The 57671-nt window shown below is 38.1% G+C and carries 58 protein-coding genes and 1 pseudogene (2 of these 59 only partly in view); 56 read left to right on the forward strand and 3 right to left on the reverse strand.

The genetic code is table 11. The annotated features are described in order from the left end of the window. From ACE1TG_RS07555 to ACE1TG_RS07710, 32 genes are all read left to right on the forward strand, one after another. Window positions 1-609: the 3' portion of a sensor histidine kinase gene (locus ACE1TG_RS07555; RefSeq protein ID WP_375051761.1), read on the forward strand. Its footprint begins 531 nt before the window's first position; only the last 609 of its 1140 coding nucleotides appear in the window; its start codon lies off the left edge, out of view; it ends in the stop codon at window positions 607-609. Between the two features lie 134 nt (window positions 610-743). Beyond that, window positions 744-1436, forward strand: a complete 693-nt coding sequence (locus ACE1TG_RS07560) for a response regulator (protein ID WP_375051762.1) — start codon at window positions 744-746, stop codon at window positions 1434-1436. Window positions 1437-1577: 141 nt separating this feature from the next. Then, window positions 1578-2420 (forward strand): DegV family protein, encoded by an 843-nt coding sequence (locus tag ACE1TG_RS07565; protein ID WP_375051763.1) that lies wholly within the window; start codon window positions 1578-1580, stop codon window positions 2418-2420. 338 nt (window positions 2421-2758) lie between these two features. Next, on the forward strand, window positions 2759-3874 hold the full coding sequence (locus ACE1TG_RS07570) for an ATP-dependent helicase ComFA (RefSeq protein WP_375051764.1): 1116 nt from the start codon (window positions 2759-2761) through the stop codon (window positions 3872-3874). Between the two features lies 1 nt (window position 3875). Then, window positions 3876-4556, forward strand: a complete 681-nt coding sequence (locus tag ACE1TG_RS07575; protein ID WP_375051765.1) for a ComF family protein — start codon at window positions 3876-3878, stop codon at window positions 4554-4556. A gap of 37 nt (window positions 4557-4593) precedes the next feature. Next, window positions 4594-5007 carry a TIGR03826 family flagellar region protein gene (locus ACE1TG_RS07580; protein WP_375051766.1) on the forward strand — a complete coding sequence of 138 codons (414 nt, stop codon included), beginning with the start codon at window positions 4594-4596 and terminating at the stop codon, window positions 5005-5007. A 111-nt stretch (window positions 5008-5118) separates the two neighbouring features. After that, entirely contained in the window at window positions 5119-5382 is a 264-nt protein-coding gene (gene flgM / locus ACE1TG_RS07585; protein ID WP_375051767.1) for a flagellar biosynthesis anti-sigma factor FlgM, read from the forward strand. A gap of 17 nt (window positions 5383-5399) precedes the next feature. Next, window positions 5400-5888: a flagellar protein FlgN gene (locus ACE1TG_RS07590; RefSeq protein ID WP_375051768.1), complete on the forward strand. Its 489-nt coding sequence runs from the start codon at window positions 5400-5402 to the stop codon at window positions 5886-5888. A gap of 36 nt (window positions 5889-5924) precedes the next feature. Further along, window positions 5925-7472 carry a flagellar hook-associated protein FlgK gene (flgK, locus tag ACE1TG_RS07595; RefSeq protein WP_375051769.1) on the forward strand — a complete coding sequence of 516 codons (1548 nt, stop codon included), beginning with the start codon at window positions 5925-5927 and terminating at the stop codon, window positions 7470-7472. 10 nt (window positions 7473-7482) lie between these two features. Continuing rightward, window positions 7483-8385 carry a flagellar hook-associated protein FlgL gene (gene flgL, locus ACE1TG_RS07600; protein ID WP_375051770.1) on the forward strand — a complete coding sequence of 301 codons (903 nt, stop codon included), beginning with the start codon at window positions 7483-7485 and terminating at the stop codon, window positions 8383-8385. Between the two features lie 92 nt (window positions 8386-8477). Continuing rightward, the gene (locus tag ACE1TG_RS07605; RefSeq protein WP_375051771.1) at window positions 8478-9029 is read left to right on the forward strand and encodes a DUF6470 family protein; all 552 of its coding nucleotides are present in this window, start codon (window positions 8478-8480) and stop codon (window positions 9027-9029) included. Between the two features lie 20 nt (window positions 9030-9049). Next, on the forward strand, window positions 9050-9499 hold the full coding sequence (gene fliW, locus ACE1TG_RS07610) for a flagellar assembly protein FliW (RefSeq protein WP_375051772.1): 450 nt from the start codon (window positions 9050-9052) through the stop codon (window positions 9497-9499). 2 nt (window positions 9500-9501) lie between these two features. Beyond that, the gene (gene csrA, locus ACE1TG_RS07615; RefSeq protein ID WP_375051773.1) at window positions 9502-9732 is read left to right on the forward strand and encodes a carbon storage regulator CsrA; all 231 of its coding nucleotides are present in this window, start codon (window positions 9502-9504) and stop codon (window positions 9730-9732) included. Between the two features lie 85 nt (window positions 9733-9817). Next, a complete protein-coding gene (gene flaG / locus ACE1TG_RS07620; RefSeq protein ID WP_375051774.1) occupies window positions 9818-10168 on the forward strand; it encodes a flagellar protein FlaG in 351 nt (116 codons plus the stop codon). A gap of 14 nt (window positions 10169-10182) precedes the next feature. Further along, a complete protein-coding gene (locus ACE1TG_RS07625) occupies window positions 10183-11670 on the forward strand; it encodes a flagellar hook-associated protein 2 (protein ID WP_375051775.1) in 1488 nt (495 codons plus the stop codon). Between the two features lie 23 nt (window positions 11671-11693). Then, window positions 11694-12092 carry a flagellar export chaperone FliS gene (gene fliS, locus ACE1TG_RS07630; RefSeq protein ID WP_375051776.1) on the forward strand — a complete coding sequence of 133 codons (399 nt, stop codon included), beginning with the start codon at window positions 11694-11696 and terminating at the stop codon, window positions 12090-12092. Next, complete coding sequence (fliT, locus tag ACE1TG_RS07635) at window positions 12092-12445, forward strand: flagellar protein FliT (protein ID WP_375051777.1); 354 nt, start codon at window positions 12092-12094, stop codon at window positions 12443-12445. Before fliS ends, fliT begins: the two co-directional genes overlap by 1 nt. Before the next feature lie 201 nt (window positions 12446-12646). After that, window positions 12647-13198, forward strand: coding sequence for a ribosome hibernation-promoting factor, HPF/YfiA family (gene hpf / locus ACE1TG_RS07640; RefSeq protein WP_375051778.1), 552 nt, complete (start codon window positions 12647-12649; stop codon window positions 13196-13198). Window positions 13199-13625: 427 nt separating this feature from the next. After that, window positions 13626-13781, forward strand: a complete 156-nt coding sequence (locus ACE1TG_RS07645) for a hypothetical protein (RefSeq protein WP_375051779.1) — start codon at window positions 13626-13628, stop codon at window positions 13779-13781. A 289-nt stretch (window positions 13782-14070) separates the two neighbouring features. After that, on the forward strand, window positions 14071-16584 hold the full coding sequence (gene secA / locus ACE1TG_RS07650; protein WP_375051780.1) for a preprotein translocase subunit SecA: 2514 nt from the start codon (window positions 14071-14073) through the stop codon (window positions 16582-16584). A 66-nt stretch (window positions 16585-16650) separates the two neighbouring features. Next, window positions 16651-17752, forward strand: a protein-coding gene (gene prfB / locus ACE1TG_RS07655; RefSeq protein WP_375051781.1) for a peptide chain release factor 2 whose coding sequence is annotated in 2 segments (ribosomal slippage) — window positions 16651-16722 and window positions 16724-17752 — 1101 coding nt in all. Because the reading frame shifts where the segments join, the coding sequence is not laid out codon by codon here. Window positions 17753-17942: 190 nt separating this feature from the next. After that, the gene (cccB, locus tag ACE1TG_RS07660) at window positions 17943-18326 is read left to right on the forward strand and encodes a cytochrome c551 (RefSeq protein ID WP_375051782.1); all 384 of its coding nucleotides are present in this window, start codon (window positions 17943-17945) and stop codon (window positions 18324-18326) included. A 302-nt stretch (window positions 18327-18628) separates the two neighbouring features. After that, window positions 18629-19315, forward strand: a complete 687-nt coding sequence (ftsE, locus tag ACE1TG_RS07665; RefSeq protein WP_375051783.1) for a cell division ATP-binding protein FtsE — start codon at window positions 18629-18631, stop codon at window positions 19313-19315. Further along, window positions 19305-20198, forward strand: coding sequence for a permease-like cell division protein FtsX (ftsX, locus tag ACE1TG_RS07670; protein WP_375051784.1), 894 nt, complete (start codon window positions 19305-19307; stop codon window positions 20196-20198). The genes ftsE and ftsX overlap by 11 nt, the downstream gene beginning before the upstream one ends. 47 nt (window positions 20199-20245) lie before the next feature. Next, window positions 20246-21544, forward strand: a complete 1299-nt coding sequence (locus ACE1TG_RS07675; protein WP_375051785.1) for a murein hydrolase activator EnvC family protein — start codon at window positions 20246-20248, stop codon at window positions 21542-21544. Window positions 21545-21856: 312 nt separating this feature from the next. Continuing rightward, window positions 21857-23317, forward strand: coding sequence for a S41 family peptidase (locus ACE1TG_RS07680; RefSeq protein WP_375051786.1), 1461 nt, complete (start codon window positions 21857-21859; stop codon window positions 23315-23317). 134 nt (window positions 23318-23451) lie between these two features. Further along, window positions 23452-24642 carry a PDZ domain-containing protein gene (locus ACE1TG_RS07685; RefSeq protein WP_375051787.1) on the forward strand — a complete coding sequence of 397 codons (1191 nt, stop codon included), beginning with the start codon at window positions 23452-23454 and terminating at the stop codon, window positions 24640-24642. Between the two features lie 250 nt (window positions 24643-24892). Then, window positions 24893-25414 carry a cupredoxin domain-containing protein gene (locus tag ACE1TG_RS07690; protein ID WP_375051788.1) on the forward strand — a complete coding sequence of 174 codons (522 nt, stop codon included), beginning with the start codon at window positions 24893-24895 and terminating at the stop codon, window positions 25412-25414. Between the two features lie 22 nt (window positions 25415-25436). Continuing rightward, complete coding sequence (locus ACE1TG_RS07695) at window positions 25437-26909, forward strand: cbb3-type cytochrome c oxidase subunit I (RefSeq protein WP_375051789.1); 1473 nt, start codon at window positions 25437-25439, stop codon at window positions 26907-26909. A gap of 24 nt (window positions 26910-26933) precedes the next feature. Further along, window positions 26934-27491: a hypothetical protein gene (locus ACE1TG_RS07700; protein WP_375051790.1), complete on the forward strand. Its 558-nt coding sequence runs from the start codon at window positions 26934-26936 to the stop codon at window positions 27489-27491. 715 nt (window positions 27492-28206) lie between these two features. Beyond that, the gene (locus ACE1TG_RS07705) at window positions 28207-29226 is read left to right on the forward strand and encodes a multicopper oxidase domain-containing protein (protein ID WP_375051791.1); all 1020 of its coding nucleotides are present in this window, start codon (window positions 28207-28209) and stop codon (window positions 29224-29226) included. Window positions 29227-29359: 133 nt separating this feature from the next. Beyond that, entirely contained in the window at window positions 29360-29902 is a 543-nt protein-coding gene (locus ACE1TG_RS07710; protein ID WP_375051792.1) for a YkoP family protein, read from the forward strand. A gap of 4 nt (window positions 29903-29906) precedes the next feature. Here the strand turns inward: ACE1TG_RS07710 and ACE1TG_RS07715 are convergent, their stop codons facing one another. Next, complete coding sequence (locus ACE1TG_RS07715; protein ID WP_375051793.1) at window positions 29907-30740, reverse strand: metallophosphoesterase; 834 nt, start codon at window positions 30738-30740, stop codon at window positions 29907-29909. 88 nt (window positions 30741-30828) lie between these two features. Here ACE1TG_RS07715 and ACE1TG_RS07720 point away from each other — a divergent pair, with 88 nt between their 5' ends. Further along, a complete protein-coding gene (locus tag ACE1TG_RS07720; protein ID WP_375051794.1) occupies window positions 30829-31932 on the forward strand; it encodes an MGDG synthase family glycosyltransferase in 1104 nt (367 codons plus the stop codon). 105 nt (window positions 31933-32037) lie between these two features. On the opposite strand, the gene ACE1TG_RS07725 is transcribed toward ACE1TG_RS07720, so the two are convergent. Next, window positions 32038-32775, reverse strand: coding sequence for a FixH family protein (locus ACE1TG_RS07725; protein ID WP_375051795.1), 738 nt, complete (start codon window positions 32773-32775; stop codon window positions 32038-32040). A 227-nt stretch (window positions 32776-33002) separates the two neighbouring features. On the opposite strand from ACE1TG_RS07725, the gene uvrB reads away from it, so the two are divergent. The 18 genes from uvrB to ACE1TG_RS07815 all read left to right on the forward strand — a co-directional run bounded on the left by uvrB (window position 33003) and on the right by ACE1TG_RS07815 (window position 51849). Then, window positions 33003-34985, forward strand: a complete 1983-nt coding sequence (gene uvrB, locus ACE1TG_RS07730) for an excinuclease ABC subunit UvrB (RefSeq protein ID WP_375051796.1) — start codon at window positions 33003-33005, stop codon at window positions 34983-34985. Window positions 34986-34992: 7 nt separating this feature from the next. Beyond that, the gene (uvrA, locus tag ACE1TG_RS07735; protein WP_375051797.1) at window positions 34993-37869 is read left to right on the forward strand and encodes an excinuclease ABC subunit UvrA; all 2877 of its coding nucleotides are present in this window, start codon (window positions 34993-34995) and stop codon (window positions 37867-37869) included. Between the two features lie 250 nt (window positions 37870-38119). After that, on the forward strand, window positions 38120-38473 hold the full coding sequence (locus ACE1TG_RS07740; protein ID WP_375051798.1) for a YojF family protein: 354 nt from the start codon (window positions 38120-38122) through the stop codon (window positions 38471-38473). Window positions 38474-38495: 22 nt separating this feature from the next. Continuing rightward, on the forward strand, window positions 38496-39164 hold the full coding sequence (gene bshB2 / locus ACE1TG_RS07745; protein ID WP_375051799.1) for a bacillithiol biosynthesis deacetylase BshB2: 669 nt from the start codon (window positions 38496-38498) through the stop codon (window positions 39162-39164). Window positions 39165-39186: 22 nt separating this feature from the next. Next, window positions 39187-39381, forward strand: coding sequence for a PspC domain-containing protein (locus ACE1TG_RS07750; RefSeq protein WP_375051800.1), 195 nt, complete (start codon window positions 39187-39189; stop codon window positions 39379-39381). Further along, window positions 39381-39737, forward strand: coding sequence for a phage holin family protein (locus ACE1TG_RS07755; protein ID WP_375051801.1), 357 nt, complete (start codon window positions 39381-39383; stop codon window positions 39735-39737). Before ACE1TG_RS07750 ends, ACE1TG_RS07755 begins: the two co-directional genes overlap by 1 nt. A gap of 725 nt (window positions 39738-40462) precedes the next feature. After that, window positions 40463-41404, forward strand: coding sequence for an HPr(Ser) kinase/phosphatase (gene hprK / locus ACE1TG_RS07760; RefSeq protein ID WP_375051802.1), 942 nt, complete (start codon window positions 40463-40465; stop codon window positions 41402-41404). An 11-nt stretch (window positions 41405-41415) separates the two neighbouring features. Then, on the forward strand, window positions 41416-42252 hold the full coding sequence (gene lgt / locus ACE1TG_RS07765) for a prolipoprotein diacylglyceryl transferase (protein WP_375051803.1): 837 nt from the start codon (window positions 41416-41418) through the stop codon (window positions 42250-42252). A 20-nt stretch (window positions 42253-42272) separates the two neighbouring features. Beyond that, window positions 42273-43232, forward strand: a complete 960-nt coding sequence (locus ACE1TG_RS07770; protein ID WP_375051804.1) for a nucleoside recognition domain-containing protein — start codon at window positions 42273-42275, stop codon at window positions 43230-43232. Then, window positions 43207-43842, forward strand: coding sequence for a pyrophosphatase PpaX (gene ppaX / locus ACE1TG_RS07775; protein ID WP_375051805.1), 636 nt, complete (start codon window positions 43207-43209; stop codon window positions 43840-43842). Before ACE1TG_RS07770 ends, ppaX begins: the two co-directional genes overlap by 26 nt. 3 nt (window positions 43843-43845) lie before the next feature. After that, complete coding sequence (locus ACE1TG_RS07780) at window positions 43846-44358, forward strand: acyltransferase (RefSeq protein ID WP_375051806.1); 513 nt, start codon at window positions 43846-43848, stop codon at window positions 44356-44358. 20 nt (window positions 44359-44378) lie between these two features. Further along, on the forward strand, window positions 44379-44924 hold the full coding sequence (locus ACE1TG_RS07785) for a glycerol-3-phosphate responsive antiterminator (RefSeq protein WP_375051807.1): 546 nt from the start codon (window positions 44379-44381) through the stop codon (window positions 44922-44924). A gap of 617 nt (window positions 44925-45541) precedes the next feature. Continuing rightward, the gene (locus tag ACE1TG_RS07790; protein ID WP_375051808.1) at window positions 45542-46372 is read left to right on the forward strand and encodes an MIP/aquaporin family protein; all 831 of its coding nucleotides are present in this window, start codon (window positions 45542-45544) and stop codon (window positions 46370-46372) included. Between the two features lie 14 nt (window positions 46373-46386). Continuing rightward, complete coding sequence (glpK, locus tag ACE1TG_RS07795; RefSeq protein ID WP_375051809.1) at window positions 46387-47880, forward strand: glycerol kinase GlpK; 1494 nt, start codon at window positions 46387-46389, stop codon at window positions 47878-47880. 87 nt (window positions 47881-47967) lie between these two features. Further along, window positions 47968-48960, forward strand: a complete 993-nt coding sequence (dhaK, locus tag ACE1TG_RS07800) for a dihydroxyacetone kinase subunit DhaK (RefSeq protein WP_375051810.1) — start codon at window positions 47968-47970, stop codon at window positions 48958-48960. 13 nt (window positions 48961-48973) lie between these two features. Then, window positions 48974-49597, forward strand: coding sequence for a dihydroxyacetone kinase subunit DhaL (gene dhaL / locus ACE1TG_RS07805; protein ID WP_375051811.1), 624 nt, complete (start codon window positions 48974-48976; stop codon window positions 49595-49597). Continuing rightward, window positions 49597-49971: a dihydroxyacetone kinase phosphoryl donor subunit DhaM gene (gene dhaM, locus ACE1TG_RS07810; RefSeq protein WP_375051812.1), complete on the forward strand. Its 375-nt coding sequence runs from the start codon at window positions 49597-49599 to the stop codon at window positions 49969-49971. Before dhaL ends, dhaM begins: the two co-directional genes overlap by 1 nt. 219 nt (window positions 49972-50190) lie before the next feature. Then, window positions 50191-51849 carry a glycerol-3-phosphate dehydrogenase/oxidase gene (locus ACE1TG_RS07815; RefSeq protein ID WP_375051813.1) on the forward strand — a complete coding sequence of 553 codons (1659 nt, stop codon included), beginning with the start codon at window positions 50191-50193 and terminating at the stop codon, window positions 51847-51849. Window positions 51850-51907: 58 nt separating this feature from the next. On the opposite strand, the gene ACE1TG_RS07820 is transcribed toward ACE1TG_RS07815, so the two are convergent. Continuing rightward, entirely contained in the window at window positions 51908-52942 is a 1035-nt protein-coding gene (locus ACE1TG_RS07820; RefSeq protein ID WP_375051814.1) for a nuclease-related domain-containing protein, read from the reverse strand. Window positions 52943-53066: 124 nt separating this feature from the next. On the opposite strand from ACE1TG_RS07820, the gene ACE1TG_RS07825 reads away from it, so the two are divergent. The 5 genes and pseudogenes from ACE1TG_RS07825 to trxB form a co-directional block, all read left to right on the forward strand. After that, the gene (locus tag ACE1TG_RS07825; RefSeq protein WP_375051815.1) at window positions 53067-53441 is read left to right on the forward strand and encodes a hypothetical protein; all 375 of its coding nucleotides are present in this window, start codon (window positions 53067-53069) and stop codon (window positions 53439-53441) included. Window positions 53442-53736: 295 nt separating this feature from the next. Next, a pseudogene (locus ACE1TG_RS07830) lies at window positions 53737-54099 on the forward strand (class I adenylate-forming enzyme family protein); the annotation flags it as partial. Then, window positions 54100-55764 carry an acyl-CoA dehydrogenase family protein gene (locus ACE1TG_RS07835; protein WP_375051816.1) on the forward strand — a complete coding sequence of 555 codons (1665 nt, stop codon included), beginning with the start codon at window positions 54100-54102 and terminating at the stop codon, window positions 55762-55764. Window positions 55765-56012: 248 nt separating this feature from the next. Further along, a complete protein-coding gene (locus ACE1TG_RS07840; protein ID WP_375051817.1) occupies window positions 56013-57017 on the forward strand; it encodes a tetratricopeptide repeat protein in 1005 nt (334 codons plus the stop codon). 85 nt (window positions 57018-57102) lie between these two features. After that, window positions 57103-57671 carry the 5' portion of a thioredoxin-disulfide reductase gene (gene trxB / locus ACE1TG_RS07845; protein WP_375051818.1) on the forward strand. The gene runs 385 nt beyond the window's last position, so the window shows 569 of its 954 coding nt (coding positions 1-569); its start codon is at window positions 57103-57105; its stop codon lies off the right edge, out of view.

A 57671-nucleotide genomic window follows, 5' to 3' on the forward strand; every position in this document is an offset into this window, starting at 1 on the left:
GACGAGCGTCGAAAAATATCCAGAGAAATTCACGATGGTCCTGCTCAGATGCTAGCAAACATATTGCTTCGCTCAGAGCTTGTTGATCGTACATTTCGAGAAGGGACCGTTGACGACGCGTTAAAAGAAATAAAGAGTGTGCGAAAAATGATTCGTTCATCTTTATATGAAGTGCGACGCATTATTTATGACTTGCGTCCAATGGCATTGGATGATTTAGGACTTATACCAACGATTAAAAAATATGTTGCTACAATTGCTGATTATAATGATACAGAAATTGAGTTTTCAACGATGGGGCTTGAAAAACGATTGAATCAAAAATATGAAATTGCTTTTTTTCGCCTAGTACAGGAATCCATTCAGAATGCTATTAAGCACGCAGAAGCAACTCTAATTAAGGTGAAGCTGGACGTTGGGCCAAAGGATTTAGTGATGGTTATTAATGACAATGGAAAAGGCTTTGATCCAGCGTTAAAACGGGATAAATCGTTCGGACTAATTGGAATGAGAGAACGTGTTGAAATGTTGAATGGTAAACTGACAATAAACTCAACGATTGGTGAGGGAACAAAAATTAAGATAAAAGTTCCATATGAACTTTCGTGAGAAAAAGTTACTACTTTTTGACTATTCAAGTATAATAGTTTTAAACCGATAAAGAAAAAAAGTACGAAATAGGCTACCATTGAAACGTAATAGGGTATATATAAATAGCTATTAATCTAGGAGGAACATAATCGATGAATATGAAACAAACAAAAATTGTATTAATTGATGACCACAAATTATTTCGTGAAGGTGTAAAGCGAATCCTTGAGTTTGAACAATCATTTGAGGTTGTTGCAGAGGGTGATGATGGTCTTGTTGCTTCTTCATTAGTTAAGGAACATAATCCTGATGTTGTATTAATGGATATCAACATGCCAACAATGAATGGCGTACAAGCAACTGCAGATCTCGTAAGACACTTTCCAAACACGAATGTTATTATTCTTTCAATTCACGATGATGAAAGCTATGTTACCCATGCTCTGAAAACGGGGGCACAGGGGTATTTGCTTAAGGAAATGGACTCTGATTCGTTAATAGATGCGATTAAAGTGGTTAGTGAAGGTGGTTCCTATCTTCACCCGAAAGTAACCCATAACCTGGTTCAGGAATATCGCCGTCTCGCACAGGAAAATGTGTCGAACGTAGCGGAAAGCGCAATCGAGTACCACAAGCCGCTTCATTTGCTGACAAGACGTGAATGTGAAGTATTACAGCTCCTTGCAGATGGAAAAAGTAATCGTGCTGTTGCGGAAACATTGTATATTAGTGAAAAAACAGTAAAAAACCACGTCAGCAATATCCTGCAGAAAATGAGCGTAAACGATCGCACACAAGCAGTCGTATCCGCAATTCGTAAAGGCTGGGTGGAAGTACAATATTAGTAATTTGTTCCTTTATAGATATCGATACTCTGTCGCTTTTGGGTGACAGAGTATTTTTGTTATAAATATGTGATGCAAATATATTTTTCTTCATGTAAAATAATACATTATAGTACAAGTTAGAAGAGGAGAAGGTACACGATGAAAGTTGCTGTAATGACTGATAGTACGGCATATATTTCTGATTCACTGAAAGATCAGTACAATATTCATGTCGTCCCGTTAAGTGTCGTTTTTGAAGATACATCATATCGTGAATCAATTGATATTTCGACAAAAGAATTTTATCGGAAGGTCAAGGAATCAAGTAGCCTGCCTAAAACATCACAGCCCTCAATTGGATTTGTTGCAGATAAATTTGAAGAGCTTGCCAAGGATTATGATGCGGTTATAGCCATTCACTTGTCGAGTGGAATTAGTGGAACATATCAAACTGTAGTTAGTGCTGGAGAGATGGCTGAAGGAATTGAGGTTTATCCGCTAGATTCGGAGCTTAGTGCCATGGCTCAAGGTTTTTATGTGCTGGAAGCAGCAGAAATGGCCCAAGCCGGAAAAGACCCTAAAGAAATTATCAATCGCCTCAACGAAATGAAACAAAGTATGCGTGCATATTTTATGGTGGATGATTTAAATAATTTGCAGCGCGGAGGCCGTTTAAATGGTGCTCAGGCGATTTTAGGAAGTGTACTTCAAGTTAAACCGGTACTGCACTTTGTTGATAAAAAAATTGTTCCTTTTGAAAAAATAAGAACACGAAAAAAAGCATTAAATCGAATTATTGGTATGCTAGAAGAGGATGCTAAGCAAGGGAAAAATCTGAAAGTCGCTTTTATCCATGCTAACGATGAGCAGGCTGCAATTGAGTTAAAGAACAGTGTGGATGCCATGTATCCAAATGTTGACAGTACAATAAGCTACTTCGGACCAGTAATTGGAACACATCTTGGTGAAGGTGCTCTTGGCGTTACTTGGTACAAGAAATAGTTATTAACTGCCAGTCACCCCGGCTGGTAGTGCTTAATTCTTCTATATCCCCAAAGAAGGAGCGTGAGTTCGTGTCCTCTAACCTCGACAACGACTTTATTAACCGTTATTCAGGAAAACTTTTATTACGAAGAGAAATTCAAGTCGATGAAACCACCTTTAACCATTTTTTGAGTAATTCATACTTCATACCAATACCCTCGATAAAAAAGAAATATTATAACTATCAATGTCAGCGATGTGGAAATCAAAAACGGTCCCTATTTGGGAATATCCCGTGTAATAATTGCGGTATATCACATGAATATTGCCGAAAATGCATTGAAATGGGCCGTGTTATGAAATGTGAGCCATTATATGAATGGACAGGTCCAAAGGTTAATTGGCCACGACATACCAATGCATGTACATGGACTGGAGAGCTTACGGAAGTTCAGCAAAAGGCAGCCGACCGTATTACGGAGGCAATACGCAATAAAGAAAATGAATTACTAGTGTGGGCAGTTTGTGGTGCTGGTAAAACAGAAATGCTTTTTCCGGGGATCACAGAATCGTTAAAACGTGGCAAACGGATTTGTATCGCTACACCACGAACAGATGTCGTGCGTGAATTGCTGCCAAGACTACGTGAAGCTTTTTCAGGAATCTATGTCCAAGGACTTTATGGCGGAAGCCGTGAGACTGAAGGAGCAGCTCAACTCGTTATTGCGACAACACATCAGCTGCTGCGATTTAAGAATGCGTTTGATGTCATCATCATTGATGAGATTGATGCATTTCCATATCATGCGAATAAATCTCTTTCATATGCAGCAAACCGTTCAAAAAAAGAAAAATCGAATACGACTATTTATTTAACAGCTACCCCACGACAAAACCATCAAATTCAAATTTCTCGCAAGAGACTCCAGCATATTTTCGTACCAAGTCGTTTTCATGGTTATCCATTGCCAGTACCTGTCTTTCACATGTGTTATTCCCTGAAAAAGTATATGATAAGTTCCCGGCCTCCAAAATCTTTTTTAAATTGGTATGTTCAGCGGGAAAACCCTAATCGCCAGCTTCTGATATTTGTGCCGACGATTTTATTTGCAGAAAAGCTGAGTAAAAACCTTACAAAAATACTACAGGATGATAAAGTAGTTGCTGTTCATGCATCAGACAAAAATCGTGAAGAGAAAATTCAGCAATTCAGAGATAACCAAATTAGTATTTTAGTTACAACAACTATTTTGGAACGTGGCGTTACGTTTCCTGCCGTTGATGTAGTCATTTTTGATGCGGGGCACTCAGTTTTTGATGAGGCAGCATTAGTTCAAATAGCGGGAAGGGCAGGCAGAAGCCCGAAGGATCCAACAGGTGAAGTGGTATTTTTTCATGATGGAAAAACAGAAGCAATGGTGCAAGCGGTCCGTTCCATTAGGAAGATGAACAAACGGGGAGGGTTTTGCTAAGATGAACTGTCTGTGGTGTGACGTTGAAATAGTTCCCGAGACTAGCTGGGCAAACGTGTTTATTTTACCTAAACCTAAGAATCTATGTTCTGCTTGTATGAATGAATTATCTGTATTGAAAGGAAAACGATGCAAAAAATGCAGTCGAAAAAGCGAAGAATCGTTATGTCAAGATTGCAAAAAATGGGATCTACATGGCGTTAATGATCCATTAACACTTAATTTTTCTGTTTTTGATTATAACGAGCAGATGCAGGATATGATCTCCAGATGGAAATATCGAGGGGATTATTGTCTTGGTTATTCTTTTAAACCTTTTTATACAGAAGCGTTTGAAAAGGAGTTTATTTCTTTACCAAAAGATATTGTTGCTGTTCCAATCCCCTTAAGTAATGAACGAATGAAGGAACGTGGTTTTAACCAGTCACTGCAGCTAGCAGACTTCTTACCACTGGAATCTTGTGAATTGCTTACCCGTGTTCACGGTGAAAAACAGTCCAAGAAAACAAGAAAAGAACGTATCTCAGCATTAAATCCATTTAAAATAACGAAAACTATAAACAAACCAGTCGTATTAACCGATGATATATATACAACGGGGTCTACGTTGCGTCATGCTGCATCGTTATTAAAGGAGCAGGGATGTCCAACCGTTTATGCCCTGACACTAGTTCGTGGATAGCGGACGGTGTTATTATATAATAGGAGGGAGAGTTAAAATGGCTGATTTAGCAAATTGCTCTCGCTGCCAGGCGGTTTTTGTGAAAACGATTCGGGATGTTTGTCAAACATGTTATAAAGAAGAAGAGAGAGCTTTTGAAACAGTTTACCGTTTTTTAAGTATACGGAAGAATAGAGAAGCAACCATGATGGAGATTGTCAAGGCAACAGAAGTAGACGAAGATCTTATTATTAAATTCATTAAGGAAAAGCGTTTGCGGACTTCTCAGTTTCCAAAACTCGCCTATCCATGTGATCGGTGTGGCGTTGATATAATTCATGGTAGATTGTGCGGCGATTGCTCGGATGATATAAAAAGTGGTCTGGAGTTCTATGATAAAATGGAAAAGCAAGCAAGCGAAAAGGAAGAACGAGTAAATACTTACTATACATATGATAATCGTAAGAAATAATCGGATATCGCTTTACTAAACATAAAATCTGCCGATATAAAAAGTACGAGAAAATTATACATGAAATCAAAATATATTGAACTGTAATGGATAAAGAATGAGGTGATTTTCATGAAAATTAATGGTCCAAACCAAACAAATTTTAATCCCTATAAAAACCAACTGCAAAAACAAATGGACTACTCCAAAGATAACAATAAGAAGGATCAGCTCGAAATCTCAAGTCAGGCTAAGGAAATGCTGCAAAATGAGAAGCCAAGTGAGAAACGTGCAGCATATGTTCAAAACATTAAAGATGCTGTAGACGCTGGTGAATATCAAGTCAACCATGAGAAAACAGCACAAAAAATGGTTGATTTCTGGTCGAAGCAATAGTAAAGGAGGACATCAATTTGTCCGTTCAACCAATAATACAAGCAATGGAAAAACTGATTGGTTTACATGAATCACTGCTTGAAATCTCAAAACAGAAAACAGCTGTTGTTAAAGAGGGATCCATAGAGAAACTGCAGCCGCTTCTTTTGAAAGAGCGCAAACATGTCCAAGCATTGGAACAAGCTGAGGTTAAGCGTCAAAAAGCAGTTCAGTCATGGGTCGACGAGTACAGTCCTGGTCTGGAACACCCGACAATTACAGGTATACTTGAGGTTATGAATGATAAACAGTCAAAAAATGAATTGGAAGAAATAACAATAACTTTAACGGAAACAATTACGGAATTAAAACAACAGGAACAACTGAATCAGTCGTTAATTCAACAATCGATGCAATTTGTTGAACTATCGCTCAACATGATGAAACCATCCATTCGCAATATGAACTACGGTGGAAATAAATCATCTGATTCTACAGAGCGTTCCGTTTTCGATTCAAAGGCATAGCCGCAGCAGATAATAATCGGAGGGAGTAGTAAGTAAATGAGTACTTTTCATGGGTTAGAAATGGCTAAGCAAGCTTTATCTGCACAGCAATCAGCACTCTATACAACTGGACACAACATAGCCAATGCAAATACGGAAGGGTATTCCAGACAGCGTGTGAATTTTGAAACGACTTCACCATTCCCAGCCGCTTCAAGAAATCGGCCGGAGATACCCGGTCAAATGGGTACAGGGGTTGAAGCGGGATCGGTACAAAGGATTCGGAATCAATTTCTGGACTACCAATATCGTGCAGAAAACAGTAAATTCAATTATTGGAGCACCAAAGCAGACGCTCTTAGTAAGATGGAAGGGCTGCTTAATGAACCATCTGAGAATGGTTTGAATAAAACAATGGACCAATTTTGGCAATCACTCCAGGATTTATCGGTTCATCCTGAAAATACTGGAGCGCGATCTGTTGTCGCACAAAGAGGGCTTGCAGTAGCCGAAACGTTTAACTATTTGTCTGACTCATTAGGTTCGATGCGAACTGATTTGAGGGAGCAAATTGATGTTAAAGTTAAAGATGCAAATTCCATTTCCGATCAAATCAATTCAATTAATAAACAGATTAAGAACATAGAAACACATGGATCCCTGGCAAATGACCTTTATGATGAACGTGATCGATTAATTGATGAATTATCCGGAATTGTTAATATCGAAGTATCCTATTCAAAGAGCAGTGATAGTGCACTGGATACTGCCGATGGTTTAGCAACTATTAAACTTGCTGATGAAAGTGGGAAATCATTGGGCTCGACCTTGGTTAACGGTGATTTGTCGCAAGGTGAGCTGAGTTTTAAAGAAATAAGTGTTATGCCAGAAGCCGATGATGTCAATGCTGGCAATGCCATAGAAACAATTAACATTGGCGGTAACAATGGTGATAGTTATTCAGTTTCAGAGTTCACTTCAAACGGTTCACTAAAAGGTTTTATTGAATCGTACGGGTATACAGACGGTGGAGATATTAAAGGTGAATATCCTGAGATGTTGAATGATTTGAATAAAATGGCAAAAGAATTTGCTGAAGTATTCAACGGTGTTCACAGTAGTGGTGAAGATTTAAATGGCGATCCTGGTACTGCTGAATTTTTCCAAAACGCAAATGATGGAACTACTACCAATATTACAGCCGGAAATATCACAGTGAGTGAATCAATATTAGATAATCCTGATGAAATAGCTGCAAGTAATGGTGGTGGATCTGGAAATGGAGGGAATGCTTCTGACTTAGCTGATGTATTTGATACCGAAAATGCAGATTTAGATAATGCATCTGTCAGGGGTTTCTATGAATCTGTTATTGGTGATATGGGGGTAAACGCTCAAAAAGCAAATAACATGGTTGAAAACTCTGGAATTCTAAGATCACAAGTAGAAGATCAGCGAATGTCAGTTAGTTCTGTGTCATTGGATGAAGAAATGAGTAATATGATTAAGTTTCAGCACGCATATAGTGCAGCTGCCCGCAGCATGACAGCAGTAGATGAAATGATTGATCGTGTTATCAATAATATGGGATTAGTAGGAAGGTAGGTAAATCTTAATGCGAATTACACAAAGCATGATTTCGAATAATATGCTCAATAACTTGTCGAATAGTTATTCCAAAATGAATACGTATATGAATCAATTATCTACAGGTAAAAAAATCAACCGGCCATCTGATGATCCTGTAATTGCAATGAAAGGAATGAGCTACCGGACAGAACTTAAGGAAGTTGAACAATATCAGCGGAACACGAATGAAGTCCATAATTGGATGGATAATTCAGATGCTGCATTGGATAAAGCCACCCAAGCACTGCAAAAGTTACGGGAATTAGCTGTTCAGGCAAGTAATGATACATATGATGATGGGCAACGAGAAGACATTATGGAAGAGGCAGAACAGTTAAAAGAGCATCTTGCTGATATTGCTAATACCCAGGTTAATGGTAAATATATTTTTAATGGGACAAATACAGACACAAAGCCTGTTACCATTAACGAAAACGGTGACATAACAAAAATTGCGATTAATTCAGATCCAGTTATGATTGAAGTTGCAAATGGGACAAAATTACAGGCAAATGTTGATGCTGGAAGTGTATTTGCAGGTGACCCAAATAGTACTGGTGATTTGTTTGGGGAAATTGATTCATTTATAAATGCACTAGACAATAACAACCGAGCTGCCATTGAAGACCATATTAAAACACTAGATGTAAATATTGACAATGTCGTAAATGCCCGTGCAGACCTTGGTGCACGAATGAACAGACTGGAATTAATAGAAAATCGGTTGAGTGAACAAGAAGTAATCGCAACACAAACAATGTCCGAGAATGAAGATATTGACTATGAAAAGGTAATTACAAAACTGACATCTCAGGAAAGTGTACATCGTGCAGCCTTATCAGCAGGATCCAGAATTATTCAACCTACATTAATGGATTTCTTACGCTAATTAATCAACAAGCCCTGACCTTATCTGGTGCAGGGCTTTAATAAAATAAATAAAGCCAGGGATTGATAATTTTGCAACTACCACAAATACGAATGGAATCACAAATGGCACGTATACAAATTCAGCAAACGTCTGGGAAACAGGAAATTCAGCAGCCACATGCCCAAATTTCAATTCAGCAGCCAAAAGCTGAGGTTTCCATGAAAACGACACCTTCCAAGTTAAGCATTGATCAGACACAAGCATGGGAAGACATGGGGCTGATGCATATTTCAAAGCGAATAGAAAAGTTTGCAAATGACGGTCGCCAAGGATTACTCAAGGGAATTGCCCGACGCGTACAACAAGGTGAAGAGCTTATGAAGATTGAGAATAACGGTAATCCAATTGTTACTCAGGCAATAACAAATGCCCATGACCAAATCAAGCAATTAGGTATTAAATTTATTCCATCACATTTTGCTGTAAAAATTGATTATCAGCCATCTGAAGTACAAATTGACGTGAAAGTAAACCAGCCTATTATTGATAACCAAGCCCAAAAGCCGATTATTAATTATCAGCCTGGTGAAGTCTCAACGAGTATGGGGCAATATCAGGATCTGCAAATTGATTTTATTAACCTTTTCTCTGAGTCGATTTAAGAAAGGATGTTTAGAAAAAAATGAAAATAGAGACCAAATACTTAGGTGACACGGAAATAACCGACAGTAAAATCATTCAATTTTCATCAGGGTTACCAGGTTTTATTGATGAAACAAAGTTTGTGTTGCTGGATTTGCCAGATAACACAGCTTTTCAAATCCTGCAATCAGTGGACACTCCAAGTATCGCGTTTATTGTTACAAACCCATACCTTTTTTATCAGAACTATACAATCGATTTGGACGATGGTATTATTGCTAATCTGCAAATTGAAAATGATAAAGATGTAGTTGTATTGGTTATTGTAACGGTAAAAGATCCATTCAATACAAGTACAATAAATTTAAAGGCACCGATAATTATTAATTCGCAAACTAAACGCGGGAAGCAATACATATTGAATATGGATGACTATCCATCCAAAGCAGCTATTGCTCCATCAACCTCTTCTGCCGGGAAAGGAGAATAGCTATGCTTGTACTTACCAGAAAACAGAATGAGTCGATCCAAATTGGTGAAGATGTAGAAATTAAAGTGCTTGCAATCGAAGGAGATCAGATTAAATTAGGAATTGATGCTCCTAAATCCGTGGATATCCACCGCAAGGAAGTTTATTTAGATATTCAGAACCAGAATAATGAAGCAGCTAATGTTTCATTGGATATTCTTGAATTATTGGAGGATAAAAACAAGGATAGATAATAGTTTTTACAAATTATTTCTCAAAACCTTAACATTACATAATTTTAATCCGATATAAATAGAAAATAGAGGAGTTGCTTGGGCAATGAAGTTAGAAAATGCACTAACAGGTACTCAACCCTTGCAAAATGAAAAATTCAACAGGCAAATGACAGCGGCAAAGGAAAAAGTGGCTGAAGGGAAAACTGCTTTACATGATGAAGAAGTCATTAATACAGATAAAGTTAAGACAGTAGTGGATAAATTGAATGAATTTACCGAGACCCTACGAACAGATTTGAAATTCGAATATCATGAGAAATTAGATGAATACTATGTAACCGTTGTAAATCCTATAACAGATGAGGTTATTAAGGAAATTCCACCTAAGAACATGCTTGATATGTATGCAGCAATGGCAGAGTTCATGGGGATTCTGGTGGATGAAAAGATTTAAAGGAGTTGTATGTTATGCGTATTGGTGGTCTAGCTACAGGAATGGATATCGATAAACTTGTAAATAAGTTAATGAAGGCAGAGCGGATGCCATTGAACCGAATGCAACAGGAGAGCACTACACTAACATGGAAGCGGGATGCATTTCGGGATATTAACAAAAAGTTACTTGAGTTAGATGATATGATGCTGAATATGAAGTATAGTAGCACTTACAATGCAAAATCTGTAAGTTCATCTAATGAAAGTGCTGTTACTGCAGCAGCGTCATCAGATGCGACAAATGGTACCTATAATATTAGTGTATCTAACTTAGCAACCTCTGCTACTAACATTAGTTCAAGTGGAGTAGGTATAGATCCAAATACTGCATTAAAGGATACTAGTTATGCAGAAGGGTTTGGAACGAAATCATTCAAGACATATAACGAGGATGGCTCAACAACAACACATAAATTTGATGTAAATGAAAATGATACTTTAAATGATGTGCTAGAACGTATATCTGATGCTGACAATAATGTTCGGGCCTTTTATGATTCAAATACGAAAAAGGTGATTGTAGAAGCTACTAGAGCAGGTAACTATAATGATGACGGAGATACTACTAATGGTGCAGAACCGGAAATTGACTTTACAGGTAATACCTTCTTCACTACAACATTGAATATGGATATGGCTAATGAAAAAGGTGGAGAAGATGCCAAATTCAATTACAATGGAATTGAAATGACTTCACATAACAACTCCTATGAACTTGGTGGAGTGACATACCAATTTAAAAGTGAGGGTAGTGCTAGCTTAACTGTTTCAAACGATGTAGAATCATCATTCGATAAAATCACGAAATTTGTTGAGAAATATAACGAGGTTGTAGAGAAGTTAAATGGATCTCAGCAGGAAGAGATATATCGTGATTATAAACCATTAACGGATAAGCAAAAAGAGGGTATGTCCGAGGATGAAATAGAACTATGGGAAGAAAAGGCGAAAAGTGGTATTCTCCGTGGTGAATCTGCAATTTCTGATGGATTATTTTCCATGAGAAGAAGTTGGTATTCCAATGTCGATACAGGTGGTGAAATAACTTCACTTACCCAAGTTGGTATCACTACATCCAGTAATTATAGGGATGGTGGTAAGCTAACTATTGATCCAGTTGAACTTAAAGCAGCATTAAAAGAAGATCCAGCTGGTGTTCAAAAATTGTTTTCAAATAGTAACGAAGATGGCAGTCGCGGACTGATTAACCGGCTAGATGATGCACTTGATTCGACTAGAGGAAAAATCGAAGCAAGAGCTGGTAGTGGTTTCGATACATTAGAAAATTACTCATTAGGAAAACGAATGAAAGATTTAAATACGCGTATCTCAGATTTCGAAGATCGCTTGGTACGGGTGGAGAACAGATACTGGAGCCAGTTTACACAAATGGAGAAAGCAATACAACGAATGAATCAGCAATCGGCACAATTAATGTCCCAATTTGGTGGAGGCGCTTAAACTTTTAAGGGAGTGTTACTATTATGGCAAACAGGCATTACCAAGCATATCAGAATAATTCAGTTAACACAGCGTCTGGTGGAGAACTGACATTAATGTTATATAATGGGTGCATCAAGTTTATTAAGCAATCAATTAAAGACTTACAGACTGAAAGTTTTGAAGCAAAAAACACGAATATCCAAAAGGCGCAGAACATTATTCAGGAATTAATGGTAACGTTGGATCCAAAAGTCGAAATTTCAAACCAGATTATGCCTTTATATGAGTATATTAAGTTTCAGTTAAAAGAAGGCAATGTAAAGAATGATGTTATAGCACTGGAAGAAGCCTTAAACTATGTAATTGAGTTTCGAGACACCTGGAAGCAGGTCTTAATACAGACGAGGAAAACACAATATGCACAGGGCGCTCAAGTATAATGAACCAACTTCAAAAAACATACGATGTAACGAGGCAGCTTGAAGAAGTGCTAAATAAGAAGATAGATGGAAAAGATCGAGATGCTGTAATTGAACAGGTAAATCATTTGGTTGAACAAAGAGGTGATTTGCTAAGTGAAATAACTCCCCCGTATTCGGAAGAAGAGAAGCAACTTGGTAAAGAGCTAGTCAAATTAAATGAACAGATCCAAGTGAAGATGAATAGCTTATTTGATGATTTGAAAGTGGAAATGAAGCAAGTGAAAAAACAGAAGAAGTCCAATCGTACATATATAAATCCATATGAAAATGTGAAAACAATGGATGGTATGTATATGGATAGTAAAAAATGATGAGAAACTCCTGGTAAATCCAGGAGTTTTTAACTATTTTTACAAAAAGAGAAGTGACTGTGATTCTGTGTGCATGGGGTTTCCGGAAATTATCCGACAAAAAAATACAAGATTTGATCCAATTATTTGATAGTTTAGGCAGGAAATGTACCGGGTAACGTAGTATAATAAATACATAAGGATGAAAGGAGGACACTTTTAATGAAGTACAACATTCGTGGTGAAAATATCGAGGTGACGGGTGCAATATGGGAATACGTAGAAAAAAAGATTAGTAAACTTGAGAGGTACTTTGATACACCCCCAACATCCGATGTACACGTAAACTTAAGTGTCTATAACGATGAACAGAAGATTGAGGTTACGATTCCAATGACTAACCTGCTACTGCGTGCTGAGGAGCAGCATATTGATTTGTATGCAGCAATTGATCTGGTAGTAGACAAGTTAGAGAGACAAATTCGTAAGTACAAGACTAAAGTTAATCGTAAGTTTAGACAGGAAGGTTCTCCGAAACACATTTTTGCCGAATTGGAAAAAGAGGCAATTGAAGAACAACAGGATTCAGATGAAATCGATATTGTTCGAACAAAGCGATTTAATTTAAAACCAATGGATTCTGAGGAAGCAGTATTACAAATGGACATGTTAGGTCATGCATTTTATGTGTTTACCAATGCCCTATCAGGTGACACAAATGTAGTTTACCGCCGTAAAGACGGAAGATATGGTTTGATTGAACCTAACAGCTAACAATTAATAAATATTCACAGGACGGTCCCATATTGGGGTCGTCCTTCTTAGTTTATAGAACAATTAGGATGTGTCGTTTTCTGCTGAAGCAGAAAACTTATTTCTATAAGAACAATCGTTTCTCGACACTAAAAAGTGGCATAAAAAAATATTTTTTTTCGTAAATAATTTTGGAAACCCTATTAAATCAAGAATTGACAAATCAATTTTATTAATTGTCGAAATTTGTCGTACGGTATCCCAAAATTTAATTATGGAGCTGAATTTTATCTCTTTTTTTGATAAATTGTGTGTATAATTGCTCAACTTCTTATTTTTCTTGGAATTTTTTGTCGAATTGCTTCCTAAAAGTGAAAAATGGCAATTAGCATCATTAGATTGTTTCGTGATATAACATATTTACACAGATAAGAAAGGGGGATTTGATGTGAGTGAAATAAAATATGATGAACTGCTAAGAAGAGTGCAGCAGCATGAAGAAACCATTACCCAACTAGTGGAGATCATAGCTGTCACAAACCGGCGTCTTTCAGAATTGGACAGGAAGCAAAATGAACAGTTGCATACATATTCGCTCACATAATTTTCCTCTAAGTCAGCAAGAGAATTACAGTTTCCGCTAATAAGCCTCATACTCACCTCATTTTAAAGAACAGTTCACCCCCGAACTGTTCTTTTCTCTATTATTTGTTAAAAGGATTAAGCTCTTTCAATCAGTTGTCATACGACTTTAGATGCGTTATTATTAATGGTGGACTATCATATGAAAGAGAATTTTTATAAAATAAATTTTATTGGTACAGTTTAAGATTAACGAAAGTCATTCTGTTGGAAGAGGCTAAGTTTTTCTTATAATACGAGGAGCGTTATAAATGGCTAGTTTATTGACAAAGATTTTTGGTGATGGAAATAAAAAACATTTAACCCGATTAGAGAAAAAGGTAGATCAGATAGAGGTATTGGAATCGGCAATGGAAGCTTTATCTGATGATGATCTAAGGTACAAGACTGAGGAGTTTAAACAACGTTATACTGATGGTGAATCATTAGAGGATATGATGGTTGAAGCATATGCCGTTGTACGTGAAGGGGCAAAACGGGTGTTAGGTATGCGTCCGTTCGCGGTACAGCTCATGGGTGCGATTGCTTTGCATGAAGGTAATATAGCTGAGATGAAAACCGGTGAAGGTAAAACCTTAGCATCAACTATGCCTGCTTATTTAAATGCAATCGCTGGGAAAGGCGTTCACATTATCACGGTAAACGAATATCTTGCTGATCGTGATGCGAAAGATATGGGAGAATTATATGGATTTCTTGGTCTAACGGTCGGATTGAATGGTAATGGGTTGACCAAAGAAGAGAAAAGAGAAGCTTACTACAGTGATATAACTTATGGAACAAACAATGAATTTGGCTTTGATTACCTACGGGATAACATGGTTCTTTATAAAGAGCAAATGGTACAACGTCCGTTGAATTTTGCCATTATTGATGAGGTTGACTCTATTCTAATCGATGAAGCCAGAACACCCTTAATAATTTCAGGCTCAGCACAGAAATCTGCACAAATGTATCAGCAGGCAAATTCATTTGTACGAACACTAACACATGAAACTGATTATACCTATGATGAAAAAACAAAAGGTGTTCAGTTAACAGAAGAGGGAATTAACAAAGCTGAGAGCTATTTTAATATTGAGAACCTATTTGATTTAAATCATGTATCATTGACACATCACATTAACCAGGCGTTAAAAGCACATGCATCAATGCATGTTGATACAGATTATGTTGTTCAGGAAGGCGAAGTAGTCATAGTGGATCAGTTCACTGGGCGTCTAATGAAAGGACGTCGTTATAGTGATGGGCTGCATCAGGCAATCGAGGCCAAGGAAGGGTTGCAGATTCAGAATGAAAGCATGACACTCGCATCTATTACGTTCCAGAACTTCTTCCGTATGTATAATAAACTCTCTGGTATGACTGGTACTGCTAAGACAGAAGAAGAAGAATTCCGTAACATATACAATATGGATGTTATCGCAATTCCAACCAACAAGCCAATTATAAGAGATGATAAGGCAGATATGATTTATAAATCGATGGAAGGCAAATTCCGTGCGGTTGTAGATGATATTAAAGAAAGACATGAGAAAGGTCAGCCAGTTTTAGTTGGTACCGTTGCAGTTGAAACATCAGAATTAATTGCAAATATGCTGCAAAAATCTGGTGTTAAACACAATGTATTAAATGCAAAGAATCACTATCGTGAGGCTGAAATTATAGAGAACGCGGGTCAAAAAGGTGCGGTTACAATCGCAACAAATATGGCCGGTCGTGGTACCGACATTAAACTTGGTGATGGTGTTACAGATGTAGGTGGTCTTGCTGTTATTGGTACAGAAAGACATGAATCACGGCGGATTGATAATCAGTTGCGTGGCCGTTCCGGACGTCAGGGTGATCCTGGTTTGACACAATTTTATTTATCAATGGAAGATGAATTGATGCGTCGTTTTGGTTCGGATAACCTTCGTTCCATGATGGAGCGACTTGGTATGGATGATGATCAGCCAATTGAAAGTAAAATGGTTTCTCGAGCTGTAGAATCTGCCCAAAAACGTGTTGAGGGTAACAACTTTGATGCACGTAAAACAGTATTATCATATGATGATGTCTTACGTCAGCAACGTGAAATTATCTACAAACAGCGATTTGATGTCATTGATGCTAACGAAAACCTGCGTGACATCATTGAAGCAATGATTATATCCACACTTGAGCGTGTAGTTGGTGCAAATACACAAGATGAGCTCGATGAAAATTGGGAACTTAATTCCATTGTGGAGTATGTCCATGGAAACTTATTGGACTATGATGATATATCAGTAGACGACATCAAGGGTAAAGAACCTGAAGAAATTACAGAATTCATCATGGAAAAAGTGAGAAAACGCTATGATGAAAAAGAAGAAGAGCTTACTACGGAGCAAATGCGTGAGTTTGAAAAAGTTATTTTATTACGTACAGTTGATACGAAATGGATGGACCATATTGACCAAATGGATCAGCTTCGTCAGGGAATTCACCTGCGTGCATACGGACAAAATGATCCATTACAGGAGTATCAGGCAGAAGGCTTCCATATGTTTGAGCAAATGGTTGTTGCAATAGAGGAAGAAGTTGCTAAATACGTGATGAAAGCACAAATACGTGATAATCTGCAACGTCAGGAAGTTGCCAAAAATACGCAAGCAGTTTCAGGCGGACAGGATGACAAGAAAAAGAGCCGTAAACCATATGTGAAGTCGGAAAATATTGGACGTAATGATCCATGTCCATGCGGCAGTGGTAAAAAGTACAAAAATTGTCACGGCAAGTAGTAATAAAAACACTCCCTAGGTATGGGAGTGTTTTCATTACACGATAATATTAACGAGGTGAATGTTATGGAACTAGGGGAAATTGGAAATAAAATTGAATTAATGACAAACAGAATTGAAGATTTCAGGGGGTCTCTTTGACTTAGATGATAAAAGAGAACGCATAGAAGAGTTGGAACAAATGATGACAGTACCAAATTTCTGGGATGACCAGAATGCTGCACAAAAAGTAATATCTGAAACGAATGGTTTGAAGAGCTATGTCGAAAATTTTGACGAATTAGAAGAGAAGCTAGACAATTTGAAAGTCTCTTTTGAATTGGTAAAGGAAGAAAATGATAACGAGCTTTTTTCTGAGCTTGAACAGGAAATAAACACGTTACTTGAAGACATAAACAATTTTGAACTGCAGATGCTTTTAAGTGAACCATATGATGCAAATAATGCTATTTTGGAATTACACCCTGGTGCTGGTGGTACAGAATCACAGGATTGGGCAAGCATGTTGCTGCGTATGTATCAGCGGTGGGCTGATAGCCGGAACTTTTCTGTGGAGACACTTGATTACTTACCTGGTGATGAAGCAGGAGTTAAGAGTGTTACGTTATTAATTAAAGGCCACAATGCTTATGGCTATCTGAAAGCGGAAAAAGGAGTGCATCGGCTCGTTAGAATTTCACCATTTGATTCTTCTGGTCGCAGACATACGTCTTTTTCATCGTGTGATGTACTTCCGGAAACGTCTGATGACGTGGATATCGAGGTTAGAAATGAGGATTTAAAGATTGATACGTATCGTGCGAGCGGTGCAGGTGGTCAGCATGTAAATACAACAGATTCTGCTGTTCGGATAACTCATGAGCCTACAAAAATTGTCGTCACTTGTCAATCGGAGCGTTCACAAATTAAAAACCGGGAACAAGCAATGAAAATGCTAAAATCCAAGCTATATCAGAAGGAAATAGAACGTCAGCAACAAGAAGTCGCCGCACTGCGTGGTGAACAGAAAGAAATAGGCTGGGGTAGTCAAATCCGTTCCTATGTCTTTCATCCCTATACAATGGTAAAAGACCACAGAACAAACATGGAAGTCGGTAATGCACAGGGAGTGATTGATGGTGGCCTCGACCCATTCATAGATGCCTATTTACGTGCTCAAATTAATTAAGAAATTATCAAATGGTACAAATTAGTATGTTTTCATGAAATTGACACAATTTGGCAGAGCTATTGCCCCCCATCGAATTAGGAAAATTTTAGTATAAAAATGGCATTGTACGATAGTTTTAATTCTTTGTAATTGGGTTATACTAAATTCTGATAACCTTTATACTAAATTATGTTAGGGGGATTTATGCATGAAAAAATGGTTATTCACAGTACTATTTGGTTCAGCACTCGTGCTTGGTGCCTGCGGCGGTGGCGGTGATGACGGTGGTAATGAAGAGCCAGCAGATAATGGTGGAACAGATACTGAAGAGTCTACAGGAGATGACGCTGGTGGCTCAGTAGATACTGCTGCTGCTGAAAAGCTATATCAGAATAACTGTGCATCCTGCCATGGTGGTGACCTTTCTGGTGGAGCTGGTCCTAAGTTGTCAGCAATTGGTTCAAAATATTCTGCTGATGAAATTTCTGGTATCCTTAAGAATGGTAAAAATGGTGGTATGCCAGCATTTGAAGGTCAGCTATCTGAAGGAGAAATAACAACACTTTCTTCATGGCTGGCAAAAAAGAAATAATGTAATTACTTAGTTACTACTGGCTTGTTCCTTAGTTCCAAGGGACAAGCTTTTTTTGCGTCTTTTTTACAGATAACGAACAGGATTCTAAACATTAATAAATTCCACTGTTACGAAAATTTACATTTACTTACCGAATTGAAATGAAAATGTAATATTATTTTTCCTAAATTTTTTGCTGAAAAATGTTATAATATATATAATTATATGGTTAAACAAAGAAAAAGGTTGTGTAAACTATATATTTAAGCTGAAAAATCGACAACATGAGCTACTAAATAAAGGTTAAAGGTGATACATAAATGATAAAAATGGAAGACATATATAAGACATATGCTAACGGTGTTACTGCACTTAATGGAATTAATATAGAAATTGAACAAGGGGAATTTGTTTATATTGTCGGACCAAGTGGTGCTGGCAAGTCTACCTTTGTAAAACTCATGTACCGTGAAGTTAAACCTTCGGAAGGTACCATGGTCATAAATGAAATAGATGTTAATAACATGAAAGAAAAAAATATTCCGTATTTACGCAGGGATATAGGCGTTATTTATCAGGACTTTAAGCTGTTGCCTAAACTATCAGTCTATGAAAATATAGCATTTGCGCTGGAGGTTATTGAAGAATCACCCCGAAATATCAGGAAACGTGTAATGGATGTGCTTGAACTCGTTGGGTTAAAGAACAAAGCGCGTTTTATTCCTGACGAACTATCAGGCGGAGAGCAGCAGCGAGTATCAATAGCTAGAGCTATAGTTAATCATCCGAAAATTGTTATTGCGGACGAGCCTACTGGAAATTTGGATCCGGAAACATCTTGGGGAATTATGCGGATCTTTGAAGAGATTAACGCCAAGGGTACAACGGTTATCATGGCCACACATAGTAAAGAAATTGTTAACACGATTAAAAAACGCGTTATTGCTGTAGAAGACGGGTTGGTCGTGCGTGACGAACAACGAGGTGAATACGGCTATGAGGTTTAGGACAATGAAAAGACACTTTAGAGAAGGCATGAAAAACATATTCCGTAATGGCTGGATGACAGTAGCTTCGGTTGGTGCAGTAACAATTACATTATTACTCGTTGGAACTTTCCTTGCTTTAATGCTCAATCTTAATTATATGGCTGAGGGGCTTGAAGAAGATGTTCAAATTGATGCATTAATTGAACGTACTGCAAATGAAGAACAGATTCAAAATCTCAGGGGTTCCATTAAAGAGATGGAAGAAGTTAAAAGTGTTGAATTTTCCTCAAAAGATGAACAGCTTGAACAATTAATAGCAGGTATGGGAGAAGAAGGGAAATCATGGGAATTATACAAACAGGAAAACCCTTTAAGCCATGCATATGTCGTTAAAGCTGAAAATCCAGCTAATACAGCAACGTTAGCACAGAAAATTAAAAATCTGGAATATATTCAGGAAGTAAATTACGGGAGAGATGTTGTCCATCGCTTATTTCAGTTTAATGAATACGCGCGAAATATAGGCCTAGCATTAATTGCAGGGTTACTATTTACGGCTATATTTCTTATATCCAATACAATTAAACTTACGATAATGGCACGCAGTAAAGAAATCGGAATAATGAAGCTTGTCGGAGCTACGAACGGATTTATTCGCTGGCCATTCTTCATCGAAGGAATGCTGCTTGGGGCGTTAGGAGCTATCATCCCAATAGCCGCTGTTCTAACTGGATATTACTATCTAGTAAATAATTTGGGTGAAAAAATCACCTATAGTTTTGTGGAATTATTGTCATTTAATCCATTTGCTTGGCAGCTTTCACTCATTATTCTTGCTATTGGTGTTTTCATCGGTATTTGGGGAAGCGTTATGAGCGTTCGAAAGTTCCTCAAAGTTTAAAAATATTATATTGCGCACATTTTTTGGAGGGGGAAGAAGAAAACAAAATGAAAAAAATAGTTTACATTTTAATTGCTGTATTAATAGTAGGTTCAGGTTTCGTAGATTTTCAAAAAGTATCCGCAGAATCAATTGAAGATTTAGAGAAAAAAGAAGAAAAAATAGAAGAAAAGAAAAGTGATTTGAAAAATAAAAGAGAAAATACAGAAGAAAAGATTGAAGAAAATCTCAATAAACAGGAATCTGTTGGTAACGATATCGATTCAATTAATCAGCAGCTTAGTGAAACAAGAAACAAAATTGAGTCCAAAGAAAATGAAATCACAGCAACAAATAATGAAATAGAGGATTTAAAACAACAAGTTAAAGAAATAAACCAAAAAATTGAAGAGCTTAAAGAAGAAATTAAAGCAATGAAGAAGCGGATTAAAGAACGTGAAAAAATGCTTAAAGATCGCCTTCGTGCTATTCAATCCAATGGTGGAAACATGAAGTATATGGAAGTAATTCTAGGGTCACAAAACTTTGGAGATTTTATTAGCAGAGCTACAGCTGTAAATACGATAATGGATCAGGACAAGAACATTATGGAAAGACATATGGCTGAAAAGAAATTGATGGAAGAAAAGAAAGTAGAAGTTGAACAAAAAAAGCAAGAAATAGTCCAAAAGAAAGCTAAAGTTGAAGAGAAAAAAGCTTCACTTGTCAGCCAAAAGGACGAGCTTGAATCATTAAAATCCCAGCTAGACAATCAAATGGCAGAGAAAGAGAAGTTAATGGGAGAACTTGAAGAACAGCATAATCACTTGGAAGAATATAAAATGAGTCTTGCTGAGCAAAAGCAAGTCTTAAATGATCAAGCTGCTGTTATAGCCAAAGCGAAGAAGTCAGCTTTAGCACAATTGGCAAAAGAAAAAGACTCTTCATCTAATGGATCCAGCGGAAATCTTAGTGCTGGTGGAAGTGGCATTTTTAGTTGGCCAACTTCTGGAAGAATCTCTTCTTATTTCGGGTCTAGAAGCCTTGGGTATCACTACGGACTCGATATTGCTGCATCAACTGGAACTACCATAACAACGGCTGCTCCTGGTGTTGTAACAAGATCAGCTTATTCAACCAGTTATGGAAATGTTGTGTATGTTTACCATCCACAATATAATAAGTCTACTGTTTACGCGCACATGTCAAGCCGTTCAGTTGGACTTGGTCAAAATGTATCTTCAGGACAGAAATTGGGAGCAGTTGGCAATACTGGCCATTCATATGGAGCCCACTTACATTTTGAGGTACATAATGGGAAATGGAGTTACCACGGTGGTATAAACCCAATGTCATTTCTTAAGTAAATTATTATGAATGTATTTGCAATTTGTTTGCATAAACTATAATATTAAAGGCATCGCACATTACGGTGTGATGCCTTTTTAGATATTAACGGTATAAACTGACCGTTGAGTTAAAATAACTGGTAGGACATGCTATGAATGGAGGCCATTTATGGTAGTCTTATATTTTTTACTTGGCAGGTAAGAAAAGTATTAATACTTTCTTACTGCATAAGTGCAACTGAGGTACTCGCCATTAAGCCACGACGAGTGCCAGGTTTTCTAAGAAGTAGTACGACCCATCATCAAATACATACAAGTTGGGGTGAAAGAATGAATATTCGTAAGCAACATATTATAATCATATTATTTGCAGCCTTACTCTTGGGGTTTGCAGGTGCGTATTTTGGGGTGAAATTAGCACAGCCTGATACTTTGCCAGAACAGTCTCAACAGACTAAAGTAGAAATACCAGGTACATCTCAGGAAACTAGTGCCCCACCAGAAAATATTGAAAAGGTTTCACAAGCCTTTAATTTAATAAAGGAAAACTACCTGAATGACGTAAAAGATAAACAGTTAATTGAAGGTGCTATCCAAGGCATGTTGACAACACTGGAAGATCCATACAGTTCCTACATGGATGTTGAAACTATGGAACGGTTTAACGAAACAATTGAGTCCTCGTTTGAGGGCATTGGTGCAGAAGTTAGTTCAGTTAATGGAAAGGTAACAATTGTTGCTCCCATTAAGGATTCCCCTGCGGAAGAAGCTGGACTAAGGCCAAATGATAAGATCCTGAGCGTGAATGATGAAAGTGTCGTTGGAATGGATCTGTATGAGGCAGTAGAAAAAATACGTGGGGAAAAGGGTACAGAAGTTGTACTTGAAGTTCAACGAGCTGGTGTATCCGAACCATTTGATGTGAAAATTGTCCGCGATGATATACCGTTGGAGACAGTCTATCCAGAAGTGAAAACTGTTGATGGGAAAAAGACTGGTATAATTGAGATAACAACTTTCTCTGAAAAAACAGCTGAAGATTTCTCAAAAGCACTGAAAGATTTGGAAGACAAAAATATAGAAGGTTTAGTAATTGATGTTCGAGGCAATCCTGGTGGATTATTAACAGCAATTGAGGATATTCTGAAGAACTTTATCCCTAAGGACATGCCATACTTACAAATCGAGAACCAAAAAGGTGAGAAGTCCAAATCATTTTCAAAGCTTGAAGAGAAAAAACCGTATCCAATAAGCGTACTAATCAATGAAGGAAGTGCTTCAGCGTCTGAAATCCTTGCTGTTGCAATGAAGGAAGCTGGTTATGATGTTGTTGGTACTAAAAGTTATGGAAAAGGAACAGTACAGCAAGCAGTTCCAATGGGTGATGGCAGTACAATTAAGCTGACTTTCTTCAAGTGGCTTTCACCAAAAGGTACCTGGATCCATGAAAAGGGTGTTAAACCAACGGTGAAAGTTGAGCAGCCAGCATATTATTTCACAAACCCTGTTCAGGTTGAAGAATCCATTGCCTACAATCATACAGGTGATAAGGTGAAGAATGTACAGGTAATGCTGAAAGGATTGGACTATAACCCTGGAAGAACGGATGGTTATTTCAGTAAAGAAACTGAAGAAGCAGTTCAAGCGTTTCAAGCAGATAATGATTTGAAAGTTACTGGCGTAATAAATAAAGATACTGCAGGTAAAATACAGGCAAAAATTGTTGAGAAAGTTCGTAGTGGTGAAGATGACCGACAAATGGATAAAGCATTAAATGTATTATATGAATAGATATGCTGTCCGCGGGTAATACCCGCGGATTTCCTTTTCAACAAAGATCGTAATTTTAGCAGGTATTTAATCGACAAATATCGAATATAGCTAGAGAAGACTATGTACTGTATCCATGCTGGAAGGTGATTATATTGGCAGAAGCTTGGTTTATTGAAATAGCAAAAGGTGTAGGAAGAATTTTTTTGAATCCAATATTCTACTGGACATTCGTATTAATTTTACTAGCTGGCTATATACGGATCCGCAGAGAGCGAAGTAATTTTGGGTTTAAATTATTTGACGTTTTTTCGGAATGGAAAAATACGTGGGTTCTGTCCATTATATCAGGGTTACTTATTTCCATCGTTTTTGTAGGTGCTGGAATGATTTTTTCCTATGAAACGATTTTGCTATTGGGTATCGTGACGATTGTTCTTAGTATAACAGGGCGATTCACAATGCTTTCAGCAAGTTATACAATTGGCATTACATATTTAGTTCTTTTACTGTTACCTTTTCTTCTGGAATATCAGAGTACTGTAAATAAAGAGATGTTTTCAAAAACAAACTTTATCGGGTTGAGTTTTTTATTGTCAATTTTTCTAACGATTGAAGCTCTTTTATTGAAACGAAACACACGCAATACGACCTTTCCGGATTTGGAGTTAGGACGTCGGGGAGTATGGACTGGTGTTCATCACGTTAAAAAGTTAAGTGTTATTCCATTTTTTGTGGTAATTCCATCGGGACTTATTTCACCAATTGCACCTTTTTGGCCATATTTTGGTATGAATAGTGAAACTTATAGTTTGTTGCTTGTGCCGTTTTTATTGGGGTTTGATCATACTGTAAAAGGCAGTATTCCAGAAAAGGCTGCACTACAATTAGGAAGGTCAATTCATATTCTGAGTTTATTTGTACTGCTACTTGCAGTTGGAAGTATCTATGTAGGCTGGCTATCGTTAGTTGCAGTTATTTTAGCCATACTTGGCAGAGAATTTATTAGCTACAAACATCGTCAATCAGATAAGGAAAAGCCAAATTATTTTAATAAGAATGAACGTGGGTTAAAAGTACTGGCAATTATCCCTGGTACGCCTGCAGATCGACTCGGTATCCTTGCCGGTGAGACGATTGTTAAAGTAAACCGAAAAAAAATAAATACAATGGATGAGTTCTATTACGGATTACAAGACAGTGGTGCATATTTCAAGCTTGAGATTATTGGAGATAATGGCGAAATACGGTATGTACAGAGTGCACTATATGAAGAGGACCATCATGAATTAGGAATTATCACTACAAGTAACCGCTACCGGGAGAATCAGTCAGAAGCGAATTGATTATTAGATTAAAATATAAACAGGTAATAAAGTGTGCATGCACTTTATTATCTGTTTTTTTATGCGAGTTAAGAAGGAAAACACTATTGTAACAGTAAAAATTAATAAAACTCTCTTTTCACAAATTAAATGAAAATCAGTGATTTGAATCACTCGTTAAGGGTTGTAATTTTCGTATGATAAATCCGATCGATAAAACTGTCGACTTAGTTCTAAATGATTATGTAACGTATATGGGAGGTTGTTTAATTTGGTACAAACAGTTGCTTGGATTGTCAGTTTGTTCTTCATGCTTGTTGTTGTAGCCGTATTTAGTTTTGTCGCATGGAAGTCACAAGAAAAGAGAGAGTATGAGCCAATAAAGAAGAAATGGTATAAGGCACGTACATTTTACGGAATCACTTTAGTTTCCCTGATGTTGATTATCACTATTTATACTTTAAGGGAACTGCCCTATAATCAACCTGTTTACGGGGCAGAAGGAGATCCAACGATTGTCGATGTAGAAGCAATACAATTTGGCTGGAATATGAGCGACACAGAGTTTTCAGTTGGTGAGCCTGTCGAATTTCATGTAACAAGTAAAGATGTTAACCATGGTTTTGGAATTTATGACGAAGATATGAACATGATTGCGCAGACACAAGCAATGCCAGACTACACAAATAAGGTTTACATTACATTTGATGAACCTGGAACATATGAAATCCTTTGTCTGGAGTACTGTGGTGCAGCACATCATTTAATGAAAACAAAAATTGACGTTAAGTAAATAGCTGGAGGTGTAAAAAAAGATGGAATCAACAGTAAAGTCTCGTAATAATTTGGTTGTAAGTTATATAACTGTCGGTGGTATTGTTATTATAGTGATGATGATTTTTGGTATCTTAATGCTCTTGACTCAGGGTGGTGTCATTGATTTACCTGCTACTTCATTTTACCAGTTTCTGACTATACACGGGACAGGAATGGTCGGAGCTGCAGCATTAGCGGCCGCAGGTGTTATGTGGTATTTTCTTAGCCATTATGTGAATTTGTCAAAAAAGGTTATGTCAATAAATCTAGTTCTCTTCCTTACTGGAGTAGTCATGGTAATCATTGGTGTATTTTCGTTTAAGTACGCTAGTTCATGGACATTTTTATATCCATTGCCAGCACTTTCTGCAAGTGCATGGGGGACTGTTGGAGCATTGCTTTACCTATTTGGTATGCTTATTTTGGGAGTTGGTTTTTTACTATTTTATTTGGATTCCGGGAGAGCTATTATAAAAAGATATGGCAGTCTTGCAAAAGGTTTGGGATGGGATGTTATCTCTGGGAAAAAGTCAGAGAAAGATGCTCCATCCGGTGCTGTTGTGGCAAGTACCATGGTTACAATTGTTAATGTAACAGCACTAACAGCAGGAGCTACTGTACTAATTATGAATATAATTAATGTAATTAACCCAGCAATTACATTTGATCCATTATTGGCGAAGAATCTGACATACGCTTTTGGACACATTTTTGCTAATTCAATTATTTACATGGGTGTAATTGCTGTTTATGAGATATTACCTCGATATACCAATCGGCCGTGGAAATCAAGTAAAGCATTTTTAATTGCCTGGACAATGTCAACAGCATTTACATTAGTAATATATACGCACCACTTGTTAATGGATTCGGTAATGCCTAATTGGCTATTAATCATGGGGCAGGTTCTATCCTATGCGAATGGATTGCCAGTACTTGTTGTCACAGCATATGGCGCACTAATGATTGTCTACAAATCAGGTATTAAGTGGGATATTGGTTCAGGTCTGATTTACATGTCTATGTTTGGCTGGGTAGTCGGAGTTGTTCCTGCAATCGTCGATGCTACCATAGTTGTTAATCATGTTATGCATAATACAAAGTGGGTTCCGGGTCACTTTCACATGTATATGGCACTCGGAGCATGCGCAATGATTTTTGGGTTTATGTATTTCCTCGCAAAAGAGGACAGCGCTATTAAGACAAATATAATGGATAAAATTGCATTTATAGCTTTTACCCTATCCATTGTCGGGTTAAGCGGATCATTCCTTGTTTCTGGTGCATTAAGTACGCCGAGAAGGTGGGCAACGCACATTCCTGAATGGATGGCACCTGCTGTATTTGGCGCAGTTGCTGGTGTGTTTGCTGTTCTATCTGTTACCGTGTTTGTCATTCACTTTATTCGTTATGTTAATAAGCGAAATAAAGTGGGTTCAACGAAACATTTGAAAGAAAAGAAGCTGGCGTAACTTTAAAAAAGGGGGGATGATCTTATGTTACAGGCAAAGTATGGATTTCTTTTGTTCGTATTATTGATCATTCCTCCTATACGAAATGTGATGGAATCCGTTATGGTTATCCATATGCTCGTTCAAATCCCATTACTGATCATATCAGGGTGGTTGTTAGCAGGTTATTTTCAAAGCAAGTTTTCAAGCTTTTTTTTAAAGTGGAATCATAACGGTGTTCCTGGAATTATATTGGTTGTGTTATTTGTTGCCTATTGGATGATTCCCCGGACATTGGACGAAGCCTTAAATATGTGGAATATTGAGTTATTCAAATTTGTCAGTTTGCCATTTTTAGTTGGAGTTGCGCTTAAGGATAGCTGGAAGAAGCTTGCTTCACTTGGTAAAAGTTTTATTATTTTTAATTTTATCCCCATGTTTGGTTTAATGGCATGGTTATATATAGACGCTCCTGTTCGGTTATGTAATAACTATTTGGAGGTCGAGCAAAAAACGCTAGGGTGGGGTTTTTTAATTATTACAATAAGCATTGTTTTGTATATGCTTCAAAATGTTTTTACCGATCATTCGGAAGGGGCATAAACAGGAAATATCTCGGCGAGACTATTATTTGAGTCCTGTTGGGATATTTTTTTGGTTAGTCTCTCTGTAAATTAGTAATTTTTAGATGTGCAAGGCAATCACTCCATAATACTCCTGGAGTCTGTGAATATTGCTTACGCTTCGTTGAAGTATTGAAACATGAAATAAGAACCGCTGAATATTCGAAGCGGATCCTCATTCCGCTAAATAGCAAAAAAGGTGCTCTCAGAAGGGTGAGACGGATCCTCGTTCCGCTAATAGCTGAAAATCAGCCGATTTTAAGTGAAATAATCAAAATAGCGGAACGAGGATCCGAATCCAAGCGTAAAACGATGGTTTTCAAGGAAATAGCGGAATGAGGATCCACCAAATCAGTTCTTCAACAACAAGACCGAGATTTATGCTAATTATTACCTGATCCTAATATTAATAATATTTTCCCCTCCCAATATTCACCCCGTTACTTTTTCCAGGAAAGTTCATTTACGCACAAACTAAGCTTGTAAGAGTTATAATAAATGCCTTTACATAAACAATTTACACTATATTTACTATCGACATATATTGTTCACAAATTCACAAAGATTAGTGATTTGAATCACATGTGGGGATTAAGACCTAGCTTAAACTTAAGTTGTAAGGGAGAGATAGTACACAGAAATAGAAAGTGGATAGTCACTCCCTAATAATAAAATTTTAAAGAGGGGTGTTTTAAATGTTTTTGAAAAAATTAGGAGCGATTGTGACTGTACTGATTTTATCCTTATTAATTACGGCATGCGGGTCAGATCAAGTGAAAAAAGATGAGTCAAATACGGACCCCCAAGAGGAAATAACAGTTCAGGCTGCTGCTAAACAAAAGACAGAAACACCAGAAATAGAAAACATTGGACCACATGAAGGTATTAACCAAGCCCCAGTACCAATTAACGTAGAGCGTGTTGGTGAACATGAAGTTAATATTGAAATGACATCTCAGATTACAGATATTGAACTTGATAAAGGTAAAATGTACAAAGCTTGGACGTTCAACGGAACAGTTCCAGGACCAGTCATTCGTGTTCAGGAAGGCGATAAACTTACATTCACACTTAAGAATATGGACCCTAAAGTAGATCATTCCATTGATTTTCATTCTGTATATGCTGCACCAAATAAAGATTTTTCAAACGTAAAGCCAAATGAGTCAGGAACATTTAGTTATGAAGTTGGTTCTCCTGGAGTTTATATGTATCATTGTGCAACAGAACCCGTTTTACAGCATATCGCAAATGGAATGTACGGAACAATGATTGTTGAACCAGAAGGAGGTTATCCAACCGATAATGAAATTGATAAAGAGATTACTGTTGTTCAAAGTGAATTTTACAAAGATGGTAATTTCAGTGAAATGTTGGATGGTGAGCCTGAATATGTTTTATTTAACGGAAGCACACAAGCTGTAAAAGGAGAAATGATTCAGGCAAAAGTTGGCGATAAAATACGAATCAATTTTCTTGATGTTGGACCTAACGAAGTTTCCAGTTTCCATGTAATTGGTTCCCAGCTTGAAACAGTTTATGTTGATGGCGACCCTCGAAATGTACTTAATGGTTTGCAAACAGCAATGGTTCCGGTTTCTGGATCTATGGTTGTTGAATTCACAGTTAAAGAAGCAGGTATTTATCCTTTTGTAACACACGCATTTGATCATGTTACAAAAGGAGCACTAGGCAAGATTGAAGTTACGGAATAGGGTTAAAACAGCTAAAGGCTATAAATAAGGCTTCTGCTCAACTAAGAGTAGGGGTCTTTATTATTGGATTAAAATTCCTTCTATAATATTGATTATTTTAAAGCAAACTAGAAATAAAAGAAGGGGAAATTAGATGAAGAGCTATATATTGGGTGTCTGGAATGCAATTGATCCTATTTATTATAATGTTTCGAGACTTCGCTACGTACCTGACAATCATAAGCGCAATACTTTATTTCGGGTCAGGCTTACAAGGTACAAGGGGGCAGAAGTCATACTTAAAGATGGAACAATTATTCAGAAAAATGACCTGCTATTAAAGATACATTTGCATAATGTAAGGATGTTAAGTGATTTAAAGCCAATCAGCAGTGACATTAAGCGAGCGGTTCTTTTTTATCACTCGATTAAAGATACGCTGCCTATCCTATCCCGATATGTTCTTTCTCATGAAAAACATAAAGAAATCAAAGGAATAATAGGAATTACGACATTATATCGTGGTGCAAATCGACTTGGCTTTGAAACGGTTCCTATAAAAAACTCCTATTACCGACTTTATAAGAAGGTGACATTTCTGCCAATAAACCATATAGCGAATGCATCATACCAGGCAACACCAGCATATTTGTTTATGTCAAAAGAAACCTTGCATGAAAAATATAGTGTGCAATAGATTATTAACCAGCTTGTGACCCAATAGCAACATCATGAAAAGTTATTTCAGGTCTGCTGCCAACACGGATATTCAGGCCTGTTTGACCAAGACCTTCACTTATATAAAATGGTCTGCTGTTATGCATATGCAGTCCTTTTATTACATTACTGCGCGCAAGTTTACCCAATTTTGCAAGGTGATATGCCTTCGGGTAACAAATTTGTCCGCCATGAAAATGACCAGCCATTAAATAGTCAAACACATATTCATGCATTTCAAGGACAACAGTAGGATCATGTGTCAAAACAATATTTCTGCCCTTTTTAATTTGCTGATAGGCAAGGGGAATGTTACTCCGATTTGTACTGTAATCGTCAATTCCAATAATATTTATTGCTTCGCCGTTTACTGAGATAGTCTCACTTTCATTCTGTAATACATGTACATTATTATCCTCAAGCAATGATTTAAGATCATTCAAGTCATCACTTTTTAGCACATAATCATGATTTCCGAATACCGCATAAGTCCCATATACAGGCTGGAGGCGATTCAATACACGCAGATATGGAAGTAATTTTGGTATTGAGCGTTTACGGTCCAGGAAATCACCGGTTAAAGCGATTAAATCAACAGTTTCATTCTCCAGCTTGTGTGCCAGTTGGATGGGGGTTAACGAGATGTTTTCAAGGTGTAGATCAGATAGGTGAAGAATCGATAATGTTGAATCCTGTTTTATGGCTGACTTAGACGCAATATTGATTTTATTTATTTTAATATCTTTCGTATTTTTAAAAGCTTTAAAAACCAGAAGGCAACTTGAAAAGATAATGATAGTAATAAATAGATAAGTCATCAGAATACCCCTTTCTCTCACGAATAAAAGTATATCATGCTGACGGTGACTCTATCATTGGTAATTGAAGCCAAATGGAGGCAATGAAATGAATCAGAAAAAGGCTTTATTTTTACCCTTTATGCAAATCCCTACTGGACATCATCATGTTGCTGATGCACTGATAAATGAGATTCAAACGTCTCATAATGATATTATTTGTGATAAAGTAGATATTCTATCGTATAGCTATGGAGGAATGGAGAAAGTCGTATCAACTACATATTTAGCATGGATTAGAAAGTTTCCGGATGTATATGACTGGCTTTACAAACAGGCTGCATATAAAAAAACATCCCCGCATAGCCGTCAGTATTTGTATGAAACAATGTTTACTTATTTTTTAAAACGATTAACTAATCAGCAAAATCCCAGCGTTTTATTCTGTACACATGCACTTCCATCGAATATTGCAAGTATCTTAAAAAAGAAAAAGAAGCTGCAATCCATTACGGTAAACGTATATACGGATTTTTTTATAAATAGAGTATGGGGAATCGATGGAATAGATTATCATATGGTTCCAACGATTGATGTAAAAGAATACTTGTTGAAAAGAGGGGTCCCTTTAAGCCGGATCTTTGTAACAGGTATTCCAATTCATTCGGAATTTCATCCGAAAAAGAACTACCAATCAGCAAATGAAGGAATATCAGTATTAATAACGGGCGGAAGTTTGGGGGTTGGTGCTATCAGTAAATTGCTACATTATTCTAATTCGGACAGGATTCATTATTACGTTTTATGCGGAAAGAACAAAGTATTGTACGAACAGCTACTAAAAGAAGACAAGCCAACTGTAACACCGCTGCCATATATAACCAGTAAAGGAGAAATGAATAGATTATATGATAATGTTGATGCAGTATTAACAAAGCCCGGAGGAGTCACAATCAGCGAATGTTTAATGAAGCGGAAACCCATATTTGTTTATGATCCATTACCTGGACAGGAGAAAATTAATGTTGAACAGTTGAAACGAATAGGCGTGATATCTTCGATTGATTTTGAAGACAATCTATTGGAACCGCAAATCCTTGAGTTCTTTTGTGATGAAAAAAGACAGTGTGTCTACAGACAAAAGGTTGATGATTATCATCGGAACTTAGACGAAAGACCACTGTCACTGTTAATTGAGGAAATACTGCAATAATAAGGTTAGCTGTACCAGCAATTGTTTTTTTGTCAGCAGTAGACTTTTTTACTAAATAACTATGCCATTCACCAAAAAGGCTTGGCGAATGACAGGTTTTCTGATTTACTGTACTTCAGCGGTGAACTCTTTATGGCCATGGATCTCCTCTTTTTTGACATGGACATTAATTGTATATGTTCCGCTGTTTTTAAAGGTTGTAGTAGTCTCATATGTGCCAGAAGATGTTTCACTCATGTCAATCCATTCATGTTTCTCGTTATTTTTTTGCCAGATTTCCAACGTTACGGAAGCTTTCTCCAAGATTTCTTCTTTCTGTAACACTTTAACCGAAAAATTGGCTTCTTTTCCAACTGTAACTTTCTCAGGCTGCTTTAAGTTTATAGACAAATGTGAATGACTCTCGTCTGACTCTTTTTTATTTTTATCTGTTTTGGTAGTTGCTTTTACATCACCAATGGATATCTTCTCTTTTGGCATGGTATGCATGGTACGGGCAGTAACGTGTGACTGGACATGGTATACACCAGCTTCATCAAATGACTTTTGCACAGTATATTTGCCGTCACCACTGTGTTCTGCTGCAATCATTTCACTTTTATCTTTTAATCCTTCTTTCCAAATTTCAAATTCCACTTCACTGGCATCCTCAACAGGTTTGTTATCCTGCGTAACTGTCACAGAAAAGGTTACATCCTGCTCTTTGTCAGCTTTTTTTGGGACTTCCAGTTTAGCATTAATCGCCTTTACGACATCACCAGTTGTGCCTTTATCAGTTTCTTCACTTTGACCACATGCTGTCAGAACTATTATGATGAATAGAAATATCATCATTTTTTTCATGTATAAAACCCTCTCTTAAAGCTATGCTACCCTGATTATAAGACATCTGACTTAGCGAAACAATATATTACGTGTGAAACCTTTGTGAATGATTTTTCATAGTTTTTAACGGGTAGAATGTAATAGTAGCCAGGCAAGCAAAAAAATCGAATATTTGTTCGCTTATATGTTAAAATTAGATAATAAATATGGTAAACTAGTAAGCATGATGAACGGAGGTTTGCTTTGTGGAAAATCAATTTGATCTTGTAGCACATTATGAACCAAGTGGTGATCAGCCACAAGCTATAAAGGAAATAGTAGAAAAGGTGAAATCCGGGCAGCGTCATCAGACGTTACTTGGAGCAACGGGTACCGGGAAAACATTTACGGTATCAAATGTTGTTGAGGAAATTAACCGTCCAACGCTTGTAATCGCACATAATAAAACGTTGGCAGGTCAATTATATAGTGAATTCAAAGAATACTTTCCAAATAATGCAGTTGAATATTTTGTCAGCTATTATGATTATTATCAGCCAGAAGCATATGTACCATCAACTGATACTTTTATTGAAAAAGATGCTAGTATTAATGATGAAATTGATAAACTGCGCCACTCAGCGACATCGGCTTTGTTTGAGCGGCGAGATGTTTTAATTGTTTCAAGTGTTTCATGTATTTATGGCCTAGGTTCACCTGAAGATTATGAAGGTCAGGTACTCTCATTAAGAATGGGAATGGAAAAAGATCGGGATCAGCTATTACGTGATTTGGTTGATATACAGTACGCTCGAAATGACATTAATTTCCAACGGGGAACTTTCCGTGTTCGTGGTGACTCTGTTGAAGTAATCCCTGCTTCCAAGGAAGAACATTGTATTCGGATTGAATTTTTCGGTGATGAAATTGACCGAATTCGTGAAGTGGATGCTTTAACTGGTGAAATAGTAGGTGACCGTGAACATGTGGCAATTTTCCCTGCTTCCCACTTCGTTACACGTGAAGAGAAGCTAAAAAAGGCAATTGTTAATATAGAAGCAGAACTTGAAGAACGCTTAAAGCAGCTCCGTGCGGAAAATAAATTACTGGAAGCGCAACGACTGGAGCAACGCACGAATTACGATGTGGAAATGATGCATGAAATGGGATTCTGTTCAGGAATTGAGAACTACTCGCGGCATTTAACTTTTCGTGAAGAAGGAGCAACACCCTACACATTACTCGATTTCTTCCCGGACGATTTTTTAGCTGTTGTAGATGAATCACATGCTACACTTCCTCAGGTACGCGGAATGTACAAAGGTGATAGAGCGCGTAAACAGGTGTTGGTTGATCATGGATTCCGCCTGCCGTCAGCGCTTGATAACCGGCCATTGATGTTTGATGAATTTGAGAAGGCGACAAATCAGCTAATATATGTTTCGGCAACGCCTGGGCCATATGAGATAGAGCATTCGCCTGGGGTAACCGAACAAATTATTCGTCCGACCGGTTTGTTGGATCCAAAAATCGATGTACGGCCAATTGAGGGTCAGATTGATAACCTGATCGAGGAGATTAATAAGCGTTCAGAGCGAAATGAACGTGTCCTGGTAACAACATTAACGAAAAAAATGTCAGAAGATTTAACGGACTATTTAAAAGAAATTGGAATTAAGGTAGCATACTTACATTCTGAAATAAAGACGTTAGAGCGAATTGAAGTTATACGAGATTTACGAGTCGGTAAATATGACGTCCTTGTAGGTATTAACTTGTTACGTGAAGGACTTGATATACCTGAGGTTTCATTGGTAACTATTTTGGATGCGGATAAAGAAGGATTCCTGCGTTCTGAACGATCGCTAATCCAGACGATGGGTCGTGCAGCACGGAATGAAAATGGCCAAGTTGTGATGTATGCTGATCGTATTACAGAATCGATGCAGTTAGCCATTGATGAGACAAATCGCCGTCGTGAAAAGCAAATGGCATATAATGAAAAATACAACATCAAGCCAACAACTATTCGAAAAGACGTACGTGATGTTATCAAGGCGACTGTAGCATCTGAGGAACAGGAGAGTTCTTCAGAAAAAACGAAGAGTATTGCGAAATTATCTAAAACAGAAAAATCTAAAGTTATCGAGAATATGGACAAAGAAATGAAAGATGCAGCAAAAGCACTTGATTTTGAGAAGGCTGCGGAGCTTCGTGATATAATACTTGAACTTAAAGCGGAAGGATGACCTGTTCATGCCAAGTAAATCAATAAAAGTACAAGGTGCCCGTGCACATAATTTAAAAAATGTAGATATAACCATTCCTAAAAATAAACTTGTGGTCTTAACAGGTTTATCTGGTTCAGGCAAATCCTCGCTTGCCTTTGATACAATTTACGCAGAAGGGCAGCGACGTTATGTAGAATCACTCTCTGCTTATGCACGTCAATTTTTGGGACAGATGGATAAACCGGATGTTGATTCGATTGAGGGATTATCACCAGCCATATCAATTGATCAAAAGACAACGAGTAAAAATCCTCGTTCAACAGTCGGAACTGTTACAGAAATTTATGATTATCTGCGTTTACTCTATGCCCGTGTGGGGCGACCAACATGTCCGAAACATGGTATTGAAATTAGTTCACAGACTGTTCAGCAAATGGTTGACCGCATTTTGGAATACCCGGATCGTACAAAAATGCAAATTTTGGCCCCTGTTGTTTCCGGACGCAAGGGAGAACATGTCAAAGTAATCGAAAATCTTAAACAGGAAGGGTATGTTCGGATACGCGTTGACAACGAAATGCGTGAAGTCACTGATGATATCCAGCTGGAAAAAAATAAAAAGCATTCAATTGAAGTCGTAATTGACCGCATTGTTGTAAAGGATGGTGTTGCTGGTAGATTGAGTGACTCCATTGAAACAGCTCTTGGCTTGGGTGAAGGGAAAATTATTGTCGATGTCATTGGTGAAGAAGAATTGTTGTTCAATGAGAATCATGCATGTCCAATTTGCGGATTTTCCATTGGTGAGTTGGAGCCTCGATTATTCTCGTTTAACAGTCCATTTGGAGCCTGTCCAACATGCGACGGATTAGGGACGAACCTGGAGGTTGACTTGGAGCTTGTTATTCCCGACTGGGACAAGACATTAAACCAACATGCTATCACAGCATGGGAACCAATCAGTTCCCAATACTATCCGCAACTGCTGAAGAGTGTCTGCAATCATTATGGTATTGATATGGATACGCCGGTAAAAAATATTCCATCTGATCAAATGGATAAAATTCTTTATGGGAGCGGTAAAGAAAAAATTCACTTTTATTATGAGAATGATTTTGGAAATATACGTGATAATAATATTCTGTTTGAAGGTGTCTTGAAAAATATTGCACGCCGGTATAGGGAGACATCGTCAGATTATATCCGTGAAACGTTGGAAAAATATATGGCTCAGACGAACTGCCCAACATGTGATGGATATCGCTTAAAAGAAGGTGCCCTTGCCGTAATGGTTAATAACAGGCACATCAGTCAAGTAACCGACTATTCCATCATGGAAGCTAAAGACTTTTTCCAAAATCTTGACCTAACGGAGAAGGAAGAAAAAATTGCTCGGATGATATTGAAGGAAATATGTGACCGTTTGGACTTTTTAAATAATGTTGGGCTGGATTATTTAACGATGTCTCGTTCAGCCGGATCATTGTCTGGCGGCGAGGCACAGCGAATTCGACTAGCAACCCAAATCGGTTCTGCACTTACAGGGGTTCTTTATGTACTGGATGAACCATCAATTGGCCTTCATCAGCGCGATAATGATCGCTTAATCAGTACCTTAAAGCAAATGCGTGATTTAGATAACACGCTAATTGTGGTGGAACATGATGAGGATACGATGCTTGCTGCCGATCATCTTATAGATATTGGTCCTGGGGCTGGAGAATACGGTGGTGAGATAGTTGCAAGTGGTCCACCTGAAAAAGTGATGGAAAATAAAAAATCGCTGACCGGTAAGTACTTGGCTGGTGATATGTATGTTCCATTGCCATTAAAGCGCCGCAAGCGTTCGAAACGTAATATCGAGATAGTAGGTGCAAAAGAAAATAACCTGAAAAATGTTACAGCTAAGTTTCCAATTGGGCTGCTTACTGTTGTTACAGGTGTCTCAGGGTCTGGTAAAAGTACATTGGTAAATGATATTTTATATAAATCATTAGCTAAACAACTTAACCGTGCAAAACTTAAACCTGGAAACCATAAAAAAATCAACGGCATTAAACATGTTGAAAAGATTATCGATATTAATCAAGCGCCTATTGGACGGACGCCACGTTCGAATCCGGCAACTTATACAGGTGTATTTGATAATGTTCGTGATGTCTTTGCCCAAACAAATGAGGCTAAGGTACGTGGCTATAAAAAAGGACGCTTCAGTTTTAATGTGAAAGGAGGTCGCTGTGAGGCATGTCGCGGCGATGGCATTATCAAAATTGAAATGCATTTTCTGCCGGATGTATATGTACCTTGTGAAGTATGTCATGGAAAGCGTTATAATCGGGAAACTCTGGAAGTGAAATATAAGGGGAAAAATATTTCAGAAGTGCTTGAAATGACAATTGAAGAAGCGTTGGACTTTTTCGCAAACATCCCGAAAATAAAACGGAAACTGCAAACAATTAATGATGTAGGACTTGGCTATATTAAGCTTGGGCAGCCTGCGACAACGTTATCCGGTGGTGAGGCACAACGGGTCAAATTGGCGAGTGAACTCCATAAACGTTCAGAAGGCAAATCATTTTACATTCTGGATGAACCAACAACCGGATTGCATGTTGATGATATAAAACGATTGCTGAGTGTACTGCAACGGCTGGTTGATAATGGTGATTCTGTGTTGATTATTGAACATAACATGGATGTGGTGAAGACAGCTGATCATATAATCGACCTCGGACCAGAGGGTGGCGCCCGTGGCGGGGAAATTATTGCAACGGGAACACCTGAGGAAATAGCAGATGCCGAGCATTCCTATACAGGACATTATTTGAAGCCTGTATTGGAACGCGACCGAAAACGTATGGAAGCAGATTTTGAGAAGCGAGAGAAGGTTGCTTCAAAATAAAACGTAGGGTAGTGAGTTGCGGCAAGGCTTGCTACCCTATTTTGTTGTTGTAACAGAAGGGTTGAATATCGGAAGGGGAACAGGAATATCATCAGAGGAGGGAAGAAACATCGGCAGATAAGAGGAATTTTCAACAGATGGACTGAATCCTAATATAAATATGATAAATTCTATCCATGGTCAAAATTTTTGACGCGTTTACAACGTTTAGGTAAGGTTAAATAAGAAGGTGCTAGGGAGGAACTTGTTGATGAAACCAATTGAAATTCAAGAAATGCAAAATCTATTAGATGATTTTTCGAATAAAGATGTTTATGTTCATTTAGAAACAACCAATGGTGCTTATGCTAGCCATTTTGATGATAAGGCATATAATGTAGGAGCATACATCCGTAATGCGAAAGTGAATTTTTCCCAAGCTAAAATCGTAGGAAACGGTAAGACGTACCGGGTGGGATTAAAAATGGAGATCGGCTGGATTTATGCGGAAGGTTTAACAGATTGGACAATTCATGGTGATAACCAGCTTTTACTTGCTGGTCATGATCGTGAAGGTCGGTTAATGGTATCACTTCAAATCAGCGAAACACCATTTCGCTACTAATCTAAAGGCTAGGTGAATGTAATTGGAAAAACATGTTGTTGTAATTTATCCTCATCCAGATGATGAGTCATTTGGTGCTGCCGGGACCATTACGAAATATCGTGAACAGGGTGTTCCGGTGACATATTTTTGTGGAACACTAGGTGAAATGGGAAGAAATATGGGTTCCCCAACCTTCGCCAATCGGGAGACACTACCGGAAATTCGCAAAGAAGAGTTAATTAATGCTTGTAAACGACTTGATATTAATTTACGAATGCTGGGTTACCGTGATAAAACACTTGAGTTTGAAGACAGACGTGAAGTTGCCGAGCACCTAAAAGGACTCCTTGAAGAGGTTAATCCCAGCTTAGTAATTACGCATTACCCAGAGCGTGCCGTACATCCAGATCATGATGCGCTTGGTGCTGCAGCTATTGAGGCTGTCAGGCTAATGTCTCCTCGGGATCGTCCAACAGTGTGGGCACAGCCTATCACAAATAATTATGTCGAGGAACTGGGGGAGCCGGATGTTAAGAATGATGTAACACCGTTTTTTGACCAGAAGATGGATGCTATTCTGGCCCATGAGTCTCAGGCAAGCGGGATACTAAACAAATTTAAAGAAAACCCTGAACTGGATGATGATCTTAAAGAGGAAGCGAAAAAACGGTTAGGAAAAGAGCATTTTTATATTTGGAAATTTGACTAACAACTATTAAGGAGGCTCCATAATGAGCAGAAAATTATTCCGTTCAAAGTCCGATGCTATGATTGGCGGAGTTTGTGGTGGGCTTGGTGAATACTTTGGTATTGATTCGACAATTGTCCGCCTATTATTCGTAGCTGGTATATTTTTAGGTGGAGGAGCAATATTTATTTACTTAATTGCTATGATCATTATTCCGAAAGAAGGGGAGGTGCGTTAATGCTGCTTCGCTGGTTTTTATCGATATTTTTAAATGCAGTTGCATTAATTGCAGTAGCTCAGCTATTTGAAGGCTTTCAGCTGGAAGGCTTCGGCACAGCTATTTTGGCAAGTGTTATTTTGGCCATTTTAAATATGATTGTTAAACCAGTTTTAGTTGTATTAACTCTCCCCATTACTTTCTTAACACTTGGTTTATTTCTATTCGTCATCAATGCAATAACGTTAATGATTACTCAATCTATAATCGATGCTTCGTTTGTTATAGTAGGATTTGGAACGGCAATTATTGCTGCGGTGATTATTTCAATTTTAAACTTACTACTAAATAGGTTAGTAAAGGACACAATGAAATAAACCTTGAAATCGCAGGTATATCCTGCGATTTTTTTCGTTCGACTCATATCAAGTTTCCTTTCAGGGATTTTGTTGCTCGTTAGCACAACCCTAACAGTTGATATAAAATGTGACACAGACTAATGGTAACCGTTCAGTGCGGCTCTCTGGCCACGCAGCTGGAATATACTCGCCTCCGGGTAACCGGGTACAAAGGCGACATCTGTTCAAGCAGAAGCTTTCACAGTGTCTTCCCTAGCCGTGGGCTCACCACGAGCCTCCGACGCATAGGATGTGCTGGTGCAGCCGTTGCCACAGGACGTGGCGTACTGTAGTCTGCCTCGATCGCGAGTATCGCTCACTGTGGGGTCTCTTAGGCTCGCTCTCCCACAGGAGTCTCGCATATTCCAACTGCTGGTTTAAATGGTTATTCATGTCCGTTTGTTAGTTTTTAAGTGAACAAAACCCAGCGCAGGAAATTCACGGAGCCTCCTGTGAGAAAAGCAACAGCAGGAAGCGGTTTGTGCATCCGAGGAAGCTGAAGCGTTACCCGCAGAAAGCGTAGTGTATTTCCGGGGCGGTGTCGTATCACTCTAGTGTTTTCCCGCATTACGTCACAGTTAATATCTTTTGTAACAATAAACTTTTAGAAAATTACCTTTATCAAACTTTACCGATACTTCAACAACCAAAAATATGCTACAATGAAAATCAGTTATTGTGCATACTATTGGAGGTTTCTATAGATGGTTAAAGTCCGTACGAAAGATTTACTGGAAAATTTTAATCTGACCTTGGTTGCTGGGGAAGATGGGATACATAGAGAAATTACTACGAGCGATATTTCCCGTCCAGGAATTGAGATGACAGGATACTTTAAGTATTATCCTAAGGAACGGCTGCAGTTAGTAGGAAAAACAGAAATGGCATATTTTCTGGATCTGACAGATGAAAATAAAAGAAGTCGCGCGGAACAATTATGCACGGATATAACCCCGGGGATTGTCGTTTCACGCGGAATGGATATTCCAGAGGTACTGCTTGAGGCTGCGAATGCATCAGGTGTACCAATTTTACACTCTCCACGTAAAACAACTCGAGTCATAAGCAGACTCACCAATTATCTCGAAGCAAAGTTTGCCCCGTTTACTGCAATACACGGTGTGTTAGTCGATATTAATGGTGTAGGTGTGCTGATAACTGGACAAAGCGGTGTTGGTAAGAGTGAGACCGCACTTGAGTTAGTTAAGCGAGGACATCGTCTCATTGCTGATGATAGTGTGGAAATCCGCCAAGAGGACTATGATAGTTTAATTGGTAATCCACCACCATTAATCGAGCATCTACTGGAAATTCGCGGACTTGGTATTATCAATGTTATGACTCTTTTCGGTGCGGGTTCAGTAAGAAGCTTTAAGAAAATATCACTGATTATAAACCTGGAACTTTGGGATGAGCAAAAACAGTATGACCGTTTAGGTTTGGACGAAGAAACAATGAAAATAATGGATGTACATCTTCCAAAAGCTACGATTCCGGTTCGGCCAGGGCGAAACCTTGCTGTTATTATTGAAGTTGCAGCGATGAATTTCAGGTTAAAACGAATGGGCGTAAATGCTGCTGAAGAATTTTCTGATAGGCTTACAACGATGATTGATCAGGAAAAAGATGAATCAACAGATGAATAGGAGTGATTGGATTGAGTTGTAGTGCACCAGCGATGGATCGTATTTTTCTTGATTTAGGTCCATTAACTATTTATTGGTATGGCGTAATTATTGCAGTGGGAGCGTTTATAGGGTTGTACTTAGCCACTAAAGAATCGGATCGATTAGGCCTGCAAAAAGATTTGATGGTGGATTTGATTGTATTTGCTATTCCTATTTCAATTATTTTTGCTCGTATATACTATGTGATTTTTGAATGGGATCGTTATACAGGTGGTTCTTGGTGGGATGTCTTTGCAATCTGGGAAGGCGGAATAGCAATTCACGGTGCCCTAATTGGGGCTGTGCTGACAGCAATTGTATACGCTCGCGTGAAGAAAGTTTCATTTTGGCAACTGGCTGATATTGCAGCACCAAGTTTAATACTTGGACAGGCTATAGGTCGCTGGGGAAACTTTATGAACCAGGAAGCACATGGGGGACCACTATCTGAAACTACATATAATAGCTTTCATCAGTATTTACCTGATTTCATTATGAATCAAATGTGTATTGATGGTGTGATGTATCACCCAACATTCTTATATGAATCATTTTGGAATATAGTTGTACTCATTTTCTTACTAGTGTTACGTCGTAAAAACCCATTGCGTGGTGAAGTATTCATAAGTTACCTGATGGCATATTCAGTTGGGCGTTTCTTTATTGAAGGAATGCGGACTGACAGTCTATATTTCGGTCCTTTCCGTGTAGCACAGCTTATCTCGGTTGCTATTATTCTTATAGGGATAGCGGTAATTGTTTATCGTCGTAAAACAGGTAGGGCTAAAAAGCATTATGATGGTAAAAAAATAACGAAGAAGAAGTAACTGAAAAGAGGGATGAATGATTGGCTGGGATTTTTAACCGTGGCATGCAACAAGGTTTTCGAGTTACATGGACTTTAGGAAAAGTTATTTTTCCAATTACATTAATTGTGACCATTTTACAACATACACCGGTACTGCCATGGATTATTGACCAGATTAGCCCTATTATGGGTTTGCTTGGGTTAAGTGGAGAGGCAGCAGTGCCATTGGTATTGGGGAATTCTCTAAATTTATACGCTGGGATTGCTGCGATTGTATCGTTTGATTTTACGATAAAAGAAGTTTTCATATTAGCTGTAATGCTGTCTTTTTCGCATAACCTATTTATCGAATCGACAGTGGCTTCAAGAGTTGGTGTAAGCTGGTGGCTTATTTCGGGAATTCGGATGTCATTGGCACTTATTTCGGCAATAACAATTAATCTGCTATGGAATGGTGGGGCTGAACACGCGCAATATGGTCTCATTTCTGATTCAAGTGTCGAACTCAATGGCTGGAATGAAATTATGCTGCAGGGATTTCAAACTGCTATTGTAGCAGTCGCGCAGCTGGCATTAATCGTTATTCCGCTCATGCTAGTCATGCAGTATTTGCGTGAAAAAGGCTGGCTAACTATTTTTTCAAATAAATTTGCTCCATTCACCAGGATGCTTGGTATGGAAAAGAATACATCAATGACACTAGTAGCTGGACTGACTATTGGCCTTGCATATGGTGCGGGCCTTATGATTCAAGCGGTGGAAGAAGATGGCGTAACGCGGCGAGATATGTATCTGGCTTTAATCTTCCTAGTTTCCTGCCATGCGGTAGTGGAGGATACGTTAATATTTATTCCGCTTGGTATTCCTGTCCTACCACTACTTTTAATTCGCTTGGTAACGGCAATACTATTAACCGCAAGTGTAGCGTTTATTTGGCGGCGCATTGATAATCGGAAAGGAAAGGACACATCTCATGAACATTCATACAATACTCTTTGATCTTGACGGTACTCTAATTGATACGAATGAATTGATTATTGCATCGTTCATGCATACATTTAAAAACTATGGAAGAGAACTTTCCCGTAAAGAAGCTATTGAATTTATCGGACCACCTTTAAAAGACACATTCCATCAGATTGATCCTGATCAGGTTGAGGCAATGGTTGAAACATACCGGGAGCATAATTTGTACCACCATGATAACTATGTTACAGCTTTTCCAAATGTTGTTGATACGATCGATCAGCTTAAAAAGGAAAATTTTAATATTGGAATCGTTACAACCAAAATGAATCGAACGGTTGAAATGGGGCTAAAAGCTACTGGTTTGTCTAAGTATTTTGAAACTGTTATTACTTTAGACGATGTCACCAATGCGAAACCACATCCTGAGCCCGTTTTAAAAGCTATGCAGGAATTAGATGCATCTGCCAACTCAACACTTATGGTAGGGGATAATCATCATGACATTGATGCAGGTAAAAATGCAGGTGTTCAAACGGCTGGAGTTGCATGGTCCTTAAAAGGCAAGGAAAAGTTATCCGAGTATAAGCCAACATATATGCTAGATGATATGCAGGATCTGCTCAAAATATTGGGAGTGTGAGTAATGCGCAAAACCAATCGATATCCAGTTAGCCATGCCAACTCGCTGTGGCAAATATATAAAACAGTGTCATTCTGGAAGGTGGCAAAAAACTTTATTGTCATTCAGCTAGCTCGGTACACTCCATTTTTAGGTATGAAGAATTGGCTCTATCGCACGTTTTTACGAATGAAGGTAGGGAAGCAAACGGCATTTGCACTTATGGTAATGCCTGATGTTATGTTCCCGGAAAAAATAAACGTCGGTGCTAATAGTATAATCGGATATAATACAACTATATTAGCGCATGAGTACTTGATAAAAGAGTACCGAATTGGTGAAGTTATCATAGGTGATGAGGTGTTAATAGGAGCAAACGCCACTATTCTTCCAGGCGTATCAATTGGTGATGGCGCAGTGGTATCAGCAGGAACACTCGTAAATAAGGATGTTCCGCCAGGCGTATTTGTCGGGGGCAATCCAATGCAGCTTATTTATACAAAGGAAGAGATGGATAAGCAGATGGGTAGGGAATAAAGTCCATGGAGGTATTAAAAATGGAAATACCAAAAGGTGTTTTACCTGCAGTAAGAAATATGAAAGACTTTGATAAAGCAATAAAATCAAGTCATGACTCTATTGTTTTACTAGAGACTCGACTATCCCAACTGAAGAGTTTAGTTGAATATACCAGACGTTCAAATAAAATGGTACTAGTACATTTTGATTTGATTCAAGGTTTAAAGGCAGATGAATATGGAATGGAGTATATGGTGCGTGAAATAAAGCCAGATGGAATATTATCAACTAGAGGAAACATAATAAAACTTGCAAAAAAACATAAGTTACTAGCTATACAGCGCATGTTTTTATTGGATAGTATGGCACTTGATCATAACCTTAAATTAGTTGACCGTTTTAAGCCTGATTGTATTGAAGTGTTACCTGGTCTTATGACAAGTATCGTCGAAAAGATTAGTCAGGAAAGTAATATCCCTGTCATAGCAGGTGGTCTTATAAATAAAGAAGAAGAAGTATCTGATGTATTGGGTGCAGGAGCTATTGCAGTATCCACCTCGAATACTAAACTATGGACTTCTTAATTTTACCTGCAAAATATTCCAAATATTATGTTATAAGTACTTATTTTTGATTAAATGATAAGACGTATAATAACTTTATGTGAAACTTATATGAATAAAAAGGCGATAGTGTATGTCGGACCAGGAGAAGTTGAGGTATAGGATGCAAGTTATACGGATTGATTTTATGGGAAGACCCTAGGGTGACCCCACTGAAAGTTTGCAGAAGATATAGACAGGGTTATTATTAAGGTTGTTACGACAGACATAGTGTCTTGCTTGTGCTCAACGATAGTAAATTCTATATCAATCCCGCCAGGTCAAGCCTAGGATAGTTGTAAGCAATTTGATTGTGGCACTTTGAAAAAATTTTAATTGACCCACATGGAATGATTAGGACATAATCAAAACTACAATAAATTAAATTGTAAAAAAACTATTGACAGCGGTTACATATTCAGGTAAGATATATTCAACAAGTTAAGAACGTGGTGGAGACATGGAGACCCACGCTGCAACAGTACTTTGAAAGAAGTACGCTTATTGCAGTGTGGGTCTTTTTCGTGCTATCTATTAATCTACTCAAATCCACTCCACGTTTTCTAGCTTAATAATTTAATAAAGGGGAGCTGTTTAAATTGCCAGAGTTTTTAGCTGAAGTAATTGGTACGATGATTCTTATAATCCTGGGGGGAGGAGTAGTTGGTGGAGTTGTATTAAAGAAATCAAAAGCAGAAGACGCAGGTTGGGTAGTTATTACAATTGGCTGGGGTCTTGGTGTGACAATGGGGGTATATGCTGTTGGTAGTTTTACTGGAGCACACATAAATCCTGCAGTTACACTTGGATTTGCGGCTGCAGGGGAGTTTCCTTGGTCTAAGGTTCCAATGTATATATCCGCTCAAATGGTTGGGGCATTCATTGGTGCTGTTATAGTCTTTTTAAATTATCTACCACATTGGAAAGAGACAAAGGATCAAGGTGCAAAATTAGCAGTATTTTCAACCGACCCTGCCGTACGAAGTCCCTTTTCCAATTTAGTTAGTGAGATAATTGGAACTTTTATTCTGCTAATGGGGTTAATGTTTATTGGTGCAAACGAATTTACGGAAGGTTTGAACCCGCTAATTGTTGGTTTGTTGATTGTTGCGATTGGTATGTCACTAGGTGGAGCTACTGGATATGCTATTAATCCTGCGCGTGACCTGGGTCCAAGAATTGCCCACGCATTACTTCCTATACCAGGAAAAGGCGGTTCTGATTGGAAATACAGTTGGGTTCCTATCGTAGGACCTATTCTCGGTGGTGTTTATGGTGCTGTATTCTATCGGGCAATATTTTTAGGCGAATATTCAGCAGTATTTTGGGTGTTAAGTGTGATTATTGCTGTAATTTTATTTGGTGCTACTAGTGCAGAACTGAAAAAAGGGAATACAGTTGCAGACAATGTTGAGAAGAAAATTAGCTAAGGAGGAATTTAACTATGAAAAAAGAGTATATTTTATCGTTAGATCAAGGTACAACAAGTTCACGAGCAATTCTATTTGATCATAATGGTGCAATTGTGGAAACAGCTCAAAAAGAGTTTGAACAGTTCTTTCCAAAGCCAGGTTGGGTAGAGCATGATGCAAATGAAATATGGACTTCAGTTCTTGCATGTATTGCAGAAGTATTACGAAAATCGGATGTTGATCCTAGCCAGATTGCTGGTATTGGTATAACAAATCAACGAGAAACTACGGTGGTTTGGGACAAAAATACTGGAAAACCAATCTATAAAGCTATTGTTTGGCAATCTCGACAGACAGAGGATATATGTAAAGAATTACGTGCGAAGGATTACAATGAATTGTTCAGAGAAAAAACTGGTTTATTGTTAGACCCTTATTTCTCTGGTACCAAGGTGAAATGGATTTTGGATAATGTGGAAGGTGCAAGAGAGAAGGCGGAAAATGGTGACCTATTATTCGGTACAATGGATACATGGATAGTTCATAAACTTTCTGGTGGAAAAACACATATTACCGATTACTCGAATGCATCCAGAACTTTAATGTTCAACATATATGATCTTAAATGGGATGATGAACTACTTAAGATTTTAAATGTACCGAAAAGTATGCTACCAGAAGTTAAACAATCTTCAGAGGTCTATGCTAATACAGTTGATTATCATTTCTTTGGACATGAAGTTCCAATTGCAGGAATTGCGGGTGATCAGCAAGCAGCATTATTTGGGCAAGCCTGTTTTGACAAAGGTATGGCGAAGAACACATATGGTACAGGCTGTTTCATGTTAATGAACACTGGCGAAGAAGGTGTGAAATCTGCCAATGGTTTGCTAACAACATTGGCCTGGGGCGTTGACGGTAAAGTTGAATATGCGTTAGAAGGTAGTATTTTTGTAGCGGGTTCAGCAATACAATGGCTGCGTGACGGACTGAAAATTATTGAAAATGCACCCCAGACAGAAGAATTAGCAAAAAAAGTGGACTCTACAGATGGGGTTTATATGGTGCCTGCCTTTGTTGGACTAGGTACTCCATATTGGGACAGTGATGCAAGAGGTGCCGTTTTTGGTCTAACACGTGGAACTACAAAGGAACATTTTATTCGTGCAACACTTGAATCACTTGCCTATCAAACAAAAGATGTATTGGATGCGATGATTGCAGATTCTGGGATCAATCTTAAAACACTTCGTGTAGATGGTGGAGCGGTGAAGAATAATTTCCTCATGCAGTTCCAAAGTGATGTTTTAGGTGTACCAGTTGAACGTCCTGTAGTTCAGGAGACTACGGCATTAGGCGCAGCATATCTAGCTGGCTTGGCAGTTGGGTACTGGAAAGACAAAGAGGAAATCGCTTCACAATGGAAGACAGATCAAATGTTCAATCAAAATATGGAAAAGAGTGAACGTGACACGTTATATGGCGGCTGGCAGAAAGCTGTAGAAGCAACAAGAAAATTTAAGTAATTTATTAAAAGGAGAGAAGTCATAATAACCAGATGGGTCTATGTGAATTTCTCTCTTTTTTTATCAGAATAGTGGAGGGTGTAAATTATGAAAAAAATTATTAATAATCCAGATAGTGCTTTGCAAGAGATGGTTGAAGGAATTGCAGCAGCATATCCAAACGATGTTAAACAGCTACCTGAAACTACTGTAATCACCAGGAAAGATGCACCTGTATCTAATAAGGTTGGGATAGTGAGTGGTGGAGGAAGTGGTCATGAACCAGCGCATGCTGGCTATATAGGAAAAGGAATGCTTGATGCTGCAGTATCGGGAGAAGTTTTTACATCTCCAACCCCTGATCAAGTGCTTGAAGCAATTAAAGCAGTTGATGGTGGTAAGGGTGTGTTTCTAGTCATTAAGAATTACACCGGTGATGTGATTAATTTTGAGATGGCTGCAGAGCTGGCAGAGGCAGAGGGAATTGAAGTTGAAAAAGTAGTTGTAAATGATGATGTTGCAGTTGAAGATAGCTCATTTACTACTGGAAGAAGAGGGATTGCAGGAACTGTATTTGTTCATAAGATCGCAGGCGCGATGGCTGAACAAGGGGGATCACTACAAGAAGTAAAAGCTGTTTCCGAAAAAGTAGTTGAAAATGTTCGCTCAATGGGTATGGCTCTTACATCTTGTATTGTGCCTGCTGCAGGGAAACCTAGTTTCCAATTGGATGATAATGAAATGGAAATAGGAATTGGTATCCATGGCGAACCAGGTATTGAACGAAAGAAAATGGCTACTGCTCATGAAGTTGCCCAAGAACTTACCGAGAGAATTTTAAATGATAAGGATTTCTCAGGTAGTGATGTTGCAGTCATGATAAATGGGCTAGGTGCAACACCTGAAATGGAACTTTATATCGTGAATAAAAGCGTGCAAGAGATTTTGAAGAAAGAAGGAGTCAAGGTTTACAAAACGTTTGTGGGTGAATATATGACATCATTAGAAATGGCAGGCTGTTCAGTATCATTATTAAAGCTGGACGATGAGATAAAAACGTATCTTAATGTAGAGTCGACAGCACCTGCCTTCCGTATCTAAAGGGGGTTGAAAAATGAGATTACAAGTAAACGAAGTAGTTGAATGGATGAAAAGGATTAATAAAAAAATCCAAGACAATAAAGAATATCTAACAACACTCGATCAACCAATTGGAGACGGTGATCACGGGATAAACATGGCACGTGGATTCCAGGAAGTAACCAATAAAATTACGATGGAGGACTATGAAAATGTCGCTGACTTATTAAAAGATGTAGCTATGACATTAATGTCTAAAGTCGGTGGTGCATCTGGTCCATTATTTGGGACGGCGTTTCTAAAAATGTCCTTGGCAGCAAAAGGGAGTGATACGATCGATCATGATAACATTACAAGGATGTTAGAAGAAGCGGTTAATGGTGTCAAACAGCGAGGTAAGGCTGTGGAAGGTGAGAAGACACTTATTGATGTATGGTCGCCAATGGTTGAGTACTTTAAAAGAGTCGATCGATTTAAAGCAGGTGAAATAGCAGGTGAAGCAAAGAATGCCATGGATAACACAAAGGATATTATGGCAACTAAAGGAAGAGCAGCTTATTTCAAAGAAAAATCAATTGGGCACATCGATCCAGGTGCGGCTACGTCCTTTTATATATTTGAGGCATTATCTGAAGTGATTAAAGAAGGTGAAAAGTAATGTCTTATGTCGGTATCGTATTGATTTCGCATAGTAATAAAGTGGCTGAGGGAATAAAAGATATTATCCGCCAAGTGATTAAGGAAGTACCTATAGAAATTGCTGGTGGTACGGACGAAAATGATATTGGAACAAGTATTGAAAAGATACAGTTGGCTATAGATCGTGCAAATAGCGGGAACGGAGTATTGTTGTTTTATGATATTGGAAGTGCAAAGATGAATGCTGAAGTTGCTCTTGAAATGACGGAAATAGATGATATCAAAATAATAGAAGCCCCATTACTTGAAGGAGCATATGTGGCGGCTGTTGAATCCGGCATGGGAAAGGATCTTAATGATGTGTATTATGCTATCATGAAGGAGTTTGGGTAAAAAGGAATATCGCGTGGCTGAAAATGCTTTACGTATTTTGAAGTATTGTGCTAAAATATAATTAAGTTAATAGATGTGTCGGAGAAACGGAGAAACCACAAATTTGCTGATGATTAGTAGAGTTCATTAGTTTATTTTTGTGGTTTCTTTTTTTTTAGTATATATGTAACGGCTTTTATAAGGATAGTAATACATGGATTTTAAGGAGAGTGAATTATTATGTCAACTTTTTCAAGTTACCATAGAGAGGGAGCTTTTCAACAACTAGAGGATGAAAAACTTGATGTACTAGTGATTGGCGGAGGTATTACTGGTGCAGGAATCGCATTGGACTCGGTTACGCGTGGGTTAAAGACTGCAGTTGTCGAGATGCAGGATTTTGCCGCTGGTACCTCAAGTCGCTCGACCAAGCTTGTTCATGGCGGTCTTAGATACTTGAAGCAGTATGAGGTTAAGATGGTTGCTGAGGTCGGAAAGGAACGGGAAATTGTGTATGAAAATGGGCCACATGTTACAACCCCTGAATGGATGATGTTACCATTTTATCAAGGGGGAAACTTCGGACCATTTACAACAAGAATTGGATTACGTGTCTATGATTTCTTGGCAGGGGTAAAGAAAGACGAGCGCAGGAAAATGTTAAAACCAGAACAAGCACTGGAAAAAGAACCACTTGTAAAGCAAAAGAACCTTAAAGGTGCAGGGTACTACGTAGAATACAAAACAGATGATGCACGACTCACGATTGAAGTAATGAAAAAGGCAGTTGAAATAGGTGCACATGCCATTAATTATGCGAAAGTCGTTGATTTTATTTATAAATCCGGAAAAATTGAAGGTGCAGTAGTCGAGGACCAGATCAGTGGTGAAACACATAAAGTATATGCTAAAAAAATAATTAATGCTGGTGGACCGTGGGTGGATAACCTGCGTGAAATCGATGGATCCAAACAAGGGAAATCACTGCAGTTAACAAAAGGGGTCCACTTAGTGTTTTCAAAAGACAGATTCCCATTACAGCAAGCCATATATTTTGATGCACCAGATGGGCGAATGATTTTTGCCATACCACGAAACAAAGTTACTTATGTAGGAACTACCGACACAAGCTATGAAGGGGATATATCACATCCAACTATGACTGTAGATGATCGTGATTATTTGCTTGATACAATTAATTTTATGTTTCCTTCATTGGATATGACGATAGAAGACGTTGAATCAAGTTATGCAGGATTAAGGCCATTAATTGCTGAAGACGGAAAGGATCCAGGTGAAATTTCCCGGAAAGATGAAATCTTCATTTCTGAGTCCGGTCTTATTTCAATGGCTGGTGGAAAATTAACAGGTTATCGTAAAATGGCGGAAGAGGCTGTTAACACAATTGTTGAACAGCTGAAAAAAGAAGATGGAATCCTTTATTCTGATTCTGATACAGAGCATCTCCCTATTTCTGGTGGTGAAGTTGGCGGCTCAAAAGGATTTGACCGCTTCAGGGATCGTAAAGTTGCCGAGGCAATTGCATTGGGAATCGATGAAGATACTGCACAATTCTTAATTCAAAAATATGGAGCAAATATTGATAAAGTTTTTGAATTTTATCAAGGAGAAAAGCCAACTGCAGAAGAAGCTGGGATTGATCACGTTGTTTTTGCCGAGCTAACCTATGCGCTTGAGCATGAAATGATTTTTAAACCAGTTGACTTTTTTGTACGGCGAACCGGAGCATTATTTTTCGATATCGCTTTCGTAAGGACATATAAGGATAAGGTTATTGAATATATGGCAGAAGCATTAAATTGGAATGCTGCTCAAAAAGAGAGCTATACAGCCGAACTGGAACAGTTACTATATGAAGCAGTAAATCCGGTTGAGTAAATTTTACTCAGCCGGATTTTTTACATTGGGATGGGAGGTTGGATGGAAGGCAGTTCCTTCAATTGGGGCTTTCCTGTTGTATTCTCATGAGTCTGTTTGCTGGAATATATGATTTCTGCGGGTAGCATTGAGAGGCCGGGGCATGGTAATTTCTTGTCCTGTTATTACCTGATTTTCTAAGATCCATCCCGGTTAGTAATGTATGAGGTGTTCGCGACGATTTAATTTTAAGAATTTGCTGGCATTGACTGTTAGTAATCGTGTCTCCATGAATAAGAAAATAATCAAATATGACTTGTTCATGGGCTTTCGCATCAGTGTTTTGACATTCTGGACAAAGCCATTTTTTATAAAGCCTTTTCATTGGTGACTTGTTGCAGTTCGTACATAGAACCCCTTCTTTAAAATGATGCTCATTAAAACCGAATTGTTGAACGATATTTGTTCGAAGTGGCTCATCCGACTGTTGAAGTTGTCTGCCAATTTCATGTACTGATGAAATGTTCATTGAATCCTTTAGATAAAGGTTATTCAGTCTCTCTATTTGGAGTTGCAAACTTGCTGTATGAATAATTTTATTATATACCGATGCATCCTGATGCATATTTTCAATGATAGTGGAAGGATATGCAACTACGACAAGCGTTTCAATTGGTAGATTAAAAAATCCGTGATGTACAAGCCATGTCTTTAAATGATTCTTTTGAGCTTCTGCCTGCAAGATAGGGTCTTTGTAAGATTTTGTCTTACCATTCACTTTCTGAGTTAGCTGATGTTGTTTAGAATCATAGCTGAATATGCCTTTATAGTTTTTTATTTCCAGGATACAAATGAATTTTTTTGTGAGGATAAGTGTGTCAATTTGAAAATAAAATGGGGGGTTATTCAAACGTAATCCTTTGAGGATAACAAAATCATTACTTCGAAATGTGGAAATTGTATAATCAACAGCTCTTTCGCCGTCATATCCTGCCTTCTCTTTTTTATACCCAGTAATGATTTTGTCATTAAACCAAAAATTTCCCTTAAGCCGTCGCAGCAATGCCTCATAAATTAACAGATCGTATGATTTTTTTCTATAATTTTCGAACAAAATTTCACCTCCTTATATTTCTAATAATATAATTTCTCCATCCATCTGTAATTTCCTTCTGCAATTTGTGTCTGAAATGTGAATAATAACATTTGAAATGTATAAGTCCTGGCTGAATGTCGGTATGAATCAACAGAAGAAGGGCGTGAATCAACAGAAGGAGGGTGTGAATCGCGAGAAGGAAGGTGTGAATCGCGAGAAGGAAGGTGTGAATCGCGAGAAGGAAGGTGTGAATCGCGAGAAGGAGGGCGTGAATCAACAGAAGGAGGGCGTGAATCGCCAGAAGAAAGGCGTGAATCGCGAGAAGGAGGGCGTGAATCAACAGAAGGAAGGGCTGAATCAACAGAAGGAGGGCGTGAATCGCGAGAAGGAAGGTGTGAATCGCGAGAAGAAGGGCGTGAATCACGAGAAGGAGGGCGTGAATCAACAGAAGGAAGGGCTGAATCAACAGAAGGAGGGCGTGAATCGCGAGAAGGAGGGCGTGAATCGCGAGAAGTAGGGTGTGAATCAACAGAAGGAGGGCGTGAATCGCCAGAAGGAGATGTTGAATCAACAGAAGGAGCCCCGAATCCCCGCAAGGAAGCCAGGACTCGACTCACCGAAATAGCTAGTAAACAGTACCATCGTCATTCCTCTAAATTTTATTGCACTTTACGTTAACGTTAATGGTAAACTAAATTTAAAGACTATTGTAATTACACGAGGAGGGAGTGAATGGAAAAGACATATACAATTTCGGAAGTTGCTGCATATTTTCATGTGTTAAACAGTACTATTCGATACTAAGAAGCATCGCTAAACAAGATGAAGATGGTTATTTCTAGGTAGTCGATCGTAAAAAAGATATTATTATTTCAGGTGGCGTAAACATCTATCCGAATGAGGTGGAAAAAATATTGATGGAACACCCAGCAATAGCTGATGTTGCAATGGTTGGTATCCCGAATCCGGAGTGGGGCGAGACGGTTAAAGCATTTGTTGTATTAAATGATAAAGTTAGTAATCTGGAAACTACCTTTAACGACTTTTTAAAGAATAAAGCTGCATCATATAAAATACCTCGATTATACGAAGAATTGGAAGCGCTGCCACGAAATATGACCGGTAAATTATTGAAGAATAAGCTACGTGAACACAATAGCGGGGAGGTAAGTTAAGTGAACAATTTTTACACAACAGATAAAAAAATTCAGGCCATCCTAAAAGATAATTTGCCTGCGGATTTTTTTCGGTATGCTAATGAGTCGCTGACCGAATTTGGAGAAAGAGTCTCTACAGCCATTGATGAACGTGCAGTCCACACAGATCGTGAGGGTCAGCCAAAATTAGTAAAATACGACAAAATGGGCAATGATATTTCGCGCGTTTGGGTAAATGAAGGTTATAAGCAGACTGTAAAAGAAACCTATGATACTGGTATTGTCGGCTATGTTCATAAAGAAATTCCGGAACTGGGGCGTCAGGGTAATTATCTTTATTCATTTGCTCAAGGGTATTTATTATCACAGGCAGAACCAGGGTTTTATTGCCCTGTCACACTTACAATGGCCACTGCATATTTGATTGATCATTATGCTGATCAGGCATTAAAGGATAAATTTCTTCCACATGTTTTAGCAACGGGGGACGTGGAATTATTTGAAGGGGCCACTTTTCTGACAGAACGTCAGGGTGGATCTGATGTAGGTGCTAATGAGGTGGAAGCGATTGAACAAGACGGTTATTACACACTTCAAGGGGAAAAATATTTTGCAAGTAATGCCGGCATGTGTGGCGTAGCAATGGTGCTTGCAAGAGTGAAAGGATCACAGCCTGGAACAAAAGGTTTAAGCCTGTTCCTTGTACCATGGGAGGATAACAATATTACCATCCGCCGGTTGAAAGATAAACTAGGTGTAAGAGCAGTACCGTCAGCTGAAGTTGAACTTGATGGCGCAAAAGGGTATTTAGTAGGGGATGCCGAAAAGGGATTCAAGTATATGATGGAAGCCCTAAATCTGTCGCGTGTCTGTAATGCTGTAGCATCATTAGGAATTATGCGCAGAGCATACACAGAGGCAAAAGGCTACGCGATGGACCGAGAGGCTTTTGGAAATAAACTGACTGCATATCCGATGGTTCAGGAAACATTAGTTCAACTGGCGGTAAAGCTGGAAGTTGAGACAAGTTCTACATTTAAGCTAATTAATCTGTTTGATAAAGTTATGCAAAAGAATTCAAGTGCGACAACGAATGAACAGGCTCTCTTACGTCTGTATATTGCCATTTTGAAAAAAGAAACAGCAGAACAATCGATTGATTTTTGCCATGAAGCGATTGAAATGCATGGCGGTAATGGGTATATCGAAGACTTTGTAACACCAAGGCTGTTGCGTGATGCCCAAGTGCTGACGGTTTGGGAAGGAACTGCGAACATACTTGGATTAGAAGTCATGCGACTTATGGAGAAGTTCCAGATTCACGATGTATTCGTACAAGAAATGAAGGAGCAGCTCGAAACACTTCCTAGTGGTGAGCTCACAGAGCCATTAATTACTGCGATATACGATTTGGAAAATTTCATTAAAAAAATTCAACAGATGGATGAACAAACTCGTCTTATGTACCCTAAAAAAATTGCTGAAAAAATGGCAGCTATATTTGAGGGAATTAGTGCGGTGGCAGACGTCTATGGTTCAGGAGAGAGTCAGGCACGTGAAAGGGCCATTGCTAAAGTTTTCTTAAATATGACATTTGAAACCACAGAGGATGCATTGCCGCTTGACTATTTTGATTTGATTGTAGGAGAAGATGTAATAGAAAAGTCTGTATCAAACAGCTAATCGGTTGAAGAATCATAAAATGAATGACAGTTTAATAAAAATGATGCCATGATAAACAATAAAATGGCATCTTTTTTACTTGCATTAAGAAAGTATTTATAGATTTTAAACCTTTTCCTACATTATCCGAAGTTATAACTAAGAGTAATAAACATTTTCAGAAAACATCCTTTATTTTTACATATATTAATCTCCTAATAACTGTGATATACTTTGTTCGGTATGATTCGACAAATAGGGGGGTCAACATGCAATATACAGAAAACAAATCAAATGGGCAACAGCACAATGTTATCCCTTTTATACCAGACGGCGAATTTTATTTTACAAAAGGTGTAGAGGCATTTCAAAAACGAAAGTTCGATTCCTCTATAAAATGGCTTCTTAAAGCGATTGAAATGACACCCGAGGACTATTTGTATAAATGTCAGTTATCAATTATATATACTGAGGTTGGTTCTTATCATGCAGCAAACCAACTTTTAACTAAGGTGCTGCAATCATCTGAGGGTGAATATACGGATTGCTATTATTTATTGGCCAACAATCATGCACATTTAGGTCTGCTGAATGACGCGAAAAAGTACGCAAATTCATATCTTGAAAAGGAACCAGATGGCGACTTTTGCGATGAAGCAAAACAACTGCTGGAATTAATCGACTTCGATAAAGATGAAATTAATGATTGGGAGCTTGAGGAAGAAGATGAGCTGCTCATTTATCAGGAAACAATATTTTACCATATGGACAATATGGAATGGGAAAAGGCACTTCCATTACTTGAAGAGATGATGACACTATTTCCGGAACATACATTAACTAAACATGACTATACATATGCATTATTCTTTTCAGGATATCAGAATGATGCACTTGAAATGGAGCTGGATGTATTAAAAGAACGGCCGGATTCGCTGCATAGTCATGTTAATTTAGCAGTTTTCTATTACGAAATGGATCATCAGAAGGAATATGAACATCATATTAAGGGATTACTAAATGTATATCCTATCCATGAACAACAAAAATTGCGTGTAGCGGTTACACTTGCAAGAACAGGTGTATATCATGAAGCATATGCACGTTTCTGCAAACTCTCAAAAAGTATTGTTAAAAATCACTTATCTTATTATAAATGGTATAGCGTAACAGCTTATAAACTTGGGGAACCTTCAAAGTCACTTTCGTTATGGGAAGAAGGCTGTAAAAGACATCCAAACTTATCACAGGAGGAAGGTCCGTGGAATATCTAGTCTGAGCAAAAAGATAGACTAACTCGCTGACTTTTTATACGATTGATATGGCTTAAACATAATAGTAAAGAAAGGGCTGATTCTGATGTCCGAAGAGCGTATGTACGATGTTATTATTGCGGGTGCTGGACCTGCTGGTATGACAGCAGCAGTTTATGCATCACGGGCAAATCTGGACACGTTAATGATTGAAAGAGGAATTCCGGGTGGCCAAATGGCAAATACCGAAGATGTTGAAAACTTTCCAGGTTTTGAGCATGTATTAGGACCGGATTTATCAAATAAAATGTTTGAACATGCCAAAAAATTTGGTGCTGAATATGCTTATGGTGATATTAAAGATGTTGTAGATCATGGTGATTACAAAACAGTAATCGCTGGAAAAAAAAAATATAATACAAGATCTCTGATTATAACAACAGGTGCTCAATTTAAGAAGCTGGGCATTCCTGGAGAAGATGAATTAGGCGGCCGAGGTGTTTCTTATTGTGCAGTATGTGACGGTGCCTTTTTCAAGCAGAAAAATCTTGTCGTAATCGGTGGTGGCGACTCTGCGGTTGAAGAGGGGATCTATCTTACACGGTTCGCTGACAAAGTAACAGTTGTACACCGTCGTGATGAGCTCCGTGCTCAGAAGATTATTCAGCAACGTGC

Origin of the sequence: Virgibacillus sp. JSM 102003, assembly GCF_041949995.1 — a bacterium.
Classification (GTDB): domain Bacteria; phylum Bacillota; class Bacilli; order Bacillales; family Amphibacillaceae; genus Lentibacillus.

Bases quoted from the DNA above. Each gene is read 5' to 3' on its own strand.
- secA (WP_375051780.1), top strand. From the start codon at position 14,071: ATGGCTAGTTTATTGACAAAGATTTTTGGTGATGGAAATAAAAAACAT.
- ACE1TG_RS07560 (WP_375051762.1), top strand. From the start codon at position 744: ATGAATATGAAACAAACAAAAATTGTATTAATTGATGACCACAAATTA.
- ACE1TG_RS07840 (WP_375051817.1), top strand. From the start codon at position 56,013: ATGCAATATACAGAAAACAAATCAAATGGGCAACAGCACAATGTTATC.
- cccB (WP_375051782.1), top strand. From the start codon at position 17,943: ATGAAAAAATGGTTATTCACAGTACTATTTGGTTCAGCACTCGTGCTT.
- hprK (WP_375051802.1), top strand. From the start codon at position 40,463: ATGGTTAAAGTCCGTACGAAAGATTTACTGGAAAATTTTAATCTGACC.
- ACE1TG_RS07705 (WP_375051791.1), top strand. From the start codon at position 28,207: ATGTTTTTGAAAAAATTAGGAGCGATTGTGACTGTACTGATTTTATCC.
- flaG (WP_375051774.1), top strand. From the start codon at position 9,818: ATGAAGTTAGAAAATGCACTAACAGGTACTCAACCCTTGCAAAATGAA.
- csrA (WP_375051773.1), top strand. From the start codon at position 9,502: ATGCTTGTACTTACCAGAAAACAGAATGAGTCGATCCAAATTGGTGAA.
- ftsX (WP_375051784.1), top strand. From the start codon at position 19,305: ATGAGGTTTAGGACAATGAAAAGACACTTTAGAGAAGGCATGAAAAAC.
- ACE1TG_RS07625 (WP_375051775.1), top strand. From the start codon at position 10,183: ATGCGTATTGGTGGTCTAGCTACAGGAATGGATATCGATAAACTTGTA.
- flgL (WP_375051770.1), top strand. From the start codon at position 7,483: ATGCGAATTACACAAAGCATGATTTCGAATAATATGCTCAATAACTTG.
- fliT (WP_375051777.1), top strand. From the start codon at position 12,092: ATGAACCAACTTCAAAAAACATACGATGTAACGAGGCAGCTTGAAGAA.
- ACE1TG_RS07580 (WP_375051766.1), top strand. From the start codon at position 4,594: ATGGCTGATTTAGCAAATTGCTCTCGCTGCCAGGCGGTTTTTGTGAAA.
- ACE1TG_RS07570 (WP_375051764.1), top strand. From the start codon at position 2,759: ATGAAATGTGAGCCATTATATGAATGGACAGGTCCAAAGGTTAATTGG.
- ACE1TG_RS07680 (WP_375051786.1), top strand. From the start codon at position 21,857: ATGAATATTCGTAAGCAACATATTATAATCATATTATTTGCAGCCTTA.
- hpf (WP_375051778.1), top strand. From the start codon at position 12,647: ATGAAGTACAACATTCGTGGTGAAAATATCGAGGTGACGGGTGCAATA.
- ACE1TG_RS07565 (WP_375051763.1), top strand. From the start codon at position 1,578: ATGAAAGTTGCTGTAATGACTGATAGTACGGCATATATTTCTGATTCA.
- ACE1TG_RS07720 (WP_375051794.1), top strand. From the start codon at position 30,829: ATGAATCAGAAAAAGGCTTTATTTTTACCCTTTATGCAAATCCCTACT.
- flgK (WP_375051769.1), top strand. From the start codon at position 5,925: ATGAGTACTTTTCATGGGTTAGAAATGGCTAAGCAAGCTTTATCTGCA.
- ppaX (WP_375051805.1), top strand. From the start codon at position 43,207: ATGAACATTCATACAATACTCTTTGATCTTGACGGTACTCTAATTGAT.
- dhaM (WP_375051812.1), top strand. From the start codon at position 49,597: ATGTCTTATGTCGGTATCGTATTGATTTCGCATAGTAATAAAGTGGCT.
- fliS (WP_375051776.1), top strand. From the start codon at position 11,694: ATGGCAAACAGGCATTACCAAGCATATCAGAATAATTCAGTTAACACA.
- ACE1TG_RS07740 (WP_375051798.1), top strand. From the start codon at position 38,120: ATGAAACCAATTGAAATTCAAGAAATGCAAAATCTATTAGATGATTTT.
- flgM (WP_375051767.1), top strand. From the start codon at position 5,119: ATGAAAATTAATGGTCCAAACCAAACAAATTTTAATCCCTATAAAAAC.
- ACE1TG_RS07825 (WP_375051815.1), top strand. From the start codon at position 53,067: ATGAATCAACAGAAGAAGGGCGTGAATCAACAGAAGGAGGGTGTGAAT.
- ACE1TG_RS07755 (WP_375051801.1), top strand. From the start codon at position 39,381: ATGCTGCTTCGCTGGTTTTTATCGATATTTTTAAATGCAGTTGCATTA.
- ACE1TG_RS07605 (WP_375051771.1), top strand. From the start codon at position 8,478: ATGGAATCACAAATGGCACGTATACAAATTCAGCAAACGTCTGGGAAA.
- dhaK (WP_375051810.1), top strand. From the start codon at position 47,968: ATGAAAAAAATTATTAATAATCCAGATAGTGCTTTGCAAGAGATGGTT.
- ACE1TG_RS07715 (WP_375051793.1), bottom strand. From the start codon at position 30,740: ATGACTTATCTATTTATTACTATCATTATCTTTTCAAGTTGCCTTCTG.
- ACE1TG_RS07780 (WP_375051806.1), top strand. From the start codon at position 43,846: ATGCGCAAAACCAATCGATATCCAGTTAGCCATGCCAACTCGCTGTGG.
- ACE1TG_RS07710 (WP_375051792.1), top strand. From the start codon at position 29,360: ATGAAGAGCTATATATTGGGTGTCTGGAATGCAATTGATCCTATTTAT.
- ACE1TG_RS07815 (WP_375051813.1), top strand. From the start codon at position 50,191: ATGTCAACTTTTTCAAGTTACCATAGAGAGGGAGCTTTTCAACAACTA.
- ACE1TG_RS07695 (WP_375051789.1), top strand. From the start codon at position 25,437: ATGGAATCAACAGTAAAGTCTCGTAATAATTTGGTTGTAAGTTATATA.
- glpK (WP_375051809.1), top strand. From the start codon at position 46,387: ATGAAAAAAGAGTATATTTTATCGTTAGATCAAGGTACAACAAGTTCA.
- ACE1TG_RS07675 (WP_375051785.1), top strand. From the start codon at position 20,246: ATGAAAAAAATAGTTTACATTTTAATTGCTGTATTAATAGTAGGTTCA.
- ftsE (WP_375051783.1), top strand. From the start codon at position 18,629: ATGATAAAAATGGAAGACATATATAAGACATATGCTAACGGTGTTACT.
- ACE1TG_RS07700 (WP_375051790.1), top strand. From the start codon at position 26,934: ATGTTACAGGCAAAGTATGGATTTCTTTTGTTCGTATTATTGATCATT.
- ACE1TG_RS07725 (WP_375051795.1), bottom strand. From the start codon at position 32,775: ATGAAAAAAATGATGATATTTCTATTCATCATAATAGTTCTGACAGCA.
- ACE1TG_RS07750 (WP_375051800.1), top strand. From the start codon at position 39,187: ATGAGCAGAAAATTATTCCGTTCAAAGTCCGATGCTATGATTGGCGGA.
- ACE1TG_RS07785 (WP_375051807.1), top strand. From the start codon at position 44,379: ATGGAAATACCAAAAGGTGTTTTACCTGCAGTAAGAAATATGAAAGAC.
- uvrA (WP_375051797.1), top strand. From the start codon at position 34,993: ATGCCAAGTAAATCAATAAAAGTACAAGGTGCCCGTGCACATAATTTA.
- fliW (WP_375051772.1), top strand. From the start codon at position 9,050: ATGAAAATAGAGACCAAATACTTAGGTGACACGGAAATAACCGACAGT.
- ACE1TG_RS07575 (WP_375051765.1), top strand. From the start codon at position 3,876: ATGAACTGTCTGTGGTGTGACGTTGAAATAGTTCCCGAGACTAGCTGG.
- dhaL (WP_375051811.1), top strand. From the start codon at position 48,974: ATGAGATTACAAGTAAACGAAGTAGTTGAATGGATGAAAAGGATTAAT.